Origin of the sequence: Micromonospora haikouensis (assembly GCF_900091595.1) — a bacterium.
In the GTDB taxonomy this organism is placed as follows: domain Bacteria; phylum Actinomycetota; class Actinomycetes; order Mycobacteriales; family Micromonosporaceae; genus Micromonospora; species Micromonospora haikouensis.
Genome location: NZ_FMCW01000035.1, coordinates 1 through 57260 on the forward strand (window position 1 = coordinate 1; position 57260 = coordinate 57260).

Genomic DNA, 57260 nt, shown 5'->3' on the forward strand with positions numbered 1-57260 from the left:
CCCGGCCCACGCGGACAACCCGATCGTGCAGACGATCTATACGGCGGATCCTGCGCCGTTGGTGCACAACGGTCGGGTGTATCTGTACACCGGGCATGACGAGGACGGGTCGACGTACTTCACGATGAAGGACTGGCGGGTGTTCTCGTCGGCTGACATGGTGAACTGGACTGATCATGGTTCGCCGATGAGTCTGGCGACGTTCGCGTGGGCGGAGTCGGATGCGTGGGCGGGTCATGTGGCGGCGCGTAACGGGAAGTTCTACTGGTATGTGCCGGTGAAGCAGCGTGGTGGCGGGATGGTGATCGGTGTCGGGGTGGCCGACAGTCCGACGGGGCCGTTCCGTGACGCGATCGGTCGTCCGTTGCTGGGTAATGGTGAGATCGATCCGAACGTGATGATCGACGACGACGGGCAGGCGTACCTGTACTGGGGTAACCCGAACCTGTGGTACGTGAAGTTGAACCAGGACATGATCTCCTACTCGGGGAGCCCGACGAAGATCCCGTTGACCACGGCCGGGTTCGGCACGCGTAACGGCAACGCGAGTCGTCCGACGTTGTATGAGGAGGCGCCGTGGGTGTACAAGCGCAACGGTGTCTACTACAACATCTTCGCGGCGGAGTGTTGTGGTGAGTTCATCGCGTATTCGACGGCGCCGGGTCCGACGGGGCCGTGGACGTACCGGGGGACGGTGATGCCGCGGCAGGGCAGTAGTTTCACCAATCATCCGGGGATCGTGGACTTCAACGGTGGGTCGTATTTCTTCTATCACAATGGTGCGTTGCCGGGTGGTGGTGGTTTCACCAGGTCGGTGGCGGTGGAGAAGTTCTCCTACAACGGTGACGGCACGATCCCGAGCATGAACATGACCACGACGGGGGCCCCGCAGGTGGGCACGCTGAACCCGTACGTGCGGCAGGAGGCCGAGACCATCGCCTGGTCCGTCGGCGTCGAGACGGAGCCGGCCAGCGAGGGCGGCATGAACGCCGGCTTCCTCAGCAACGGTGACTACATCAAGGTCAAGGGCGTCGCGTTCGGGGCGGGCGCGTCGTCGTTCAGCGCGCGGGTGGCCTCGGCCGGCAGCGGCGGCACGATCGAGGTGCGGCTGGGCAGCCCCACGGGCACCCGGGTCGGCGCGTGCACGGTGCCCGTCACCGGCGGCTGGCAGACCTGGCAGACGGTGTCCTGCCCGGTGACCGGCGCGACCGGCACCCAGGACCTCTACCTCCGCTTCACCGGCGGCAGCGGCAACCTGTTCAACCTCAACTGGTGGCAGTTCGGCACCGGCAGCAACCCGACGCCGACGCCCACCACCCCGGCTCCCACCACGCCGGCCCCCACCACGCCCGCCCCCACCGCCACGCCGCCGGCCGGGCAGTCGTGCGGCGTCACCTACACGCAGGTCGGGTCCTGGTCCGGCGGCTACGAGGGCAGGCTGACCATCACCAACACCGGGGGCGCCGCCATCAGCGGCTGGCGGGTGACGTTCTCGCTGCCCAGCGGGCAGTCCCTGTCCCAGGGCTGGAACGCGACCTTCGGCCAGCAGGGCAGCCAGGTCACCGTGACCAACGCCGCCTACAACGGACAGTTGGCCACCGGCGGCTCGACCACGGCCGGCTTCATCGCCTCCAGCACCGGCACCCCGCAGGCGCCCACCAGCCTCACCTGCACGTCCTCCTGACCCCCGGCCACACCTCCACCACCGACAGAGGAGTCAACAGATGACCCGACACAGATCCTGGTTCGCGCCCGTCGCAGGCGCCGCGCTGCTCGCGCTGGCCCTGGTCGGCTCGACGCTCAGCGGCGGCCTCGGCGCCACGGCGTCGGCCGCCGAGATCGGCGCCGCCGCGGCGACCGCCGGGTGCGGCAAGGCCCCGACGCTGCGCAGCGGCACCCAGACGATCACCAGCAACGGCAAGAACCGCAGCTTCATCCTGCGCATCCCGGACAACTACAACAACAACAACCCGTACCGCCTGATCTTCGGGTTCCACTGGGTGGGCGGCACCGCCGTCGACGTGGACACCGGCCAGACCGTGCAGCGCGACGTCTGGTCCTACTACGGGCTCAAGCAGCTGGCGAACAACAGCGCCATCTTCGTCGCCCCGCAGGGCATCAACAACGGCTGGGGCAACGCCGGCGGCGAGGACGTCACCTTCGTCGACGACATCATCCGCCGGATCGAGGCCGATCTGTGCGTCGACACGGCGCAGCGCTTCTCGGTGGGCTTCAGCTACGGCGGCGCCATGACGTACGCCCTCGCGTGCGCCCGGCCGAACGTCTTCCGGGCGGTGGCGGTCTACTCCGCCGGGGCGATCAGCGGGTGCAGCGGCGGCACGTCGCCGATCGCGTACCTCGGGGTGCACGGCATCCGGGACGGGGTGTTCCCCATCTCCACCGGGCGGTCGCTGCGCGACCGGTTCGTCCGCAACAACGGCTGCACCGCCCAGAACCCGGCCGAGCCCACCCAGGGCAGCCTGCGGCACATCACCACGAACTACTCGGGGTGCCAGGCCGGCTACCCGGTCACCTGGATCGCGTTCGACGAGGGGCACATCGCCGCCCCGCAGGACGGCGCGACCGGTGACAGCGGCTCGCGCACCTGGCTGCCGGGCGAGACCTGGCGGTTCTTCACCCAGTTCGGCGGCACCACGCCGACCCCGAACCCGACCACGCCGACCCCCGGGCCGACCACCCCGCCGCCGGGCAACGCGGCCTGCCGCGTCACCGCGACCGTCAACGCCTGGAGCAACGGCCTGACCGAGGACCTCACCGTCACCAACACCGGCAGCAGCACCATCAACGGCTGGTCCCTGGTCTTCACGCTGCCCGGCGGCCAGAGCATCACCGGCGGCTGGAACGCCACCTACTCCCCCACCTCCGGGCAGGTGACCGCCAGGAACGTCTCCTACAACGGCACCATCGCCCCCAACGCCTCGGTGAGCATCGGCTTCCAGGCCAACCACACCGGCAACACCGCCAAGCCCAGTTCCTTCACCCTCAACGGCGCGACCTGCACGATCGCCTGACCGTCGGCGACGGTGACCGGGGGTGGGCCGACCAGGCCCGCCCCCGGTCAGCGCGTACGGGACGGGGGCGCGGTGCTGTCGCGGACGACGAGTTCGGTGGCGAGCTCGATCCGCGGGCTCTCGATCTTCTCGCCCCGGGCGAGCCGCAGCACGGTACGCGCCGCCAGCATGCCCATCTCCACGAGCGGCTGCCGGACGGTGGTCAGCGGCGGGGAGCACCACCGCACCTCGGGCAGGTCGTCGAAGCCGACCACGCTGACGTCGTCGGGCACCCGCAGGCCGCGCTTGCGGACCGCCTCGTAGACGCCGAGCGCCATCTGGTCGCTGGAGGCGAAGATCGCGGTCGGCGGGTCGGGCAGGGCCAGCAGCTGGGTGCCGGCGGCGTAGCCCGACTCGTGGTAGAAGTTGCCCGGCCGGATGAGGGCGTCGTCGACGGCGACGCCGGCGGCGTCGAGCGCCGCCCGGTAGCCGTCCAGCCGGGCCCGGCTGCACATCAGCTGCGGCGGCCCGGCGATGAAGCCGACCCGACGGTGACCCAGGCCGAGCAGGTACTGGTTGGCCTCCAGGCTGCCCGCCCAGTTGGTGGCGCCGATGGTGGGCGCCTCCTGCGGGGCCACGCCGGCCGGGTCGACGATGACCACCGGCAGGTTGAGCCGGCGCAGCTCGGCCTGCAACGGCGGCGCCACCATCGAGGTCACGAAGATGACCCCCTCCGTGGACCGGCCACGCATGTTGTCGAGCCACTGCTTGGCCGAGGAGGTGCGCTGGTGGATGGCCGAGACGACGGTGCCCGCGCCGCTGCTGTGCGCGACGTCCTCCACCCCCCGGATGATCTCCACGGCCCAGGGGCTGTCCAGGTCGTTGAAGACCAGGTCGATCAGGGCCGAGCTGGTACGCCTGCTCGGCAGCCGGCGACGGTAGCCGTGCCGGGTCAGCAGCTCCTCGACGCGTTCCCGGGTCTGGGGGGCGACGTCGGAGCGGCCGTTGATGACCCGGGAGACCGTGGGCACGGAAACGCCGGCCAGACGCGCGATCATCGCGATGGTGACGTTTCGGCTGCTGTCGGAACCCACGGCCCACCCTTTCGTCTCACCTGGTGCCTACGGTCGCAGAAGGCTATCGCAGCGGTCGCCGGTCACCCCTTGACACTGCCCGAGAGGCCGCTGATGAGCTGGCGTTCGGCCACGGCGTAGAAGCCGAGCGCCGGCACCATGGACAGCACCACGTAGGCGAGCACCCTTGCGGTGTCGTCGGAGTACTGCCCCTGGAACGCCTGGACCCCGACGGGCAGGGTCCACCAGCTCTGGTCGGTGAACACGACCAGCGGGAGCATGAAGTTGTTCCAGCTGGTCACGAGGGCCAGCACGGAGACGGTGGCCAGCGCGGGGCGGGCCATCGGCAGCAGGATCCGCCAGAAGAACCCGAACGGGCTGCACCCGTCGAGGATCGCCGCCTCCTCGACCTCGCCGGGGATGGTGCGGAAGAACTGCCGCAGGATGATGACGGTGATCGGCAGGCCGAACGCGGCCTGGGGCAGGATCACCCCGAGCGGGTTGTCCAGCAGGCCCAGGCCACGCAGCAGCACGAACAGCGGCAGGATGGCCACCGCGAACGGGAACATCAGCCCCACGCCGAAGAGGGTGAACAGCAGCTCCCGCCCCCGGAACGCGAAGCGCGCGAAGACGAACGCGGCCATCGCCGCCGAGGCGACCATGATGAACGTGCCGGTCACCGCGATGAGGACGCTGTTGCCCAACTGCCGCCAGAACACCTCGGAGGCGAGGATGTCGGTGTAGTTGCTCGGCGCCCACGGGTCGGGCAGGCCGAGGGGATTGGTGGACAGCTGCCCGTTGTCCTTGAACCCGCCGAGCACCCCGAACAGGACCGGCACGACGATGACCGCGCCGACGGCGATGCAGACGAGGTGCAACACGAGGCGGCGGGCCCGCAGGGCGGGGTTCGCCGTGCTGGTCATCGGTTGTCTCCCTGGTTGGTGATCGCGCCCTCGGTGTCGCGGCGCAGCACGACACGCTGGTAGACGAGGGCGAACACGAAGCTCAGCAGGAACATGATGATGCTGATCGCGCTGGCGTAGCCGACCTCGAAGCGGCGGAAGCCGTACTGGAACATCGTCACGGCCATGGTCTCGGAGGCGTGGATGGGGCCGCCGCCGGTGAGCACCCAGACCATGTCGAACAGCTGGATGGTGCCGATGACCGACAGGAAGACGCTGATCCGGATCGTCGGCCCGAGCAGGGGCAGGGTGACGTGCCGGAAGGCCTGCCAGGGGCCGGCGCCGTCGGTGGTGGCCGCCTCGTTCAGCTCCTTGGGGATGCCCTGCCGGGCGGCCAGGAAGAGCATCATGTAGAGCCCGAAGTACTTCCAGGACACGATCATGAAGACGGCGTACAGCACGGTGTCCGGGTCGGCGAAGATCGTGCCGGCGTCGGAGCCCAACCACCGCGCGATCGAGTCGCCCAGCCCCCGGTTCGGCGAGAACACCAGGTTGAACAGGACGGCGGTGGTGACCTCGGAGAGCACGTACGGGGCGAAGAAGATCAGCCGGTAGATGCTGCGGCCCCGCAGGGGCTGGTTGAGCAGCATGGCCAGGCCCAGCGCGGCGGGCAGCTGGACGGTCAGCGACAGCACGATCAGCACGAGGGCGTGCCACAGGTCGCCGCGGAACGTCGGGTCGCCGAAGGCGCGCGTGTAGTTGTCCAGCCCGACGAAGTTCTCCGGCAGGCCGAAGCCGTTCCACTTGTAGAGGCTGGCGTAGCTGGCCACCACGATGGGGGCGATGACCAGCAGCAGGAACAGCGCCAGGGCCGGGGTCAGGAAGGCGGCGAGGACGCGGCGGCGGCCCGGCCGGGGCCGGGCGCCGCGCCGTCGCGCGGTGCCCGGCCCCGGCGGGTCGGTCGCCGGGCCGCCGCGCCTGGTGTCCGGCACGGTCGATGGCCTGGTCATACGTGTTCCACTCGATTCTCTCAGCGGGCCACGGGGCGGGCCACGGCTACTGGCTCTTCGCGACCGCGGTGATGTCCTTGAGGATCTGCGCGGACGTCTTGTTGCCGGCGATCAGTTCGGCGACGCTGTCGTTGACCTGCTGGCCGACGGCGGGCGGGTACGCCTGGTCGAGGTAGAGCTGGAAGCCGGTCGCGCTGGCCAGGGCCTGCGCGACGGTCTTGTTGTTGGGGTCGGAGATCGCGTCGGTCGCCTCCTTGACCGTCGGCAGCACCGCGCCGGTCTTGGCGGACTTGCGCTGGCTGTCGACGCTGAGCAGGGCCTTGAGGAAGTCGAGGGTCGCCGCGGGGGCGTCCTTGCCGACGGCGAAGCCGTTGCCGCCGCCGAACACCTCCGTGGCGGAGCCCTTGCCGCCGTCGACGGCCGGGAACGGGAAGAAGCCGAGCTTGTCGCCGATGCCCTGCTTGCTGGTGGAGCTGGACGCCTGCACGGACGGGGCCCACTGCCCCATCAGCTCCAGGGCGGCGCCGCCGTTGCCCATGGTGGCGGCCTGGCCGTCCGGGGAGCCGTACTCGGCGCCGAGGAAGCCCTTCTGGAACGGCTGCAGGTCGACCAGTTCCTTGAGCCGGTCGCCGGCGGCCACGAAGTCGGGGGTGTCGAAGTTCTTGTCCTTGGCGGCCTGCTGGAGGGCGCCGAGCCCACCGATGCGCATGGACAGGTAGGCCCAGTAGAAGTGGGCGGGCCACTTTTCCTTGCCGGCCAGCGCGATCGGGACGATGCCGGCGGCCTTGAGCTTGCGGACCGTGTCGAGCAGCGCGGCCCAGGTGGTCGGCGGCTCGGTGATCTGGGCCTTGGCGAAGAGGTCCTTGTTGTACCAGAAGCCGACCATGCCGATGTCGAACGGCACACCGTAGATCTTGCCGTCGATGGTGTAGGGCTCCAGGGACAGGGGCAGCAGGCTCCCGATCCACGGCTGCACGTCGTCGGTGATGTCCTTGACCAGGCCGGCCTCCGCCTGCTGCCGGAGCACCCCGCCGCCCCACGACTGGAAGAGGTCGGGTGGGGACCCGGCCTGGGTGGCGGTGGTCAGCTTGGCCTTGAACGCCTCGTTCTCCAGCGGCTGAATCTCGATCTTGACGTTCGAGTGCGCGGTCTTGTACTCCTCGGCCGCCGCCGCCCACACCGGCAGCATCGGCTCGGTGTTCTGGATGTGCCACCAGTCGATGGTCTGCGGGGCGTTCGGGTCGCCGGATTCGTCGTCGCCGCTACAGCCGCTGAGCAGGTAGGCGCCGGCGCCGGCGCCGACGAGGCCGAGCAGCGTTCTGCGGGAGAGGTGCGCTGACATGGTCCATCCCTTCGGGGACTCACGAGGTGCTCGGATGCTGATCGAGCCGGCAGGACTCGACGTTATCTTCGGAAGTTCCAATGCTTCGCCGGTATTACCGATCGATGGCGGGCACGCTACGACGAAGCGTAAGTCCGGGTCAAGGGGTCTGTCCTAAGGCGACTTCAACGGCTACCGTGGTCGGCACCTACCGATAATCCGGGCCGAGCGTCCGGAAGTTCCGAAAGCCGCACCAGAGGAGCCGACGTGTCGACCGAGACCGCTGACGTGGCGACCGCTGCCCGGTCGATCCGCAACCCCGTCCTTCCCGGGTTCCACCCGGACCCGTCGATCCTGCGGGTCGGCGACGACTACTACCTGGCCACCTCCACGTTCGAGTGGTACCCGGGGGTTCGCGTGCACCACTCCCGCGACCTCGTGCACTGGCGCCCGCTCGGCGGGATCGTCACCGAGCGCCGCCTGCTCGACCTGCGCGGCTGCGGCGACTCCAACGGGGTGTGGGCACCGGACCTGACCTGGCACGACGGGCAGTTCTTCCTCGTCTACAGCGACGTGGCCAGCTTCGCCAGCGGCTACTGGGACCCGCAGAACTACCTCATCACCGCGCCCGACATCGCCGGCCCCTGGTCGGATCCGGTGCAGCTGCACGGGCGCGGCTTCGACGCGTCGCTGTTCCACGACGACGACGGCAGCACCTGGATGCTGAGCATGCGCGCGGACTGGCGACCCGGGCGCGACCGCTTCGCGGGCATCGAGATCCAGCGCTACGACCGCGCCCGGCGCCGCCTCGTGGGCCGCCCCCAACTGCTGTTCACCGGCACGTCGGTCGGGCTCACCGAGGGCCCGCACATCTACCGTCACGACGGCTGGTACTGGCTGGTCACCGCCGAGGGGGGCACCAGCTGGGAACACCAGGTCACGGTGGCCCGCTCCCGCGAGCTGCTCGGGCCGTACGAGGTGGACCCGGCGGGACCGCTGCTGACCTCGGTGGGCCGGCCCGACCTGTCGCTGCAGAAGGCCGGGCACGGCAGCCTGGTGCACACCCAGCACGGCGACTGGTACCTGGCGCACCTCGTCGGCCGCCCCTACACCCCGCTGGGCAACTGCGTGCTGGGGCGGGAGACCGCCATCCAGCGGGTCGACTGGCCCGCCGGTGGCTGGCCGAGCGTCCCCGGCGGCGTGCCGGCGGACGAGGTCGCGGGGCCCGGCCTGCCCCTGCACCCGTGGCCCGACGAGCCCGTCACCGACCACTTCGACGCCGGCGAGCTGGGCGCGTCCTGGTCGACGCTGCGCCGGCCCGCCACCGACGACTGGGTCGACCTGCGCAGCCGCCCCTCCCACCTGCGTGTCCACGGGGGACAGTCGCCGGTGGGCAAGCAGGCGCCCAGCCTGGTCGCGCGGCGCGTCGGCGCCACGCACTGCTCCCTGGAGACCGTCGTCGAGTTCGACCCGGTCGACCACTACCAGCTCGCCGGGGTGACCGCCTACTACAACACCCTCAACTGGCACCACCTCTACCTCACCCGGGCCGACGACGGCCGACGGGTGCTGGAGCTGCTCAGCTCCGACAGCGGGCGACGCACCGCGTACCCCGAACTCACCGTCGACGCGCCCGGCACCGGCCCGGTGGGCCTGCGGGCCGAGTTCGACGGGCCCGTGGTGCGCTTCTGGTACGACCTCGGCGCCGGGTGGCGGCGGATCCCGGTGGAGCTGGACGCGACGATCCTGTCGGACGAGCACGCCGCACTGATCATCGACGGCGAGCCGGCGGCGTGGGGCTTCACCGGGGCCCTGCTCGGGCTGTGGGTGCAGGACCTCGGCGGCGACGGCGCCCACGCGGACTTCGACCTGGCCACCTACCGGGAACACTGACGGTCCGATGCGACCTGTCCCCGCGCCCCGCCCCGGGGTGAGCGCCGATATCGTCGACACCACCCGGGGTGGGGGGCGGGTGCTCGGCCTCACCTTCGACGACGGGCCGAACCCCGCCGACACGCCGCGCCTGCTCGACGTGCTGCGCCGGCACGGCATCACGGCAGTGTTCTGCCTGTGGGGCGAGCACGTCGACGCCCACCCCGACGTGGTACGCCGGATCGTGGCCGACGGGCACACGCTGGGCAACCACAGCATGCGCCACGAGGACATGAGCTCCTGGTCCGCCGAGCGGATCGAGGCGGACCTGCGGGAGGCCGACGCGGCCATCCGCCGTGCCGTGCCGGGGGCGCGGATCCCGTACTTCCGCGCCCCCTACGGCGCCTGGGGCCGGACGCCCGCCGTGGCCGCCGCCATGGGCATGCGGCCGCTGGGCTGGCAGTTGGCGCTCGGCGACTGGGACCCGCCGGGCACCGACGAGCTGGTCCGCCGCCTGCGCGACGGGATCACCCCGGGGGCCGTGGTGCTGCTGCACGACGGGGGCGGCGACCGCAGCCAGACCGTCGACGCGGTCGAACGCGTCGTGCCCGTGCTGGCGGCGGAGGGCTGGCGGTTCGCCCTGCCGCGGCGGCCGGACTGGCCCTGACGAGGGGCCGGGCGGGCGCGCCGGCCGGTCAGTAGTCCCGGTCGGACACGACGTGCATCGCGGCCTCCTCGGCGGAGGCCGCCGCGCCGTCGACGCCGATGTCGGTGGCGTACAGGTCGAGGCTGTCGGAGTCGTCGCCGCCGTAGGCCGAGACGAGCCGCCCGGCCCGCCGGTCGCCCACCTCGTCGTCGATCAGCTCGCCGTCGGTGTCGCTCGCGTCGCCGAGGCCGTCGCCGGCCCAGTCGTCGCCCTCCGGCAGCTCGCGCCGGAGCCGGCCGGCGAGGCTCTCCCCCTGCTCCTGTTCGCGGGCCGTGGTGCCCCAGTCGTCGACCGCCCACGGCCGCTCCGCGGGCGACCAGCCCTCGTCGAGGACGTCGGCCACCCCCCGGTCGTCCAGGCTGTCCTCCGGCTGCAGCACCCCGGACTCGTCCGGGCCGTCGTAGTCACTCATGGTTTCCTCCCACCGGCGTGCCTGCTCCCGCGGGGCGGGCCGGGGCCCGGTGCACCGTGGGTCCCCTGGACGGTACAACCCCCCGGCGCACACCACGGGGCCGGTGCGGAGCTCGCCCCCTCCGCACCGGCCCCACCGGCTCGGCCGGCCGGCGCGTCCGCGCCCGCCTGTGGCCGGTGCCCTGCCGGTGGTGATCCCGGTGCCGGTCGTGGGTCCGACCGGCACCGCAGCGTCGCCCCCGCCGACGTACGCCGTCAGCAGGTGGAGTTGGTCTGGGTGATCAGGCCCAGCCGCCAGGGCAGGCTGTTGTAGTCGCCACCGGCGTTCGGGTTCAGCCCCTGGTAGAGGAAGCGCAGGTTGCAGGGGCTGATCGGCAGGGTCTGGTCGTTGCCGCTGCGGATCAGCTCACCGTGGCTGATGTCCCGCGACCAGGCCGTGCCGCTGAAGGTCACGTTGTTGTGGCGGGCGAACGGGTTGTTCTCCTCGGCGGCCAGGGCCTGCCACGGCCCGGCGATGCTGGTGGAGGTCCACGAGCGGAACCAGCGCCGCCCGTCGCCGCCGATCGCCTCGATCAGCAGCAGGTACCGGTCGCCGACCCGGTAGACGTTGGACGCCTCGAACAGCCGGTTCTTGTTCGCGTCCTGCATCGCGATCACCGGCTGGCTCATCCCGTTGGGGAAGTTCGCCACGCTCGTCTGCGAGCGGTAGAGGTGGCCGTTGTCGTCGGAGGAGAACAGGTGACAGTTGGCGCTGTCGCAGATGACCCACATGTCGACCCAGTAGCCGTCGCCGATGTTGTCGCGGATGATCTGCGGCATGCCGCTGTAGAAGTGCTTCGGCGCGGTCCACCCGTTCGGGTTGCTGATGTCCGGGTTCGTCGAGTACGACGCGTTGCCGGTCTGGTAGACCAGGTACCACAGCCGCTGCGGCGCGAAGTAGAACACCTGCGGGGCCGCCCGGTAGCCGGTCCCGATGGGCGACTGGTCGAGGTAGTGGAACGTCGCCGAGCCCGCCTGCGACCAGTCGGTGAAGTTGAAGTAGACCAGGTTGTAGCCCGCCGTCTGCGCCGTACTGGCGAACACGTGGTACTTGCCGTCGTGGTAGACCACGGACGGGTCCTTGATCCCCGCGATGCCCCGCCCGTCGTTCTTCGGGCCGACCAGCGCGCCGCTGGAGGACCACGTGAAGCTGGTCGGCAGCGTCTGCGTGGGCGTCGTCGGCGGCGGGGTGGTGGGCGGGGGCGTGCTCGTCGGGGGCGGGGTGGTCGTGGGCGGGTTCGTGACGCCGCCCGTGCAGGCGGTGCCGTTGAGGGTGAAGCTCGTCGGGGCGGGGTTGCTGCCGGCCCAGGAACCGTTGAAGCCGAACGACACGCTGGCGTTGGTGCCGATGGTCGCGTTGTAGCCGACGTTGCGGGCCACCACCTGGGCGCCGCTCTGCGTCACCGTCGCGTTCCACGCCTGGGTCACCTGCTGCCCAGCCCCGTACGACCAGGTCAGCGACCAGCCGTTGACCGGGTCACCGAGGTTCGTGACCGTCACGTTCGCGCCGAAGCCGCCCGTCCACTGCGACGACACGGCGTAGCTGACCGAACAGCCGGCGGCCGCCGCCCGCGCGGGCAGCACGGCGGCGGTGCCGGAGGCGGCGAGCCCGGCGGCGGCCAGGACCAGCCCGGCTCGGACCCTCGCAGACATTCGCACTGGCATTCCCAATCTGTGATGGTGTGGCAGACGAGGACACGAGTCGACGGTCGCGCCCGGGCACCCCGGGACAGGGGCGGGCGGCGCGCGGTGCACATCGACTGGGGGGTGCCCGGCGGCCCTTGCCGGGGCACAGGGGCGGACGGACCGCCAGTGGCTCCCGCGCGGACGAGCGTGCCCTTCGCTCCCGTAGCGGAGGGTATCTTGTGACCGCTCACACTCACAAGGCATCGACGCGTGGCGATCCTGCCGGGAGGGCCGCCGGCGGCACACGGGCGGCGCGCAGCGCCACTTTTCGATCCCGTCCCGCCATCCGGTCACACGGCAACTAAACAAGCCGCCCGGGGCTCGCGACCGCCGCCGGACAGCCAGCAAAAACTCGCTAAACCGGCGCTAACCATCAGAGTCGCCACTCGTCGGACTGTCGGGACCCAAGGTGTGAGATGCGGCCGAGTCCGGCCAACCACCACTCTTGCAATGATTGTTAAACCTATAAATACTTCGACGCCTCCGATCGGGGGGCCTCAACAGCCGATCGGCTGCCCGGGGCAGCCCGAAAGGCTGCCCGTGCTCAGCTCCAGGAGGTACCACATGCGACTCTCCGGGTCCCCGCTGCGCCGCGCCACCGCCGCATCGGTAGCCGGCGCGCTGGTCGTCGGCGCGCTGACCGGCGCCCCCGCCCAGGCCGCACCCGCGACGCCCGCCTCCCCAGACCAGGTCACCGCGCTCGCCGCCGCACTCGGCGACCGCTCCGCCGGGGCGTACGCCCGCCCCGACGGCACCATGGTCGTCACCGTGACCGACGACGCCGCCGCCCGGAAGGTCCGCGCGGCCGGCGCGACCCCGAAGCTCGTCACCCGCGGCGCCGACGACCTCGCCCGCGCCACCGCCGCCCTCGACAGCTCCGCGCGGATCCCCGGCACCGCGTGGTGGACCGACCCGGCCACCAACCAGGTCGTCGTCTCCGTCGACAGCACCGTCACCGGCGCGAAGCTCCAGCGCGTCGAGGCCGTTGCCGGCCGCCTCGGCGGCAGCGTCCGCATCGAGCGGGAAGCCGGGACGCTCAGCATCCGGGCCGCCGGCGGCGAGGCGATCTGGGCCGAGGGCGGCGGGCGCTGCTCGCTCGGCTTCAACGTCCGCAGCGGCGACACCTACTACTTCCTCACCGCCGGACACTGCACCGACATCGCCGCCAACTGGTACGCCGACTCCGGGCAGAGCAGCCTGCTCGGCTCCGGCGGCACGGGCAGCTTCCCCGGCGACGACTACGGCATCGTCGCGCACAGCGACGCGGCGGCAGCCGACGGCAGTGTCTCCCGCTACGACGGCACCACCCAGGACATCACCGCGGCCGCCGACGCCTTCGTCGGGCAGAGCGTGCAGCGCTCCGGCAGCACCACCGGCCTGCACGACGGCACGGTCGAGGCGGTCGACGCCACGGTGAACTACGTCGAGGGCTCCGTCACCGGGCTGATCCGCACCACCGTCTGCGCCGAGCCGGGCGACAGCGGCGGCGCGCTGTTCAGCGGGAGCACCGCCCTGGGCCTCACCTCGGGCGGCAACGGCAACTGCTCCTCCGGCGGCACCACCTACTTCCAGCCGGTGACCGAGGCGCTGAGCGTCTACGGGGTCGAGATCGTCTGAGCAACGGGCGGGGCGGGGCGCCGGCTGCGCGGCGGCCCGCCCCCGCCCGTCCGCCCCGCCGGGGCCGCGACGGCAGCCCTCTGGACCACCCACCAGGCATGTCGGCGCACGCCTCCACCGCGCCGGGACGCCTGGTGCACGCCTTTCCACCCCGCCTGTCCCCGCACCTTTCGTCGCCGTCACACGACCGGCGCCGGCCCGCGTGATTCCCCGGGCCACGGGCGCGCCGGCATCGACGGGGGCCCGGCAGCCGGGGCGGCTTTCCGGCATTGCCGCCCCGCGATGCGCGACATGCCCGACCACCGTGTCGAGGACCTGGGAATACGACGCGACAGGTCGAATCGCCCTTCGCGAGAGCACGGGTCTCCCGCGTCGACCACGCGGGAGGGCACCATGCCGAGAACAGCGTCGGCGGCCCCTGCCACGGGCGCAATCCGCAGGCCGCGGGACAGCAGTTCCCGTACCATCCGGACGGCCCGCCGTGGGATGCGGATCGCCTTGCGCCGCAACAGGATCCGGCACCGGCGGGGCGACGACGGCCACCCGGCCGACAGCCGGCTCGAATTCACCGGCGTGCGCCCTTTCCGTTGAATGAGGCGGATTTCGGCGTATTGAGTGGAACGAACAATCCGCCCTCCGGGCGACCTCTATCAGTGAAGGCACCGGATCAACCTGGCCCGAACGGCGGAAATTGTCCACCGCTGATCCGGGTGTAACCTTGTTGCAATATGAGTGTGGTCAAGTCGATCACATGACGATACCCGTTCCGGGAAAAGCGATTCGGAGTGCGGGCCGGGCACTCCTTTGGACGTCCGGGCTGATTGCACTGGCCCTTCCTCTGACAGCGGCACCTGTCGACGCTCAGGGCCCGGCCGCCACCACCATCGTGATGCCCGAGTGCGCGTGGGCGTCGAAATACGGGGTTACGGGGCTGAATGCCTACTGGCCCGACAGCGCCGCCACCTACTGGTCGACCGTCTACCCCGTGACGGAAGACCTGGAGATCACCATCTCCGGGGTCTACCCGGACGCCCGCTACGCGTCCTTCACCGTCTACGACGACAAGCCCACCTGGTTCAGTCGTAACGGCGCCAACTCCAGCCTGCCCGACCATCTCATCGCCCCGGACCCGGGCAGCGCCAACCCGTGGCAGGGCGTGCGGAGGCCGGGCGGCCGGTTCACCCTCACGCTCAGCCCGGACGTGGCCCCCGGGCAGCCCAACCGGTTGCCGCTGTCCCGGGAGGACGCCCTCCCCGGGGCGAAGGCCTCCGTGATCTACCGGGTCTACCTGCCCACCGGCGGCGACTCGACGGTGGTGCTGCCGACGGTGACCCTGACCCAGGGAGGCGTGTCGAAGACGCTGCCCACCTGCCCGCCCACCCCGCCGCCGACCCCCACCCCGACCCCGACCCCGCCACCGCCACCGCCCTCTCCGCCGACCAGCCCGTCGCCCACGCCCCCGGCCACCACGCCGCCCGCCACCACGCCCGCCGCGCCGGCCGCCGTCCCGGCGGAGGATGTGGCGGCGGCCCCCGACTCGACCGACCGGGCGGGCGGCGACGACCCCGAGGGCCCCGGCGAGGCGGATCGCCCCAGCCCTCCCCCGATCACCGGCGACAAGCTCTTCACCCGCACCTCCGAGGTGGAGAACCTCGCGCCGAACCCGGACAACGCCTACCTCGGCGCCTGGCTCCTCCCACCGGGGCCGGACCACGTCGTGGTGATCCGGGGCCGGGCAGCGCAGGCCGTCTCCGGCAGCCACCCGGTCTCCTGGCCCCGCCGGCGCGCCGAGGTCCGCTACTGGTCGATGTGCACCAACCTCGGCGGCCAGTACAAGCCCGTCGTGATCAACCGGTTCGCCGACGGGTCGACGAGCTACGGCTGCCGCTACAACGACGAGACCCGGCTCGACCGGCACGGGAACTACGCCTTCGTCCTCGGCACGGAGGGACAGCGGGCGGCCATCGAGGACGTCAGGAACACCACCTTCGTGCCCTTCTCCGTCTCGTACCCGACGGTCCCGCACATGGTCCTGCTCCGGCACCTGCTTCCGGTGGCGGACTTCCCGTACGCCGTGCAGAACGTGCCGATGAACAGCTCGGCGGAGACCGCCGCGGCGATCATGGGGGCGTACTACCCGCTGGTGACCGTCTGCTCGTTGGCCACGCTCACCACCGAGGGGCCCCACGGCTGCTCCGCCTGAGCGGCGCGGCGCACCCTCCGCGAGCGGGGCGATGATCGGGCTACGGCCCGACCGCCCGCCGCCCGGCCCGCTGGTCCCGCGGGCCGGGCGGACGGCCGGAACCTGCCACGGCAGGTCGACACGTCGCCGGTTCAGGCGTTCACCCCTCGGCCACATTCGGCGCGCGAGGCGGTGACAGTGCGACGCCCGACAGCCGCATGCGCCTGAGGCGAGCCGGGTCGAGCGTGCCCGCCGTGACGACCTGCCTGCCGGTCAGCGCACCGACCGCGCCACGGGCACGGCCGCCGCGCCGACGGCGTACGGGTTCAGCACGTCGGTCGGCTCGTCGGAGAAGTCGACCTCCGTGCCCACCCCGAGCTGCGCGGCCCACTCGACGAAGAGGTCCAGGGCGACGTGGTCCTCGAGTGCGATGCCGGTCGAGTCGAAGATCGTCTGGCCGTGCCGGGCGTCCGCCACGATGCCCGGGTCGGCGCAGATCTCGCTGAGCGAGGGGCCGAGGCGTCGCGGATCGAGGACCTGGCTCTCGCCCTCCCGTGCCGCCTGCTCCGGGTGGTCGGGACAGACGAGTGCCCGGTCCACCAACGTCCGGGGCAGCTCGACCTTGCCGACGATGTCGGAGCCGACCGCATTGACGTGCAGGTGCTCCCGCAGTGCGGCATCCGGGAAGACGGGCCCCGCGCCGATGCCCACCGACGTCGCCGTCACCAGGATGTCGGCGGACCTCGCCACCTCGTCGGGGCTGGCCGCCGTCACCGCCAGCCCGGTGAAGCCGGCCCTGCGGCCGAAGGACGCCAGGTGGGCGGGGTCGACATCCCAGGCCAGCACCGTGTCGATCGGGAAGACGAGGCTCAGGGCGTGCAGTTGGGTGACCGCCTGGGCGCCACAGCCGATCAGCCCGACCGTCCGGCTGTCGGGGTGGGCCAGCGCCCGGCTGGCCAGCGCCGACGCGGCACCGGTGCGCAGGGCGGTGAGCGCCGCGCCGTCGGCCACCACCGTCGTACGCCCGGTCCGGTCGTCGAAGCGCGCCACGCAGGCGGTGATCGTCGGCAGGCCGTGGTCGTCGACGTTCGACGGGGTGTACGAGACGACCTTGATGGTGGTGCTGTCGTTCCGCTCCCGGTGCGGCATCCACTCGATCACCCCCGGGGCGGGTCCCTCCCGCTCGAACGCCCCCCGGGCGGGCGACAACTCGGCCACACCCTTATGCACCTCGACGAATTTGTCGCCTAGGCGCGAGATCAGCTCCGTCAGCAATGCGTCGACGCCGACCTCGTCCATTATTCGACCAATGTGCCGCTGGGTCAGAATGAGCATCTCGCTGGAACCCTTGTCTGTAGAGCCATGGCTTCGCCGTCGGGAACGCGTTCTTTGCGGAGACGCCAAAAGGCCGGATCGGGCCGGAACGCCACAACCCAACAGGTCGATCGAAGCCAATCACCAACCATCGGCACGCGACAACACCGAATAGTAGTTGACCCCACACCGGACGGCAACGGCCGACGCTCCCGTCACGGCCAGGGCACCCCGTTTCACCTCGATTCACATCGTTTTCTCATCCAAGATTCACCTCATTCTCACTGCGAATCAAAAGCACACCGGCGCGAATCACCACACATCGACGCAGGCCACTTCAGCTCTCACCGGGCGGCGCCGGGGCGCCCCGCCGGCAACCCCCGCCGACAGCCCTCGCGGGCGGCGGCACGGAGCCGCCGGGAGGCCGACGCCGGACAGGAAGGGACGAGACGCCACCCGGATCGACGAGCGCCGTTGCCATAACACTTAACTTTCTTTATAGTGCGATGACGTGGATCACCTTCCCAGTCCCCGGAGGCACCCGTGCGACCTCGCGGCAGAACACTCCTGGCCGCCGGCCTCGCCGCGGCCCTCGCGCTGGCCCCGCTCGCCCTGACCGGCACCGCCGGTGCGGCGGCGGCGCCGACCGCGAGCTTCACCAAGGTGAACGACTGGGGCTCCGGGTGGGAGGGCAGCTACCGGATCACCAACTCCGGCAGCACCACCATCAGCTCCTGGCGGCTGGAGTTCGACCTGCCCGCCGGCACCACCGTCGGCTCGTACTGGGACGCGCTGCTGACCAGCAGCGGCCAGCACCACACCTTCACCAACCGGTCCTGGAACGGCACGGTCGCCCCGGGCGCCTCGGTGACCTTCGGCTTCGTCGCCAGCGGCACCGGCGCCCCGACCGGCTGCACCCTCAACGGCCAGCCCTGCACCGGCGGCACCACCCCGCCGCCGACCACCACGCCACCGGCCACCGTCCCGCCCACCACCGCGCCGCCCACGACGACGCCACCGCCGACCGGCCTCTCGCCGGTCGCCGCCAACGGCCAGCTCCGCGTCTGCGGCCGCCAGCTCTGCAACCGCGACGGCCGGGCGATCCAGTTGCGCGGCATGAGCACGCACGGCATCCAGTGGTACGCGAACTGCGCCACCCCGGCCTCACTGGACGTGCTCGCCCGCGAGTGGAACGCCGACGTGCTGCGCATCTCGATGTACGTCCAGGAGGACGGGTACGAGACCGACCCACGCCGCTTCACCGACCTGGTGCACAACTACATCGAGCTGGCCACCGCCCGGGGCATGTACGCCATCGTCGACTGGCACATGCTCAGCCCCGGCGACCCGAACGTCAACCTGACCCGGGCACGCACCTTCTTCGCCGAGATCGCCGACCGGCACAAGGACAAGGTCAACGTGCTCTACGAGATCGCCAACGAGCCCAACGGCGTGCCGTGGAGCGCCATCAAGAGCTACGCCGAGCAGGTCGTCCCGGTCATCCGCAGCCGCGACCCGGAGGCCGTGGTGCTGGTCGGCACCCCCGACTGGTCGTCCCTCGGCGTCTCCGGCAGCGGCGGCGGGGTGGACACGATCGCGGCAAACCCGGTCGCCGGCGGCAACCTCATGTACGTCTTCCACTTCTACGCCGCCTCGCACGGCGACGCGTACTACGACACCTTCGCCCGCGCCGCCGACCGGTTGCCGCTGTTCGTCACCGAGTTCGGCACCCAGGACTACTCCGGCGACGGCCCGAACGACTTCGCCATGACCCAGCGCTACCTCGACCTGATGGCCAGCAAGAAGATCAGCTGGACGAACTGGAACTTCTCCGACGACTTCCGCTCCGGCGCGGTCTTCACCACCGGCACCTGCGGCAGCGGCCAGTTCGGCGGCACGGCCCGCCTCAAGCCGGCCGGCACCTGGATCCGCGACCGCATCCGCACCCCCGACACCTTCTGACACCCCACCCACCCCACCCAGCCCCGGTGATCAAGGGGCTGGGGTGGGGCGGGGCGGAGGCAATCGGGGTGGTTACTGCTAGTGATGCTTCTTACTTTGGGTGGGGCGGTGGGGATGGTGGGGAATGCGTGCCTGGTGGGGCTGACGGGGGTGGCGGTTTGCGTCTCCCGCGGGACTTCTGGGCGGTTGTGAACAGGGAAAACTGACCGATCGGACAGGGGGTGGCCGCAGATTTGGGTCGCCGGTCGGCTGTTCGTGGGAGCGCCTTCGGGGCGGTGGGCTCGGCACTCTTGAGTCGTTCCCGTTCACCGTGCGTAAGGGCCCCGACCATGTCGCAGCTCCTGCCCGCCGCCGACCGGCCCCTCCCGCCGGCCGTCGCCCCGGTCACCCCGCCCATCCCGGCCGCCCCGTCGTCGCCGGCCGTCGACCCGGCCGTCGCCGCTCCCGTCGCCCCCGGGGCCCGTACCGCCGTGGTCGGCCTCGGCTACGTCGGCCTGCCGACCAGCCTGGCCCTGGTCGGCAGCGGCGCGCGGGTGATCGGCGTCGACATCGACCCGGCCCGGCTCGACGACATCCGCGCCGACCGCGCCGACCTGCTCGACGTCGACCGCGAGCGGCTCCGCGACACGTTGCGGGCGACCGCCCCGGCCCTGCGGCTCACCACGTCGATCGCCGAGATCGCCGACGCCGACACGGTGCTGATCTGCGTGCCCACGCCGGTGGACCGCCACCTCGACCCGGACCTCACCGCGCTGCGGGCCGCCTGCGCCGCGGTGGTCGCCCACGCCCGCGCCGGCCAGACCATCGTGCTCACCTCGACCAGCTACGTCGGCACCACCCGCGACCTGCTGGTCGAGCCGCTGGCCGCCCGGGGCCTGCGGGTCGGCCAGGAGGTGTGGGTGGCGTTCGCACCGGAACGGGTCGACCCCGGCAACGACGGGCACCGCCAGGAGCTGACCCCCCGGGTCGTCGGCGGGGTCACCCCGGACTGCACCGCGCGGGCCGCCGCGGCGCTGTCCCGGATCACCCCCCGGGTGCACCGCCTCGGCTCGCCCGAGGCCGCCGAGATGACCAAGCTGCTGGAGAACACGTTCCGGGCCGTCAACATCGCCCTGGCCAACGAGTTCGCCGACGTCTGCCGGGACCTGCACCTGGACGTCACCGAGGTGATCGACGGGGCGGCCACCAAGCCGTACGGGTTCATGGCCTTCCAGCCCGGCCCGGGGGTGGGCGGGCACTGCATCCCCTGCGACCCGCACTACCTGCTGTGGCAGCTGCGCGGGCAGCGCCGCGAGGCGCCGCTGATCGAGACCGCGATGCGCGGCATCTCCGCCCGTCCCCGCCGCGTCGTCGAGCGGGTCCGGGACCTGCTCGCCGGGTCCGGTCGTACGCTGCTCGGGGCCCGCGTCCTGCTGGTCGGGGTGACCTACAAGCCCGGCGTCGCGGACGTCCGCGAGTCGCCGGCGCTGGAGATCATCGGCGAGCTGGTCCGGGCCGGCGCGGACGTCGGCTTCGTCGACGACCTCGTCGCGTCGGTGCGCACCCCCGACGGCGCGACCCTGCACCGGCTGACCGACCACACCGAGCGGGAGTGGGACCTGGTGGTCGTGCACACCGCCCAGTCCGACCTGGACGAGGCGTGGCTGCGCGGCCAGCCGATGGTGCTCGACGCCACCTACCGGATGACCGGGCTGCCGCGCCGCGAGGTCGTCTGACATGCCGGTGCGCCACGAGGTCCGGCGCGAGGCGGCGCAGACGCCGGTGCCGCACGAGGTCCGGGGCGCGTCGGTCGAGGCGCCGGTGCTCCACCCGGTGCGGCGCGGCGTGCGTCGGCTGCTCGCCGCGCTCTGCCTGCTCCCGCTGATCGCCCTGCTGGCCCGGCAGCTGCCCCAGTTGCCGTACGCGCCGCTGGCGGCGTACTACGGCTTCGCCGTGCTCACCGCCACCGTCGCCGTGTTCTACCTGGCCTACGCCCGCTACGAGGACCCCAGCGAGGCCCCGCCGCGCCCCCGGCACGCGGCCATGTTCCCGTCGCTGCCCCCGGCCCCCCGGGTCAGCCTGCTGGTGGCCGTCAAGGACGAGGTCGACGGGATCGAGGCGTGCGTACGGTCGATGACCGGCAGCGACCACCGGCCGTTGCAGGTGATCGTGGTCGACGACGGCTCCACCGACGGCACCGCCGAGGTGCTGGACCGGCTCGCCGCCGAACTCCCCGTCACCGTGCTGCACCTGCCCCGCAACGTCGGCAAGAAGCGGGCCCTGGTGCACGGCGCCCGGCACGCCACCGGCGACGTGCTCGCCTTCACCGACTCCGACTGCGTCCTCGCCCCGGACGCGCTGCGCCGCTGCGTCGAGGCCCTGCTGCGCCAGCCGGACCTGGGCGCGGTCAGCGGGCACGCCCGCGCGCTCAACCCCGACGAGTCGCTGCTCACCCGGGTGCAGGACGTCTGGTACGAGGGCCAGTTCCGGGTGGCCAAGGCCGCCGAGGCGTCGTTCGGGGCGGTGACCTGCGTCTCCGGCCCGCTGGCGGTGTTCCGGCGGGAGGCCGTGATCAACTACCTGCCGGCCTGGGCGGCGGACCGGTTCCTCGGCGGCGAGTTCCGCTTCGCCACCGACCGGCAGCTCACCGGCTACGTCCTCGGGCAGCGCTGGATCGGCGTACGCCTCAAGCGGCGCTTCGCCGACTCGCCGTTCGTCCGCGACGAGGACCACCCGCCCCGGGCCTGGCGGGTCGGGTACGTCCGCTCCGCGCGGGTGTGGACGACGGTGCCGGCGCGACCGCGCCCGTTCCTGCGCCAGCAGACCCGCTGGAAGAAGAGCTACGTGCGCAACCTCTTCTTCACCGGCACGTTCATGTGGCGGCGCGGACCCGGCCCGGCGGCGCTCTACTACGGGCACGCGCTGTGGGTCGCGGTCGCCCCGGTGATGGCCTTCGCCCACCTGGTGTGGGCCCCGCTGCGCGGCTGGTGGGCGGTGCCGCTGCTCTACCTGTGCGGGGTGCTGCTCAAGGGCACCTTCTGGGGGCTGGCCTACCGGCTGGACAACCCGGGCGACCCGCGCTGGGCGTACCGGCCGCTGATGAGCGTGCTCTCCGCCACGGTGCTGTCCTGGCTGCTGCCCTACTCGGTGGGCACGATCCGGCGCGGCGTCTGGTCGCGGAGCGCGGTGTGAACGCGGGCCGGCGGCTGCTCGCCAGGCTGGCCCGGGTGGCGCTCACCCTCGCCGGGACCGTGGCGCTGGTGGCGCTCTACGTCGTGGTGTTCACCCGTGGGGAGGTGCTGCGGTGACGCGCTGGTGGCCGCGCCCGCTGGGGGCGCTGCTCTCGCTGGTCACCCTGCTGGTGGTGGCGACGCCGTTCGGGGTCTCCTGGTATCTGGCCGACCTGCGGCGGCACGTCGGCGCGCAGCGGGACACCGCCGTGACCCGGCTCGACCCGGCCGACCTGCGCCGGTTCACAGAGCTGGCCGGTCGGCTGCCGCAGCGGGCCGCGCCGGTGGTGGTGGCCTACCACGACATCCGGCCGCACGGCGACGACCCGGCCGCGACCGAGCCGGGCGGCCGGGAGCACTACGTGGTCAGCCCGGAGGAGTTCGACGCGCAGCTCACCGCCCTGCAGGCGGCCGGCTACCGGTCGATCTCCTCGGCGCAGTACGTCGACTACCTGCGCGGCGGCGCGGTGCCGGAGCGCTCGGTCTACCTGACGTTCGACGACGGCACCCGGGGCCTGTGGGCGTACGCCGACCGGATCCTCGCCCGGCACGACATGGTGGCCGCCTCCTACCTGATCACCGGGCAGGTGGGCGAGCACCGGCCGTACTACCTGAGCTGGGCGGAGATCGCCCGGATGGCGCGCTCGGGCCGGTGGGACTTCCAGGCGCACACCCACGACCTGCACACCCGGGTGCAGACCGGGCCGGGCACGCAGGGCTCGCCGCTGACCCACCGGCGGTGGGATCCGGCCGCGGAGGCGCAGGAGAGCCTGGCCGCCTACCGGCAGCGGCTCACCGCCGACCTCGACGCGATGCTCGCCGCGTTCACCGCCCACGACCTGCCCCGGCCGCAGCTGTTCGCGTACCCGTTCTCCGAGGTCGGCGACGCCGTGACCGACCCGGCGGCGGCCGAGTTCAGCCGCGAGCTGGTCGCCGGGCGGTTCGCCGGCGCGCTGACCAACAAGTCGCGGGGGCCCGAGCCGAGCAGCCGCCGGTCCGCGGCCGGCGGCCAGGTCGAGCGGGCCGAGGTGTACGCCACGACGAGCGCCGCCGAGCTGGTCAGCGCGGTGGTCGAGCGGACGGCCGTGCCCCCGCGGGTGAGCGCCCCGTTCACGAACCCCTGGGACTGGCGCGACCAGCAGGGCGAGCCGATGACGGACCTGTCGTCGTTGACCGCCGGCCGGTTCACCGCCGCCAGCCCGCGCCGCGCCTACGGCACGCTGCTCGCCTACGCCAGCGCGGACTGGACCGACTACACGGTCGACGCGGCGCTGCGCGGCCTGCGGGCCGACGGCGGCACCGTCACCCTGACGGTCCGGGTGGACAGCGACGACCCGGTCTCGGTGCGCGTCGGGCACGGCCGGGTGGCGCTGCTGCGCGGCGACCGGGTGGTCGCCGAGGCGGCCCTGGACCCGGCCGCCACCCACCGGGTGACGGTGACGGTGCGCGACGGCGAGACCGTCGCCCGGGTCGACGGCGGCCCCGCCCTGCGGGTGGGGACGCCGGCCGGGCCGCGGTCCACCGGCGGGCTCGCCGTGGCGATCGACGACGACGCGGGTGTCGCCCATCCGTCGGTCGCCGCCCTCGACGTGCGCGCCGCGGACTGACGGCCGCGACGGCTGGGCCGGGCGACCGCCCCGGCCCGGCCCCGTCGCAGGGACCGGGCCGGGCGCGGGGAGGCCTCAGCCGTCGCGCAGCACCCGGCGGGACAGGCCGAAACCGAAGGCGGCCCCCAGCGTCGCGGCCGTGGCCAGGAACAGCACCGGGCTGCCGTACGCGTCCACGACCAGCCCCGCCGCCGCGCCGGAGAGCGGGAACAGGCCCAGCGCGGCGAGGAGGATGGCGCTCATCACCCGGCCGAGCAGGTGGGGGGCGGTGTGCTGCTGGACGACGGTGATCACCAGGACGTTGGTCACGGTGCTGGCGACCCCGGCCACGGCCAGCGCGACGAGGGCGCCGGCGTACCCGGTGAACGGCACGAGGGCCACCGCCCCGGCCAGCACCAGGCCGGCGAGCATGGCCGTGGCGCCGCGCCGGCGGATCCCGGTCAGCCCGGCGGTGAAGAACCCGCCGGCCAGCGAGCCGCCGGTGAACGCGGCCAGCAGGCCGCCGAAGCCCTCGGCCCCGGCGGACAGGTCGGCGCTGGCCAGCGAGGGCAGGCCCACCCGGACCATCCCGCCGACGGTCAGGTTGGCCGCGGCGGTCACCACCAGCACGGTACGCAGCAGCGGCGACCCGCGCAGCAGCTGCCAGAACGTCAGCCGGGGCGGCGACGCCGCGCCCCCGGCGGGCGGGGCGGCGGCCGGCGCGGCCCGCCGGTGGTGCGCCCCGATGACGGCGAGGCAGGCCGCCGACACCGCGAAGGTCAGCGCGTCGACGCCGAACGCGACGCCCGGCGAGAGCAGCACGACGACGAGCCCGGCCACCCCGGGCCCGACCAGCCCGGCGGCGAAGCCGGCGGTGCTGTGCAGCGCGTTGCCGGCCTGCAACTGCTCGGCCGGCAGCAACCGGGGCGTGATGGCGTAGGCGGCCGGCTGGAACAGGCCGGCCCCCAGGCCGGCGACGGCGACCAGCACCCCGATCAGGACGAGGCCCGGGTCACCGGCGACGGCGGCCACCGCGATCGGGGCCGTGGCCGCCAGCCGGAGCAGGTCGGAGACCAGCATCACCTGCCAGGGGCCGACCCGGTCGGCGAGGATCCCGCCCAGCGGGGTGGTCGCGAGCCGGCACAGGCCGTAGCCGGCGACCAGCAGCCCGAGCTCGCGGGCACCCCCGCCGACCTGGTAGACGAGGAAGGGCAGCGCGACGGCGTGGAAGGCGTCGCCGAAGACCGACACCGACTCGGCGACGAAGAGCAGCCGGTAGTCGCGGGACCGCAGCGGCGCCAGGCTCAGCCGCGGCCGGCGGCGGGGCGTCCGGGTGGCGGTGGTGTCAGCCACGGGGGGCCACCGGCAGCGACTCCAGCCCCCGCAGCATGATCGTGTTGCGCCAGCGCAGGTCCGTCTCCGTGCCGGCCAGGGCCAGCGCAGGGAAGCGGTCCAGCAGCCCGGCCAGCGCCACCTCGCCCTCCAGCTTGCCGAGGAACGCGCCGAGGCAGCGGTGCGTCCCGTGGCCGAAGGCGAGGTGCCCGGCGTCGCCCCGGTCGAGCAGCAGCCGGTCGGCGTCGGGGAACCGGTCGGGGTCGCGGTTCGCCCCGCCGAGGGACACCAGCACCAGCTCCCCGGCGGGGATCTCGACCCCGTCGACGTCCACCGGCGCGGTGGTGAACCGCAGGGTCGCCATGCTCACCGGCGACTCGTACCGGAGGAACTCGTCGACCGCCGCGGGCAGCGCGGCCCGGTTGCGCCGCAGCCAGGCGTGCTGGTCGGGGTGGCGCAGCAGCGCCAGGGTGGCCGTGCCGAGCAGGTTGACGGTCGTCTCGTGGCCCCCGATGAGCAGCAGGAACACCATGCCCACGATCTCGTCGTCGGTGAGCTGCCCCTGGTCGCGGGCCGTGAGCAGGAGGGTCAGCAGATCGTCGCGCGGGTCGGTGCGCCGCCGCCGCAGCACGACGGCGATGTGCTCGGTCAGCTCCCGCAGCGCCCGGCCGAACGCCGCCGGGTCGTCGCCGTGGGTCAGGATCGCCGTCGACCAGCTCCGGTAGGCGGCCCGTTCCTCGGCGGGGAAGCCGATCAGCTCGCAGATGACCAGCATGGGCAGCGGGAACGCGAAGTCCGCCACCAGGTCGGCGGTGTCGCGGTCGGCCAGCTCGTCGAGCAGGGCGGTGGTGATCCGCTGCACCAGCGGACGCATGGCCGCCACCCGGCGGGCGGTGAAGAACCCGTGGATCAGCCGGCGCAGCCGGGTGTGGTCGGGCGGGTCGCTGTTGAGCATGTGGACCATGTCGCCGCCGAGCGTCACCCCCGCCACCCGGCGGTCGGCCAGTTCCTGCGCCCGCCGGGCGTCCTGGCCGAACCTCGGGTCGGCCAGCGCCGCGCGCACGTCGCGGTAGCGGGCGACGACCCACATGGGCAGCCCCTCGTCGCTGTGCAGGATCGACACCGGGCCGTTGGCCCGGATCCGGGCCAGCGTCGGGTACGGGTCGACGACGAACGGGGCCTGTCGTGGCGGCGTCGGCCCGTCCTCGGCGGTGGTCATGGGTCTCCTCTTCGGTGGCGCGCTCGGGGCAGCTAGACGATCAGGGCGGGGAAGGGCCAGCGGTGGGCGCGGGTCGGCAACCACCACAGGTGGCCGGCCTGCTCGGCGACCAGGTGCGCTCCGACGAGGTCCCGGCGCACGTCGGCCGGCACCGCCGTCGCCACGACGCCCTCGGCCAGCGTCTCGATCGCCGCCAGGTGGCCCGGCTCGTCGATCGTCACCACCTCCAGGGCGCCGGAGCGCCGGTCGCGGACCTCCACGAAGCCGGGGCCGCGCCGGTAGACGCAGCGGCCGAGGAAGAACGCCGCCCGCCAGCGGGCCGCGACCGTGCCGGTGGCGTCCCCGTCCAGGCGGGACGGTGGGCACAGGTGGGTGAACAGGTCGCCGCCGTGGCAGCCGTCCCGGCAGCGCGCCGTCCAGTCCACCGCGATCCCCCGGGCGGTCAGCTCCCGGACCAGCAGGAGGGACCGCGCCGCGCGGGCGTCCGCGTCGGCGCACAGGTCCACCGGGTGGGCCAGCCGCGCGTGCCGCGCGCCAGCGGCGTACCAACCGGCCACCGTCCCCCCGCACGGCCCGACCAGCCGGTGCGTGCCGAGCGCCATCCCGGGCAGCCGGGCGGCGGCCGGATCGTAGTCGCGGGACAGCTCGACCTCGACCACGGTCGCGCCGAAGTCACCCCGCGGCGACGGCATGGCGGTCCTGTCCGGCGCGCGCGGCGGCGTCCGCGGCGGCCCGCTGGTGGTCGACCCGGGCCAGCACCTGGTTGTGCGACTCGACGGCGGTGTGCACCCAGCAGCCTCCCTCGTGGAACACGATGCCCAGCTCCGACCACTGGTCGAGCAGCGGCCGGACCGTCGCCGCCCCGCCGGGGACGCGGGCCGCCAGGATGGCGTCCGTGCGGGGCTGCGCCAGCAGCCGGAACAGCGCCACCTCGGCCGGCGTGGCCAGCTCGCGCACCGACCAGTCGTACGCGGCGCGGCGGCTGACCAGCACGACCCGGTCGTCGATCTCCTGGTAGGTGAGCCGGCTGACCGGGTACTCGGTGCGCCACCGGTCGATCGCCGCGTCCAACGCCGCCGCCTCGGCCCGGCCGATGCCCCGGGCCACGGTGGTGAAGATGTACGCCAGGTCGGTCAGCTCGGCGGCGGGCAGGTCGTAGATCTCCCGGTACTGCGGGGCGGGCTCCAGCACCGGGAAGCCCAGCTCCGGCTGGTTGAAGTAGGGGCTGAACCGCTCGATGGCGATGCGCGCCGCGCCCATCGGCGGGTCGAGGTGGTGCAGCGCCGGCAGCTGCGCGACGACGTCGGTGTAGTCCTCGGCGGTCTCGCCGGGGAAGCCGTAGAGGTAGTTCCAGCTCGTCGTCACCCCGGCGCTCTGGGCCTCGCGCAGCGCGCGGACGTTCTGGCAGCCGGTCACGCCCTTGTCCATCAGCCGCAGCACGTGGGTGCTGAGGTTCTCCACCCCGGGCTGGACCTGCACCGCCCCGGCCTCGGCGAGCCGTTGGAAGTGCTGCCGGCGCAGGTTGGCCTTGACCTCGAAGTGCAGGCGGACGTCGTAGTCGGATTCGGCCAGCCGCAGCAGCACCGAGTCGAAGTACGCCATGTCCAGGATGTTGTCGACCACGATGAAGTCGAGCAGCTGGTGCCGGCGGGCCAGGTCCAGCACCTCGTCGAGGAAGCGTCCCGGGCTCTTGCTGCGGAACTGCATCGACGAGCCGTTGAGGCCGCAGAAGGTGCAGTGGTGCTTCTCGCCCCACCAGCAGCCCCGGGAGCCCTCGACGACGAGCTTCGGGGCCACCCACTCGGCCGCCGCCGAGGCGTCGAGGCGTTCGACGAAGCCCGTGTAGTCGGGGGCGACAATCCGGCCCGGCGGCAGCGGTCGCGCCGACATGGGGTTAGCCCGCGCGACGCCCGTGGGGTCCCGCCAGCACAGCCCAGGGACGTCCGCGAGGCCACCGGCAGGGCCGCCGCCGGGACGCGGGTCGCCGCCGCCGACCGGTGCGGCGTCGAGCGCGTCGAGCAGCGCGGGGAAGGCCGCCTCCCCCTCGCCGCGCACGACGAAGTCGAGGAACGGGAAGTTGCGGTGCAGCGCCGCGCCCTGCGCACCGTCGCAGTTGGCCCCGCCGAGGACGGTCCGCACGGCGGGCCTGCGCTGCTTGAGCAGCCGGGCGGCGGCCAGGCTGGCGGTGTTCTGCTGGAAGGTGCTGGTGAACCCGACGACGTCGGGCGCGGCGGCGTCCAGCTCGGCGACCAGGGTCGCCACGAACTCCGGCACCAGCTCGTGCAGCGCGGCGGTCATGGCCGTCTCGGCCCGGCTCGCCCCCGCGTCGGCCAGCAGCCGGTGCAACGGCCCGAAGTCGCGCCGCCGCCCGTAGAGGGCACCGGCGAACACCCAGTCCCCGGCGCCCTGGAAGTAGGAGGTCTCGGAGAAGTACTGGTAGTCGGCCAGGCCGAAGGTGAGCCGGTCCACCGCCCAGTCGACGAAGTCGAGGTTCGCGTGGCGGACCCGCACGTCGTGGCCGGCGGCACCGGCGGCGGTGCGCAGGATGCCCAGGGCGAGCGACGGGACGTCGAGCGATCCCCACGGCATGTGCACCAGGACGACCTTCATCGCCGGTCTCCTCTCGGGCGGGCTGGGCATCGTTCCGGGGCCTCGCGGCGGCGCCCCGGAACGACGTCGTGGACGTGCGTCACCGCGGCCGGGTCACTTGCCGGCCGGCGGCGCCTCGGTCACCTGGGGTCGCGCGGCCGGGACCGCCCGGTCAAGATCGAGGAGCATCTTGACGATGACGGCGCCGCGGTCCCGCTCGCCCGTGCTGATCGGGTCGTGCCGCACAGTGCGTCGCTTCATTGAATTCACCTCCCTCCGGTCGGTCGGGGTTCGGACCCCGCCGGTCGCGGTGGTCCTGACTGGGGGCCGCCGGGGGCGGCCCGTACGGGGGGAGCACCGCGGTGGCGTAGCGGAGCAGGGCGGCGAAGACGACCGACTGTCCGGCGGCGTCGCCGTGGTGGCCGCCGGTGGTCCAGAGCACCTCGTGCGGCACCGCGCGGTCGCGCAGCGCGGCCACGTACCGGCCGACGGCCTCGGCGGGGCACCGCTCGTCGTCGGTGGCGGCGGCGACGAACAGCGGGCCGCGCACCCGGTCCAGGTACGTCATCGGGTCGGCGGCCCGGTACCGGTCGGGGACCTCGGCGGGGGTGCCGCCGAAGAGTTCCTCGTCCGCCTCGCGCACGGCGGGCAGCGTGACGCGGTGCGCGGTCGCGTAGTCGGCCACCGGGGAGACCGCCAGCCCGACCGCCCAGTCGTCGGGGGCGACGCCCAGCGCGAGCAGCACCAGGTAGCCGCCCCAGGAGTAGCCGCACAGCCCGATCCGCCCCGGCTGCGCCACGCCGAGGGCGACCAGGTGCCGGCGTACGGCGTCGAGGTCCTCCAGCTGGGCCAGGCCGACCCGGTGGCCGAAGTCGTGCCGCCAGCGCGGGCCGTAGCCGGTGGATCCCCGGTAGTTGGTGCGCACGACGGCGTAGCCGGCCCCGGTGAGCAGTTCCACCCGGGGGTCGTAGCTGTCCCGGTCGTGCAGGAACGGCCCGCCGTGCAGCAGGAGGATCGTCGGCCACGGACCGGTGCCGGGCGGGGTGGCCAGGAAGCTGTGGATCCGGCCGTACGGCTGGGGTGTCCACACCTCGCGGCGGCCCGGCGCGGCGGGCGGGCCGGGCGTCGGACGGGGGTCGGCGGCCGGGTCGACGACGAGCCGGCGCGGCGGCGTCGCCTCCCGGCTCCACACGTAGTGGATCGTGCCCTCGGGGGCGCAGGCCAGCTCCAGGATGGTCCCCGCCGGGGTGGGCAGGACGGCCGGCTCGCCGCCGTCGAGGTCGGTCAGGAGCAGCCGGCTGCGTCCCGCCCGGTCCTGTTGGACCAGCACCCGTCGGCCGTCGACGTGCCAGTGCGCGGTGATCTCCGTGTCGAACGCCAACCGCTCGTGCAGCCGGACGTTCCGGCCCGGCCGCCAGGTGCCGACGGTGTAGTGCCCGCCCGCCTCCACGACCAGCAGCAGCTCCGCGTCGCCGGCCGGGTCGGGGCGGAACTCCAGGGCCCACACCCGGCGGTGCGGGCCGCCGGCGAGGGCCTCGGTGTGGCCGTCGGTGCGGCGGACCACCGTGACCGCGACCGGCCCGTCCGGTCGGCCGGCGAGGGCGAGCAGGGTGCCGTCGGGGCTCAGGTCCACCAGGGGCGCGTAGCCGGCCACGGCCGCCAGCGGGCGGGCCGGTCCGCCGGGCGGGCCGAGATGGTACCGGGACTCCGCGTCGTGCCCGACGCAGACGACCGCCAGCGTGCCGGCGTGGTCGAAGGCGATGCCGTACGGCCGGCCGCGGGGCAGCCCGGTCAGCGCGGGCGCGGCCGGTCCGCCGTCGAACGGCTGGCGGCGCCAGGCACCGACGCCGTCCGGGTCGGCGTCGAACCACCAGACGTGGCCGCCGTCCGGCTCCAGGTCGCAGGCGTCCACCCCGTGCCGCGCCCGGGTCAGCACCCGACGCTGCCCGGTGGCGCGGTCCCACGCGACGACCTGGGGGCGGCCCGCGACGTCGTCGAGCTCGACGGCCCGCAGCGGGGCGGCGGCGGCGAATGCCGGTGCGCGCGGTGCAATCACGACGACCCCGTTCCACCGGACGGCCGGAGCACCGATCGTAATAGACGGATGACGATGCGTACATGCCGTCGGCCGCGGTTGCCCACCGCCCCGCAACTGTCACTTCACGGGCGCTTTCCGGTGAGTCGTCATGACGCGCCGCAAAATGGTCCGCGCGCATCCCGGCGACGGCGGTCACCGTGGACGTCGGTGCCGGCCGCCCTGCGCGGCCGGGTTACCGTACCCGGGTGCCGCCGCACGGACCTCGTCATCTCGGCCGCCGCTGCGGGCGGGCCCCCTCGTGACCGCTCCCCCGGTGCTACGCGTGACAGACGCGACCGTCGTCCGGGACGGCAGACCGATCCTGAGCGAGGTGTCGCTGACGGTCCGCGCCGGCGAGCACTGGGCGCTGCTCGGCCCCAACGGGGCGGGCAAGAGCACACTGCTCGGCCTCCTCGGTGCCGTCACGCACCCCACCCGGGGCACCGTCGAGGTGCTGGGCCACCGGCTGGGGCGGGTCGACATGCGCGAGTTGCGGTCCCACGTCGGCCACGTCGACCCGCGGCACGACCTGCGCTCGCCCCTCACGGTGCACGACGTCGTGCTGACCGGGCTGACCAACACCGTCGAACGCGTTCCCCGCTGGGCGCCGACACCCGAGCAGGTCGCGCAGGCCGACCGGCTGATCGGACTGCTCGGCCTCGGCGAGCGCCACGGCGCGCGATGGCCGACCCTGTCGCAGGGGGAACGGGGCCGTGCGCTCATCGCCCGCGCGCTGATGCCCAGTCCGCGGCTGCTGCTGCTCGACGAGCCCGCGACCGGTCTCGACGTCGCCGGCCGGGAACAGCTCATCGAGCGCCTCGACACGCTGCACCACACCTACCCGCGGCTCGCGTCCGTCCTGGTCACCCACCACCTGGAGGAGCTTCCCCCGGGGACGACCCACGTGCTGCTGCTGCGGGACGGGCGCTGCCTGGCGTCGGGGCCCGCCGACGAGGTCCTCACCAGCGACCAGGTCAGCAAGTGCTTCGACCATCCCGTCCGGCTCACCCGCGTCGAGGGACGGTGGAGCGTGCGGGCGAACCGCCCGGCGAGGCCGGCCGGCTGAGCCGGTGCCGCGGGCTCACACGTCGGTGACGCGCAGGCCGGCGTGCGCCTTGTAACGGCGGTTGACCGAGATGAGGTTGGCGGTGAACGCCTCCACCTGGTGGGCGTTGCGCAGCCGCCCGCCGTAGACGCCGCGCACCCCGGGGATGACGGCGGCGAGGTCCTGGACCAGGTCGGTGGCCGCGCGGTCGTCGCCGAGCACCAGCACGTCGGTGTCGACCGTGTCGAGGTCGGGATCCTCCAGGAGCACGGCGGAGACGTGGTGGAACGCGCCCACCACGGTCGATCCGGTGAGGATGGCCGCCGCCTGCTGGGCCGCCGAGCCTTCGGCGACGGCGAGGGCGTACGCGCCCTGCCGGTCGAAGCCCAGCGGGTTGACGCAGTCGACCACGACCTTCCCCGCCAGCGCCGGGGCCAGCTCGGTGAGCAGCTCGGCGTGGCCGTCCCACGGCACGGCCACCACGACGATGTCGCCGGCCGCCGCCGCGTCGGCGTTCGCCGCGCCCCGGACCCGGCCGGGCAGCCCCGCGGCGGTGCTCTCCGCGCGCGCGGCGTCCCGCGAGCCGAGCACCACGTCGAGCCCGGCCGCGGCGAAGCGGCGGGCGAGGCCGCAGCCCTGCGGGCCGGTGCCGCCGAGCACGGCGACGGTACGGCCGCGAAGCGCGTCGCTGACGGTCATGCCGGGTTCCTTTCGTAGACGACGAGCGGGTTGCCGCAGGGGTCGACGACCACCGCCCGCCGCTCGTGCGGGCCGGCCTGCGGGGCCCCGGCCGTGGCGCCGGCCGCCACCAGCCCGGCCAGGCAGGCGTCCAGGTCGTCGACCTGCACGCTGAGCAGGGTCCGCCCGGCGACGGGCTGCTGGGTGGCGTCGGCGAGGCCGACGGTGACGGTGCCGTCGGTGACGGCGGCGTACCGGTCGCCGTCGCGGAACCGCACCGTCAGGCCGAGGGTGGTGTAGAAGGCGAGCTGGGCGTCCAGGTCCCCGGCGGGGACGATCACGTGCCCGATCCTCATGGGCGGAACCTCGGCATGACCTCGCGGGCGAACCGCTCGACGATCTCGATGGACCGCTCGATGGGCAGGCCGAGCCACTGGGCGCGGAAGACGAAGTGGTTGTAGCCGGCGTCGGCGAAGTCGCGGATCTTCGCGGCGATGTCGTCGGGCGAGCCGAAGAACAGCGCCTTCTCCTTGATCGCGTCCCACTGCGACTCGAAGAAGTCCATGCCGTACTGGACGTACTCGCCGTAGGAGCGGCGCACCGCGTCGCCGGCCACCGCGAAGGCCGCTTCGGCCGAGTCCGCGACGCACAGGTCGCGGTGGATCGGGAACACCGCGCCGTCCTCGTCGAAGCCGGCCGCCCGGCGCTGCTCCCGGTAGTCGGCCAGGTTGCCGACGGCCCAGTTGCGGCGCACGTTCGACGGGGCCAGCCACGGCAGGCCCTGCCGGGCGATCCGGGCGATGCCCGTCGGGCCGTTCGCGCCGACCCACACCGGCGGGTGCGGGCGCTGCACGGGCAGGACGCTGCAGCGTACGCCGTCGAGGGCGAAGTGCTTGCCCTCGTGGTGGACCGTCTCCCCCGTCCACAGCCGCTGCATCACCGCGAGGGCCTCGTTCATCCGCGACACGCGGGTGCGCCGGTCGATGCCGAACGACGCGAACTCGACGTCGCGGTAGCCGGAGCCGATGCCCAGCACGAACCGGCCGCCGGACATCTGGTCGATGGTCGCGATCTCCTCGGCCCAGTGCACCGGGTGGCCCAGCGGCAGGATGAGGATGCCGGTGCCGAGCTGCATGGTCCCGGAGTGGTCCACGAGCCGGCTCAGCAGCGGCAGCGGCTGCGGCGTGCGCAGCGACGACAGGTAGTGGTGGATGCCGAACACCGAGTCGTAGCCCAGGTCGCGGACGTGCTGGACGTACTCGACGGTCTCGCCGATGCGCCGGCCCAGGTCGTCGCCGGGGGCGTACTGGTGGTCGAGGAGGATGCCGAACTTCACGCCGCGCGCCTACTCTTCCCGGGACCGGGTGTCGCTGAGCCGGAAGTAGGGCGCGACCAGCCGGTCCCGGTCGGCCAGCGCCTGGGCGATGCCCTTCTCGCGGCGCTCCTTGAGGAAGTTCCAGTCGCCCTCGTCGAAGCTGACGTTGGTGGCCCAGCCGTGCCCGACCCAGCCGGTCATCGCGCCCAGGCCCTTGCCCCGGGCCTCCATGACCACCTGCATCATCGACTTGCCCATCATCAGCGAGTCCAGCGGCATGACCGCGATCGCGTCGGCGTAGTCGTCGACCCACTTCTGCAGCTCGTCGCGCTCGACGACCTTGGTGACCAGGCCCTTGCGCTCGCCCTCCTCGGCGCCGATGGCCCGCATGGTCAGCATGACGTCCTTCATCGTCGTCAGGCCGACCTTCTCGATCCAGTGGTACATGTCCTGCGGGGCGGGGCCGAGGTAGCGGAACGCGGGGTGGGTGAACCGGGCGTCCGGGGAGGCGATGACGATGTCGGCCGACAGCGCGATCTGGAAGTGACCGCCGTAGCAGTAGCCCTGCACCTGGCAGATGGTCGCCTTCAGCGACTCGATGATCGGGCGGGTGAAGCCGGAGCTGAGCACGTTGCGGTCGGGCAGGATGCGCTGCCGCTGCGCCGGCCGCCGCCGCGACGCCTTGTCGGTGCCGGTCCGGTAGCCGATGTAGTGGCCCAGCTCGGCGGCGTCCGCGCCGGTGCCGAAGTGCTCGCCCTCGCCCTTGAACACGATGACCTTGACCCGGTCGTCGGTCTCGGCCTCCCGCACCAGGTCGCCGACCCGCTCGAACGCGGCGACGGGGATGGCGTTGAGCCGCTCGGGACGGTCGAAGGTGATGGTCGCGACGGACCGCTGTTCGTCGACGTCGTAGCGGACGTACTTCGCGAGGACCTCGGGGTCGACCTCCATGTTCTCGACGTCCCACTGGTGTTCCAGAAGCTCGGCTTCGGTCTTCTTCACGGCGGTTCCTTAGGTGGCGGGGGTGCGGAAGGCGGGGATCACTTCGGTGGCGAACAGCCGCAGCGAGGCGCGCAGCTTCTCGGTGGGCATGCCCAGCCACCCGGGACGGAAGATCAGGTGGTCGAAGCCCAGGTCGCGCAGGGCGGAGATCCGTTCGACGAGGAACTCCGGGGAGCCCAGCAGCAGGGTGTTGCGCACCAGCTCGTCGAACCGGTCCCGCTGCCAGCGCAGCGCCGGGTACTCGGCGTACGTCGAGTACTCGACGCGGGCGTGGGGCAGCGCCTCCTCGACGGCCCGCTCGGTGGTCGGCGCGCAGTACAGCTCGACGCCGACGGGCCGCTGCACGGTCGCCGGGTCGCGGCCGTACTCGGCCAGGGCCTCGTTGTAGACGGCCAGGTGCTCGGGCAGGAAGCGGCGGCTCGGGGAGTTGCCCGGCGCGTACCAGGCGTCGCCGAGGCGGGCCGCCCGGCGGACGGCCTTCTTGCCGCCCGCGCCGATCCAGATCGGCGGCCCGCCCGGGGTCAGCGGGCGCACCCCGATCGTGGCGTCGGTCTGCGGGTAGAACTCGCCCTCGTGGGTCACCGGCTGCCCGGTCCACAGGGCCCGGATGAGCCGCAGGCTCTCGTCGAAGCGGCGGAACCGGGTCTCCGGGTCGATGCCGAACGCGGCGAACTCGTTGTCGCGGTAGCCGGCGCCGACGCCGAGGACCACCCGCCCGCCGGAGAGGTGGTCGAGGGTGGCGAACTCCTCGGCGACGTGCACCGGGTGGAACATCGGCAGCAGCAGGATGCCGGTGCCGAGCAGCATGTCGCCGGAGCGCGGGATGAGGCTGGCCAGCATCGAGATCGGCTGGGGCGTGGCCAGGTTGGACTGGAAGTGGTTGATCGTCCACACCGAGTCGTAGCCCAGCTCGGCGGCCAGCTCGACGGTGCCGAACAGGTCGTCCAGGTGTCTGCGCAGGTCGTCGCCGTGCGGGTACTGGTGCGACGCCATGATGCCGAACCTCATCAGCTTCCCCCTCCCTGCGACACGGGTGCCGCCGCGCGGCTGGTCTTGCCGGTGGTGCTGCGTTCCAGGGCGGGCACGAACTCGACCCGCCGGGGGGTCTTGAAGTGGGCGAGGCGGTCCCGGGCGTACGCGACGACGGCGTCGGCGAGGTCGGCGTCGGTGACCGCGTCGTCGGCCTCCCGCACGACGAGCGCCACGGGGATCTCGCCCAGCCGGTCGTCGGGGCGGCCGAGCACCCGCACGTCGCGCACGAGCGGGTGCTCGCGCAGCACGTCCTCGATCTCCTCGGGCCACACCTGGAAGCCGCCACACTTGATCATGTCGCGCTTGCGGCCGACGAGGAACAGGACCCCGTCGGCGTCGACGTAGCCGATGTCGCCGGTGTGCACCCAGCCGTCGCGGACCAGGTCACGGGACGCCTCGGCGTCGTCGACGTACCCCCGGGTCAGCGCGGACCGGACGACCACCTCGCCCGACGAGCCGGTGGGCAGGGCCTCGCCCGCGTCGTCGCGGATCTCCAGCTCCACGCCCGGGTAGACCCGGCCGGCCGAACCGGGCTTCCACCGGCCGGCCTTCATGTCCCGGCCGGTCCAGCCGGCGATGTGCCCGGCCTCGGTCGAGCCGTAGTTGACCAGGATCGGCACCCGGTAGCGCTCCTCGAAGGCGCGCCGCACCGGCCACGAGATCGCCTGCCCGGCCACGAGGACGGACTTGACCCCGTGAAACGGCAGGTCCCGCTCGGCGTGCACGATGTCGAAGACCATCGTGGGCAGCAGGAAGAGGTTGTCGAACGCGAACCGGTCCATCAGGTCGGCGAGCCGGTCGACGCCGAAGCGTTCCCAGACCACGGCGGCCCGCCCGACGAAGTACGCGAACAGCAGCGAGTGCTGGCCGCCGCTGTGGAACAGCGGCAGGGCGATGAGGTTGGGGGCGGCGTCGGGCGCGGCGGTGCCCTCGGCGTCGGTGCCGGTGCTGACCCGGGCCAGCCGGCCGAGCGACTCGCGGGTGCCGCCGTGGGTGACGCTGACCGCCTTCGGCCGCCCGGTGGTGGTGCCGCCGGTGAACAGGATGCACGCCTCGGCCTCGGGCGCGACGTCGACCGTCGGCACCCGCGCCTCGTGCCGCCACGGCAGCGCCGCCGCCCCGGCGAGCGGTTCCGCGACGCTGCGCACCGGCGGCGCGTCCCCGGCGGCGGCGAGGAACTCGGCGACCACGTCCGGGCGGCGGCCGTCGACGAGCAGCAGGCGCGGGTCGGTCTTCGCGACCGACTCGGCCAGTTCGGCGGCGTTGTAGAGGCTGCTGACGGTGACCGGGACCGCGCCGATCTTCCACGCGCCGAAGAGGAAGAAGACGATCTCCGGGCCGTTGGTCAGGTAGCAGGCGACGCGGTCGCCGGGGCCGACGCCCTCGGCGCGCAGCGCGGCGGCGACCCCGCCGGCGAGCAGGTCGATCTGGTCGAACGTCCACGACCGGCCGTCCTCGCCGTACAGGCCCGGGACGTCGGGGCGGTCGGCGCAGCGCCGGTCGAGGATGCGGGCGAGGTTGCCGGCGCTCATCGGGACGCCTCCCGTCCGGTCGGTGCGGTGTCGACGCGCGCGATGACCTCCGCGCCGAAGCGGGCGAGCTGCTCCATCGCCTCGTCCTGGCCGGCGCCGACGAACTGGTGGCGCAGGGAGACCTCCGTGATGCCGAGGTCGGTCTCCCAGCGGCGCAGCTTGTCGACGATCTCGTCGGCCGACCCGACGAGGCAGTCCTCGGCGAGGTAGCGGTCGAGGTCGAGGGACTGGGCGTCGTCCCACGACTTGTAGCCCGCGTACTGGCGCTGCAGGTGGGGGCGGACGGCGGCGACGGCGCCGGCGTAGCTGTCGCCGAGGTACGCCTCGCGGGTCATCGGGTACTCCCGGTCGAGGGCGAAGCCGCGCTCGGCGAGGTCGGCGCGGTAGATGCCGAGCAGGCGGGCCAGCTCGGCGTCGTTGCCCTTGGGGCCGATGAGCCACGGGGCGTCCAGCCGGGCGGCCCGGCGGATCGCGGGCTCGGCGAACGCGCCGATCCACAGCGGCGGGCCGCCGGGCTGCACCGGGCGCAGCGCCAGGGACGCGCCGGGGACCTCGCCCCAGCTGCCGGCGAGGTCGACGGTCTCGCCGTTCCACAGCGACCGCAGCGTCGGCACGTACTCGCGCAGGCGGCGCAGGCGGTCGTCCCAGGCGACGCCGAAGGCGGCGGTCTCCCGCTTGCGGTAGCCGGCGCCGATGCCGACGGTCAGCCGGCCGCGCGAGAGCACGTCGAGGGACGCGAGGTCCTCGGCGAGCGCGATCGGGTTCAGCAGCGGCGCGAGCAGCACCCCGAAGCCGATGCGGACCCGCGAGGTGGCGCGGGCGAGGTACCCGGCGAGCGGGATCGGCTGGACGAACGCCGACCGGGCCAGGTAGTGGTGGCCGAGGTAGACGGCGTGGAAGCCGGCCGCCTCGGCGGCGGCGGCCTGGGCGAGCACGCCGTCGATGCCGTCGACGGCGGAGGCCGACGGGTCGAACTGGGCGCTGAGGAAGCAGCTGATCCTCACCCGACGACCGCCTCGGTGACGGGCGGGGCGACCCGGGCCGCGTCGGCCTTCTCCTGGGCGCGGAAGTGCGGGATGACCTTCTCGGCGAACTCCTCCATCGACCGCAGCGCGGCCCGGCGGTCCAGCGACGGGATCCGCAGCCAGCCGATGTAGTGGTTGATGCCGAGCTGTTCGCGCAGCATCTCGATGGTCTCGATGACCCGCTGCGCCGAGCCGAAGTTGCCGCCGTGGGTCAGCGTCTGCTCCAGGGTCAACAGCTCGATGTTCTTCGCGACGGCCGCGTAGTAGGAGCGTTCCTGCTCGATGGCCTCCTCCGAGCCGGGGATGACCTTGCCGACCGACTTGTAGTAGTTCATCGCGGCCAGGGCGGCCTCCCGCAGGCCCGCCTCGCCCTCGCCGCACCAGACCTGCTGCATGAACGGCAGTTCGTAGTCGGCGATGTCGAACCCGTTCTCCCGCATGCTCTGCCGGTAGAGGCTGAAGTTCTTCTGCATGATGCCCAACGGCGTGAAGTTCGGGGAGGTGATGATCGACTCGCCGACCGCGCCGCGCTCGCGGAAGCTGTCCGGGGAGACGGTGCCCTGCAGGATCGGCGGGCCGCCGGGGGTGTGCGGGCGCGGGTAGGTCGTGACGTTGTCGTAGTGGAAGATCTGGCCGTGGTAGGAGAAGTTCTCCTGCGACAGCGCCAGCCGCAGGATCTCCAGGGTCTCCTGGTAGCGCTGCTTGGACTCCTCGAGAGGGATGCCGAAGCCGGCGAACTCGGCGGGCTGGTAGCCGCGGCCCACGCCGATGCGGACCCGGCCGCCGCTGAGCACGTCGAGGGCGGCGATGTCCTCGGCCAGCCGCAGCGGGTGGTGCAGCGGCAGCACGAGGACGGCGGTGCCGATGGTGATCCGCCGGGTGCGCTCGGCGACGGCCATGCCGAAGTTCACCGGGCTGCCGAGGATGCCGTACTTGGAGAAGTGGTGCTCGGCCAGCCAGATCGAGTCGAAGCCGAGCTCGTCGGCCAGCTGGATCTCGTCGAGGGTCTCCCGCAGCACCTGGTGGTCCGATGTGCCATCGCTCACCGGAAACAGGTTCATGATTCCGAACTTCACGGCCTCTCCTCGTTTATTCCGACCAGCCGGTATGTTACTGCCGTGGTAGATGGCCTGCAAGGGTTACGCAGGTCAGGCCGCTGCGGTGGGCACGGGCGGCGCGCCGGCGCGCGCGCCGACCCGCAGCTCTCCGGCGCGGCGGCGGTGCCACGAGCCGCGCCCGAACCGGGCGTCGAGCACGAGCGCCCGGCGCAGGAACAGGTGCGGGTCCGCCTCCATCGTGATGCCCATCCCGCCGTGCACCTGGATGCACCGCTCGGCGGCGAAGACCGCCGCCCGCCCGGCCGCGGCCTTCGCCGCGTGCACCTGGATCCCGGCGTCGGGGCGGCCGGTGTCGACCGCCCAGGCGGCGTACAGGGTCAGGTCCCACGCGGCCTTGCGCGCCGTGGCGGCCTCCGCGAGCTGGAACGCGACCCCCTGGAACGAGCCGATCACCCGCCCGAACTGCCGGCGGGTGCGGGCCTGCTCGGCGGCCAGGTCGATCGCGCCCTGCGCGACCCCGCACAGCTCGGCGGCCACCACCAGCGCGGCGCGCCGCACACCCGCACCGGCGGGCGACACGCGCCCGGGCGCGGCCACGGTGACGTCCGACAGCGGCACCGACGGGTCGACGGAGTCGCGCGCGGCGACCCCGGCCGCCTCGGCGGTCCAGACCCCGTCGGAGCCCAGGACGGCGAGGCCGTCGGCCTGCGCCGCGTACGGCACCAGGGTCCGCACCAGCGGATCGGGCGACACCGCGTCCGCCCAGCCGGAGCCGCCCGGCACGTCGACGGCGCAGGTGAGCACCCGGCCGCCGGAGAGCACCTCGTCGGGCAGCGGGTCGGGCCGGTCGCCGCCGCAGAGCAGCTGGACGGCCGCCGCGTGCGCCGGGAACCGGCTCGGCACGAGCCGCTCGCCGAGCGCCTCGACGGCGACCAGCAGGTCGATCAGGTGCGACCCGACGCCGCCGGCGGCCTCGGGCACGCCGAGGAGGCCGAAGTCGCCCAGCAACAGGCCGTCGCAGGCCGGGGCGCGCCACGGGCCCGTCAGGGCGTCGCGCGCCCGGGCTTTCTCCCCCGCCGCGAGGGCGGCGACGGTGTCGCCGATCTCCCGCTGCTCCGGGGTGAAGGTTGCTCGCATGTGGCCACTCCGCTCAGCGCGAGCGGGGCAGGTTCAGCACCCGCTCCGCGAGGATCGACTTCTGGACTTCCTCCGTGCCGCCCTCGATGGTGTGGGCGCGGGCACGCAGGTAGCGGCGCATCCGGGCGGCGGCCCCGTCACCGTCGAGCAGCACGCCGCCGGCCTCGTCGAGCTGCACGGCGAGGCGGTTGGCGTTCTGCACCACCTGCGCCCACAGGCTCTTGAGCGCCGACGTCTCCGGGCCCGGCACGCCGCCGGCCCGGCTCTCGCCGAGCATGCGCATCGACCCGATCCGGACCGCCTCGGCGTCGCAGTGCAGCGCGCCCACGGTGTCGAGGAACGCGCCGTCGTCGGCCATCCCGCGCGCGACCGCGAGGTCGACGACGCGGTCCACCGCCTGGCGGGCCCAGACCCACAGGTTCAGCGCCATGCTGCCGCGCTCGAACGCGAGGGTGGTGAGCGCGACGTTCCAGCCGTTGCCGACGCCGCCGAGCACGTCGGAGTCGGGCACGAAGACGTCGTCGAGGAACATCTCGTTGAACTCGGTGTCCCCGTTGATCATCTCCAGCGACCGGACGGTGAAGGCGTCCATCGGGGCGAGGAAGTAGGTGATGCCCCGGTGCTTCGGCGCGTCGGGGTCGGTGCGCGCCAGCAGCAGGCACTTCGACGCGTTGTGCGCGTTGGACGTCCAGATCTTCGCGCCGTTGACGCGCCACCCGCCGTCGACCCGGGTCGCGGCCGTACGCAGGCTCGCCAGGTCGGAGCCGGAGCCGGGCTCGCTGAAGCCCTGGCACCAGTACGTCTCGCCGCGCAGGATCCCGGGCAGGTGCCGGGCCTGCTGCTCGTCGGTGCCGTGGGCGATGATCGTGGGCCCGGCCAGCATCATGCCGACCCCGTTGAGCGGGTACGGCGCGCCGCGCACGGCGGCCTCCTCGTTGAAGATGGCCTGCGCCAGCGAGTCCATGCCCCGGCCGCCGTGCGCGGTCGGCCACGACAGGCCGGCCCAGCCGCCGGCGCACAGCCGGTCCTGCCACACCCGCGACCAGTGCTCGCGCTCGTCCTGCGACAGCTCCTCCTGGTCGGGCACGTCGGCCAGCGCCTTGTCGAGCCAGTCGCCGACCTCGCGCCGGAACGCCAGGTCGGTGCCGCTGTCAGCGAAGTCCATGCCCACCTCCCAGCGGGTCGTCGTCGATGCCGCTCACGCGGAGAGCTCCTCGGAGCGCGTGAGCCGGGCCTTGTAGAGCTTGCCGTTCGGGTCGCGCGGCAGCGCGTCGCGCACGACGTACGACACCGGGCGCTTCGGCTTGGCCAGCCGCTGCGCGAGGTGGTCGCGCAGCCGCGCCACGGCCGCGTCGGCGTCGGGCGCGGTGTCGGCCAGCACGACGTGCGCCTGCGGCACCTCGCCGAACTCCTCGTCGGGCACGCCGACCACGCCGGCGTCGACGACCCAGTCGTGTTCGAGCAGCGCCGCCTCGATCTCGGCCGGGTAGACGTTGACGCCACCGACGAGGATCAGCTCGGCCGCGCGGCCGGTGACGTAGAGGAAGCCGTCGGCGTCGACGTGGCCGACGTCCCAGACGGTCATCAGGCCGTCGCGGCGCGCGCCGTCGGTCTTGCCGGGGTCGTTGTGGTACTCGACCCGGTCGTCGCCCTGGCGCATGTAGACGATGCCGGTCTGCCCGACGGGCACCTCGTTGCCCAGCTCGTCGAGGATCTTCAGCGTGGAGATCGAGGCCGGGCGGCCGACCGTGCCGGGGTGGGCGAGCCACTCGTGGGGGCGCGCGATGGTGGTGCCGACCTCGGTCGAGCCGTAGTACTCGTAGACTACGGGGCCGAACCAGTCGAGGATGCGCTGCTTGACCTCGCGGGGGCAGGGCGCCGCGCCGTGCAGCACGTAGCGCAGCGTGGAGACGTCGTAGGCGTCGCGCACGTCGGCGGGCAGTTGCAGCAGCCGGTAGAAGTGCGTCGGCACCATGCTGGTGCCGGTGACCCGCTGGGCCTGGACCCGCCGCAGGAAGCCCTCCGGCGTCCAGCCGTCCATCAGGACCAGGGTGCCGCCGGCGTGCAGCGCGCCCATGGCCGGGGTGATGTTGGCCGAGTGGTACATCGGCGCGGAGACCAGCCAGGACGCGAACGCGGGGCGTTCCATCCCGAACTCCCGGAACAGCCAGACGTACGTCAGCGCCCCGGTGTCGGCGTCGACGCCGCTGAGCGGCCGCTTGACGCCCTTCGGGCGGCCGGTGGTGCCCGACGTGTACATCATCAGGGAGCCGGCCGGCGTGTCCTGCGGGCTCGTGTCGGGCATGCCCCCGGTGAGCGCCGACAGCGGCCGGGCCCGGTCCGTGCGGGGGGTGCCGTCGACGAACACGTCGATGTCGGGGGTGGCCCCGGCGGCGGCGACCACCACGTCCTCGACGCGGGCGGAGCCGACGACCACCTTCGCGCCGCTGTCGGCGAGGATGTAGCCGACCTCGGGCGCGGTGAGGTGGTAGTTGAGCGTCACGAGGTAGAGCCCCGACTGCATCGCCGCGAGATACAGCGCCACCATGCCGGCGCTGTTCGTCATGACCGCCGCGACCGTGTCGCCGGCCTGGAGGCCCGCCCGGGTGCGCAGGCCGTGCGAGATCCGGTTCACCTCGGCGAACAGCTCGCCGTAGGAGATCCGCCGATCGTCGGCGGTCACGATCGCGCACAGGTCCGGTTCGGCGACGGCCCACAGCCGAAACCCCGTCCGCTCCTCGCTCATCGGACTCCTTGAATTAAATTCCGACCATCCGGTATGTTGTTGTCACACAGTAAGGGAGCCGTCCGACGATGTCCATACCCGTGAGCGACGCACACGCCGCCAGCTACCGCGCCCGCCAGGTGCCGGCCCCCGTCCAGGTCGCCGACGGCGTCTGGGGCATCCCGATCCCCCTGCACGGCAGCGCCCTGCGCTACGTCACCGTCTACCTGGTCGACACCGGCGACGGCCCGGTCCTCGTCGACGCCGGCTACGACCACCCGACCTGCTGGACGTCGTTCCGACGGTCGGTCGAGTCGCTCGGCCACCGGGTCGAGGCCATCACGACCGTCCTCCTCACCCACAACCACCCCGACCACGTCGGCTTCGCCGCCCGCCTGCGGGAGGTCTCCGGGGCGCGGATCGTCATGGGACGCGCCGACGACTTCGCCACCGCGCACCGCACCCGCGGCACCTTCCTCGCCCAGCTCCGCGCCGCCCTCGACCTCACCGGCGCGCCGGCCGACGTCGTCGACGGCATGTACGCCGACGCCGTCGCGGTCGCCGAGCACCACGAGACGCTGCGGCTCGACGTCGCCCTCGACGCCGACACCGAGTTCCGCTTCGGCGACGTGACCATCCACGCCGTGCCCGCCCCCGGGCACACCTACGGGCACACGGTCTACTTCGACGCCCGCGGCCTGGTCTTCACCGGCGACACGATGATGGCCGAGGGGCCGACCCAGCTCGCGATCGTGAGCCGGCCCGACGACGACCCGGCCGGCGACCTGCTCCGTTCCCTGGCGCGCATCCGCGACCTCGGCGCGACCGTCGCCTGCCCCGCCCACCAGTTCCCCTACCGCGACGTGGCGGCGCGCGCCGACGAGCTGGCGGCCTTCCACCGGGGCGAGGTCGACCGGGTCCGGGACCTGGCCGACGCCGACGCCGACGCCGACGCGTGGACGCTCGCGCCGCGCATGCCGTGGCGCAAGCCGTGGGACGACCTCGGTCGGGGCACCCGGCGCTTCTCCCTGATGCACACCCTCGCCCTGCTGCGCCACGTGAGCCGGTAGGCGACGCCGCGGCGCCGCCCGGTGACCGGCGCCGCCCGCTAGGCGTCGGCGGCCGGCGCGTCAGCCGCGCCCGGACTCGGCGTACGCCCAGTCGGGGCGCAGGTCGGCGCGCAGCTGGCGCAGGGTCCGCTTGAGCACCTTCCCGGACGGGTTCGTCGGCAGCTCCGCCACCAGGTAGACCTCCTTCGGCACCTTGAACCGGCCGAGCCGCTGCCGGGCGTACGCGATCAGGTCCTCGGCCCGAAGCCCCGGCCGGCCGACGACGAACGCCACCGGCACCTCCACCCACACGGGGTGCGGCGCGCCCACCACCGACGCGGCGAGCACGAGCGGGTGTCCGGCGAGCACGTTCTCGATCTCGGCGCTGGCGATGTTCTCCCCGCCGCTGCGGATCATGTCCTTGAGCCGGTCGCGGATGTAGAGGTAGCCGTCGGCGTCGAGGCAGCCGACGTCGCCGGTGTGGAACCAGCCGTCGCGGAACGCGGCCCGCGTCGCCTCCGGGTCGTCGAGGTAGCCGGGGCTCACCTTCGGCCCCCGCGCCACCACCTCGCCGTCCTCGCCGACCGGCACGTCGCGGCCGTCCGGGTCGACCACCCGCACCTGGACCCACGGCACCGGCAGGCCGACCGAGCCCTGCTTGGCCTCCTGGTGGGCGGCGTCGAGGTAGGTCAGCCCGCTGCACGTCTCGGTGAGGCCGTAGCCCTCGATCAGGCGCGCGTTGCCGAACAGGTCCCGCGCCACGGCGAACAGCGCCGACGTCACCTGCGAGTAGATGACCCAGCGCACCGACGACAGGTCGGCCGCGACGCCCGTCGCGCGGCGGAGCATGTCGAGCATCGTCGCCGCCATCACCATGCCGGTGATCCGTTCCGCCTCGATCGCCCGCAGCACGGCCGCCGGCTCGAAGCGCCGCAGCAGCACCATCGTGCCGCCGACGTGCCAGATGCCGTAGCCGGGCAGGTCGGTGCCGCCGACGTGGTAGAGCGGGGCGAAGTTGAGGATCCGGTCGCCGGGGCGCAGCCCCAGCTCCACGATCTGGGCGTGCATGTTCATGTTCACGTTGCCGTGGGTGAGCAGGACGCCCTTGGGCAGGCTGGTCGTGCCGGAGGTGTAGACGATCCGCTGCAGGGCGGCGTCGTCCAGGTCGGCGTCGGCGACCCGGGCCCCCCGGTGGGCGTCGATCAGCGCCCGCAGGTCGAGCCAGCCGTCGCCGATCGGTTCGAGGGCGAGGCGACGCACGCCCCCCGGGCCGGGAACCCCGGCGGCCGGCGCGGCCTCCGCCAGCCCGGCTTCGGTCAGCCCGGCTTCGGTCAGGGCGGCTTCGGTCAGGGCCGCGAACTCCGGGACGGTCGCGACCGCCTGGACCCGGGCGTGCGCGAGCAGCCGCGCCAGCTCTCCCGCCGTGAGCCGGTAGTTCAACGGCACGAAGACCGCGCCGAGCTTCGCCAGCGCCAGGGACAGGATGAGGAACTCCGGCACGTTGTTCGCCACGATCGCCACCCGGCTGTCCCGGCGTACCCCCTCGGCCGACAGGCCCGCGGCCAGGGCGTTGACGTCGGCGTCGAGCTGCCGGTGGGTCCACCGGCGGCCCTCGAAGACGAGCGCGTCGACGTCGGCGAAGCGCCGGGCGTTGCCGGCCAGCATCGCGGCGATGTTGGCGGTGCTCACCCGGCCACCCCCGGGCGCGGGGAGCTGTGCTCCGGTGGCGGCGTCCCGGTGCCGCCCTGGCGCAGCAGCGTCTTCAGGACCTTGCCGGAGTCGTTGCGCGGCAGCGCGGCGACGACCTCGACGTACTTCGGGACCTTGTAGCGGGCCAGTTCGGCCCGGCAGTGTTCGCGCAGGTCCTCGGCGGCGGTGGCCGCGCCGTCGCGCAGGACGACGAACGCCTTCGGCACCTCGTCCCACTGCGGGTCGGGGACGCCGACGACGGCGACCTCGGCGACGTCGGGGTGCCGGGCGAGGACGCGTTCGATCTCGGCGCTGGCGATGTTCTCCCCGCCGGACTTGATCAGGTCGGCGCGGCGGTCGACGAACCACAGGTAGCCGTCGGCGTCGATCCGCCCGACGTCGCCGGTGAGGAACCAGCCGTCGCGGCGGGTCCGTTGGTTGGCCTCGTCGTCGTTCCAGTAGCCGGGCGAGACCTTCTCGCCGCGTACGACGATCTCCCCCGCCACGCCGGGGGCGACGGGCCGGAAGTGCTCGTCGACGATCCGGATCTGCACGCCGGGGAACGGCGCGCCGAGCGCGCCCAGCTTCGCCTCCTCGTGCACGGCGTCCATGTAGCAGACGCCGTTGCACAGCTCGGTCATGCCGAAGGTGTCGACGAGGCGCACGTGCGGCAGGCGGCGCTTCACCTCCCGGCGCACGCCCGGCGCGACCCCGGCGAAGAGCAGGTAGCGCAGCGCGGCGAGGTCCGGCGGGTCGGGCAGGTCCAGCACGCCGAAGAGGATCTGCGCGGCCAGCACCATGCCGGTGATGCGTTCCTCGGCGGCGATGCGGGCGATGTCCGCCGCCTTGAACGTCGGCGTGAGCACCATCGTCGCGCCCGCCACGAACGTCGCCAGGCCCGGCGCCTCCAGCCCGCTGACGTGGAACAGCGGCGCGGAGACCAGGATCCGGTCGGCGGCGGTCAGCTCCAGTTCGAGGACCTGCGCGAGGTGGTTCGCGGCGAGGTTGCCGTAGGTGTGCACGACCCCCTTGGGCCGGGCCGTGGTGCCCGAGGTGTAGAGCAGCCGGTGCACGTCGGCGGGGCCCTTCTCGGCGTCGGCGACCCGCACGCCGGCCGGCTGCCCGGCGAGCAGGTCGGCCAGCCGCCGGGCGCCGCCGACGACCCGTTCGCCGTTGGCCACCAGGGTCCGCAGCCCGGTCGCGGTCGCCAGCCGGGCGGCGTCGTCGGCGAAGTCGTCGTCGTAGAGCAGGCCGGTGACGCCGGCCTGGTCGAGGACGTACGCCTGCTCGTTGACGTGCAGCCGCCAGTTCAGGGGCACCGAGATCGCGCCGATGCGGCTGAGCGCGAGCAGCTCGATGACGTACGTGGCGGTGTTGCGCCCGAGCACGCCGACCAGGTCGTCGGCGGTGATGCCGGCGGCCAGCAGCGCCGCCGCGTGCCGGTCGACGTCCGCGTCGAGCGCGGCGTACGTGAACCGGCGGTCCCCGTCGATGAGGGCCTCCCGATTGGCGCGGCGCAGCGCCTGCCGGCGCAGGTGCTCGGTGACGTTGCTGGCGGCCATCAGTTGCCGCCGCCCTCGCGCCGCCGGGCCAGAATCTCCTCCCGGGACGGCAGCGACACGAACTCCAGCAGGTTGCCGTCGAGGTCGCGGGCCGCGAACGCGGTGATGTGGCCGTAGTTCTCCAGCAGCACCCGGTTGGGGGTGGTGAGGCAGTCGGCGCCCAGCTCGACGAGCCGCTGGTGCAGCTCGTGGATCTCGTCGAGCGGCACCTCGAAGCTGAGCAGGAAGGGCCCCAGCTCCAGGTGGCCGCCGGTCGCCGTCCGGGTGGTGGCGCCGTTCCACTCGATGAGTTCGAGCTGGCCGACGCGGCTGGGCCCCTGCAGGTACTGGACCTTCCCGGTGGTGCCGGCGGGCAGGCCCAGCGACACCTCGATCCCGGGGCCGCCGACGTCGGTGCGCAGCGTCCTGCGGTAGCCGAGGGCCCGCTCGTAGAAGTCCGCGGCCCGGTCGACGTCGGAGACGGTGATGGCCACGTGGTGCACTTCGCTGACCGGCATGGTGACTCGCTTTCTGGGTTGTCCGCGCGGCTCAGGCGGCCGATCCGGGCGGGCCGGCCAGGACCCGCTGGATCAGCGTGACCTCGTCGGCGCCGCTGTCGGGCACGACGAAGTCGTCGAGCCGGCAGATGTCGTCGATGGACCCGTCGATGTCGTCGGGGGTGGCCGGCTCGGGCCCGCCGTACCAGCCGGGGGTGACGCCGAGGAAGATCCGGCCGACCCGGCCGCCGCCGACGGTGAGGATGTGCCGGTTGATCCGGCACCGCTCGGAGGCGAGGTACGTCGCTACGGCCGCGACGTGCCGCGGGTCGAACCGGTCGGCCAGGTCGCCGAGGAGGTTCTCGGTCATCCGGGTCGCCGCCGTGGGCGCGATCGCGTTGACCAGGATGCCGTGCCGGGCGCCCTCCAGCGCGAGGACGTTCATCAGGCCCACCAGCCCGGCCTTCGCCGCCCCGTAGTTGGCCTGGCCGAAGTTGCCGAACAGCCCGGACGACGAGCTGGTCAGCACGATGCGGCCGTAGCCGCGCTCGACCAGGTGCGGCCAGGCGGGGCGCAACACGTGGAACGCCCCGGCGAGGTGCACGTCGAGCACGGCGGCGACGTCCTCGTCGCCCATCTTGGCCAGCGTCCGGTCCCGCAGGATGCCGGCGTTGTGGATGACCGCGTCGAGGCGGCCGTACGCGTCGACGGCGCGGCGCACGAGGCTCGCGCCGCCCTCGGCGGTCGCCACCGAGTCGGTCGAGGCGACGGCGGTGCCGCCGGCCGCGCGGATCTCGGCGACGACCTGCTCGGCCTCGCCGGAGGAGCCCGACCCGTCGACCGCGCCGCCGAGGTCGTTGACGACGACCGCCGCGCCCCGCTCGGCGAGGCTGAGGGCGTGGGCCCGGCCGATGCCGTTGCCGGCCCCGGTGACGACGACGACCCGGCCGTCGAGGGTGACCCGGGCGCTCATCGCTCGTTCCCCAGGACCGCCACGAACGCGACGGAGGAGCCGGGCTGCCCGCCGAGGTTCTGCGCGACCGCCAGCCGGGCGTCGGGCACCTGCCGGCTGCCGGCCTCGCCGCGCAGCTGCGTGAAGCACTCGAACATCATCCGCAGCCCGGTCGCGCCGATCGGGTGGCCGAACGACTTGAGGCCGCCGTCGGTGTTGACCGGCAGCGCCCCGTCGAGGTCGTAGCGGCCGTCGAGGATGTCGCGCCAGGCCTTGCCGCGTTCCGAGAACCCGAGGTCCTCCATGAGCACCACCTCCGTCGGTGTGAAACAGTCGTGCACCTCGGCCAGGGAGATCTGCGTGGCCGGGTCCGTGACGCCGGCCTGCTCGTAGGCCTGCCGGGCCGCCGCGACCACCTCCGGGAAGGTGGTGAAGTCGTACCCGTCGGTGGCCAGCCCGGCCCCCGACCCGGCGACGAAGCCCATCCCCCGCAGGTAGACGGGCCGGTCGGTGTAGCGGTGGGCGTCCTCGGCGCGCACGAGGATCGCGGCGGCGGCCCCGTCGGAGACGCCCGAGCAGTCCATGACGCCCAGCGGGCCGGCCACGCGCGGGGAGTTCTCCACCGTCTCGGCGGTCACCGCCTTGCGGAACTGGGCGCGCTCGTTGCGCGCGCCGTTGGCGTGGTTCTTCACGGCGACCCGGGTCAGGGCGTCGCGCATGCCGCGCGCGTCCACCCCGTACGCCCGCTGGTAGGCGGGGACGAGCAGGGAGAACCCGCCGGGGGCGGTCCAGTCGACGTCGGTGCCGTCGGCGGGCGGGTAGACGGCGGACAGGCCCGAGTAGGAGGAGTCCTTCAGCTTCTCCACCCCGGTCGCCATGACCATGTCGTACGCCCCGGACGCGACGGCGTAGGCGGCGTTGCGGAACGCCTCGGAGCCGGTGGCGCAGTAGTTCTCGACGCGGGTGACGGGCTTGCCGGTCAGCCGCAGCGGCCGGGCGAGGGTCTGCCCGGACAGGCCCGAGCCCTGCGTGCCGACCCAGAACGCGTCGACGTCGTCGAGGGTGACGGCGGGCAGCGACCCGACGCACTCCCGCACGGCGTCGACGAGCAGGTCGTCGGCCGAGGCGTGCCAGTGGTCGCGGAACGGGGTGCAGCCCATCGCGACGATCGCGACGTCGTTGACCGTGCGCCTACTGGCCATCGGTGGTGTCCTTTCCGGGCGGGGCGTCCTGGGGTGCCGGGCGGAGCTTCCAGAAGTAGTTGTGGATCGCGTCGGTGGTCCACAGCCGCCGGAAGGTCGGCGTCATCGCCATGCCCACCGTGACGTCGGCGGGCGCCACGTCGGTCGCGTACGCGCTGAGCCGGCCGCCGCCGTCGACGTCGGCGACGACGACCGCGACCTCCGGCTCCGGCATGGTGGTCAGGTGGTCGCGGGTCACCGACACGACCCGGGCGGTGCGCTCGCGCAGCGAGACCTTCCCGGTGGCGTCGGGCGCCCCGACGATGCCGCAGGCGGCGCAGACCCGGCCGGGCGGCGTGGTGACCGCGCCGCAGGCGCCGCACCGGCTGCCCTCCAGCCGGTACTTCCAGCCGGCGCGGCGGTGCATCGGCGGTGCCGCCGGGGCGGGTGCCGCCGGCCGGGCCGGGCCCTGCACGTCGAGCAGCCCGCGCCAGCGCAGGTAGCGGCCGTAGCCGAGGGGCTGCCGCGCGGCGAGCTGGTCGCGCACGGACGGGCCGCCCCGCGCCGCGCGTACCCCGTCGCCGACGGCGAAGACGAACGCATCGGCGCCCTCGGTGGCCGACAGCAGCAGGATCGTCTGGCCGGGGCGGGCCTCGTCGAGCGCGGCGGCGAGCAGCAGCCCGGGGTGGGCGGCGCCGGTGAAGCCGGCGGCCCGCTCGATCGTCGCGTCCCGGCCGTCGCCGCCCAGCGCCCGGCGCAGCGCCGCCGCCGCGCGGGGGTTCGACGACGACACGACGACGGTGTCGACGGCGTCGAGGGACGCCTCGGCCAGGGCGCGGCGGGCCGCGTCGAGGCCGGCGGCGGCGAGGACCTCGGCGGTGAACCGCTCGTCCCAGACCCGGTCGTGCCGTTCCCCGGGCAGCCGCCACCGTTCCAGGACCTCGGCGGTGCGGCCGGCGCGGGCCAGGAGCACGGCGGCGGCGTGGCCGCCGCCGACGAGGCCGACGGCGGCGTCGCCCTGGGCCAGCTCGTCGGGCGCGCCGGGGCGGGTGGTGCGCAGGTCGGCCAGGGCGGCGGTCGCGCCGGCCCGGACGACGAGGTCGAGGGCGGTGGCGCCGCTGCGGTGTCCGCGCAGGTCGACCGCGCCGATCCCCGGGTCGAGCCCGAGGGCCTCGTGCACCACGCCGGCGGACGTCTTCGCCTCGTACGGGGCGTTGGTGGTGGCGAACAGCAGTTGCCCGCCGGACGTGCTGGCGGCGGCGACGGGGCGCAGCGCCTCGACGGCCATCGTGACGGTGTCTTCGTCGAACGCGGCGACGCCCCGGGCCGGGCCACCGCGGCGGGGCGGGTCGGTCGCGTCGAGTCGGTTGTCGGCGAGCACGTACGCCGGGAGGTAGGCCGCGTAGGCGTCGAGGCCGGGCTGCTCGGGCATGGGTGGCGGGTTCTCCTTCGGCTCCACGCGGTTCTGGTCGGGCTCCACGCGGTTCTCCTTCAGGTCCACGAGGGGATGGCGGCGAGGAGCCGTCGGGTGTAGTCCTGCTGCGGCCGGTCCAGCACGCTCGCGGCGTCGCCGGCCTCGACGACCCGCCCGCCGCTCATCACCGTGATCCGGTCGCAGAGGTCGCTGGCCAGCATGAGGTCGTGGGTGACGAACAGCAGGCCGATGCCGAGCTCGTCGACGAGGGTGCGGAACAGGCCGACGACCTTGGTCTGCGTCGTGACGTCCAGGGCCGTGGTGCACTCGTCGGCGATCACCAGGGCGGGGCGGGTGACGACGGCGAGCGCGATGGCGACCCGCTGGCGCAGGCCGCCGGAGAGCTGGTGGGGGTAGCTGTCGAGGACGCGGGACGGGTCGGCGATGCGCATCTGCTCCAGCACCTCCAGCGAGCGGCGGCGCACCTCGGCCCGGGTGATGTCGCGGACGTGCCGGCGCAGCACCTCGGCGAGCTGGGTGCGGACCCGCATCAGCGGGTTCAGCGACCGCGACGCGTCCTGGAAGACCATGCCGACGGCGCTGCCGCGCACCCGGTCGGTGCGGTCGACGCCGGGGGCCACCACCACGTCGCCGGCCAGCGTGACGGAGCCGTGCTCGACGCGGACGTTGCGGTCGAGCAGCCCGACGACGCAGCGGGCGAGGGTGGTCTTGCCGCTGCCGGACTCCCCGACGACGCCGACGATCTGGCCCCGGCGGATCTCCAGGTCGACGTCGTCGAGCAGGCGCAGGTCGCCGCCGGCGAGCCGGGCGGTGACGGCGAGGCCGTCGGCCTTCAGCAGTACGCTCATCGGCGCGCCTTCCGGGGGTCGTGGTGGGTGAGCAGCGCGTCGCCGAGCAGGTTCACCAGCAGCACAAGCAGCGTGATGGCGAGCCCGGGGAAGAAGGCGATCCACCACGCCTGGCTCAGCTCGTCCTGGCCGGACGCCAGCATCGAGCCCCAGCTGTTCATCGGCGGCACCACGCCCAGGCCGAGGAAGCTCAGCGCGCTCTCGACCAGGATGGCCGTTCCCACCTGGAGGGTGCCGAGCGCGACCGTCGTGCCGGCCAGGTTGGGCAGGATGTGCCGGAAGACGATCCGGGGTTCCGACGCGCCGGCAGCGCGCAGGCCGAACACGAACTGCCGCTCCCGGATCGCCATGGTCGCCGAGCGGGTGACGCGGGCGCACACGGCCCAGCCGGTGAGCGCCAGCACGAGGAACAGCACCGGCAGCGAGCTGCCCCGGTTCGCGATGATCGCGAGGGCGACGAGGATGAACGGCAGGGCGAGCTGGGCGTCGATGAGCACCGAGATGACCCGGTCGACCCAGCCCCGGAAGTAGCCGGCGAGCACGCCGAGCAGCGTGCCGGGGCCGATGGCGACGAGCGCGCCGACCAGGCCGATGACGATCGTCAGGCGGCCGGCCGTGACGAACTGGGTGAGCACGTCCTGGCCGAGCTTGTCGGTGCCGAGAGGGTGCGCCCAGGTGCCGCCGGGCAGGAAGGCCGGCGGCTGCCGGGTCGCCGCCAGGTCCTGGCCGGCCGCCGGGAGCAGCCCGGTCAGCGGCAGCACGAACACCCCGACGGAGACGACGGCCAGCGGCAGGGACAGCCAGAACACGGAGGTACGCGCGCGCCGGCCGGGCCGCCGGGGCGGCGTCCCCGCGGCGGTCGGGTCGAGTTCGAGTTGGCTCACGCCGGTCACCTCACCCTCGGGTCGACGATCGAGTGCAGGACGTCGACGACCAGGTTGAGCAGGACGAAGACCAGCGCGCCGAAGACAACGATCGCCTGCACGAGCGGGAAGTCGCGGAACTGGATGGCCTGGAGCGCGAGCTGCCCGAGGCCCGGCCAGGAGTAGACGTACTCGACGGCGACGGCGCCCGAGAGCAGGATGCCGGTCTGCAGCACGACGATCGTCAGGATCGGCATCATGGCGTTGGCGAACGCGTGCCGCCACACGACCCGGCGGTTGCCGAGCCCCCGGGCGCGGGCGGAGTCGATGTAGGGCTCGGCGAGGGCCTCGCTCATCGAGGCGCGGGTGAGCCGGGCGATGTGCGCCATCGGGTAGACCGACATGGTGAGGGCGGGCAGGATCAGGTGCTTCGGGGTGCCCGACTGCCCGGCGGGCAGCCAGCCGAGCTTCACGGCGAACAGCACCACGAGCATCATGCCGAACCAGAAGACGGGCACGGACTGCCCGAGCAGGGCGACGGTGGAGGCGGCCCGGTCCCACCAGGTGCCCTCGCGGGTCGCGGCGAGCACGCCGAGGGGCACGCCGACGCACACGGCGAGGCCCATGCCGGCGGCGACCAGTTGCAGCGTGTACGGCAGCCGGTCGGCGATCATCGACGTGTTGGACTGGTAGAACTGCAGCGACTGGCCGAGGTCGCCGGTGAGGATGCCCCGCAGGTAGTCGAAGTACTGCACGACCAGCGGCAGGTCGAGGCCCAGCTCGTGGCGCAGCGCCTCGCGCTGCTCCGGCGGCGCCAGCGGCCCGAGGATGGTGGCGGTGGGGTCGCCGGAGAGGCGGCCCAGCAGGAACGCGAGGCTGAGGGCGATCAGCAGCGACGCGAACAGGGACGCGAGCCGGCTGCCGACCCGGCGGACGGTGCTGGCCTTCATCGGCGGGACCTCCAGCGCGCTCCGGGCATGGCCGCGAGCAGCTCGCGGGTGTAGTCGTTCTCGGGGGTGACGAAGACCTGCTCGCAGGGCCCCGACTCGACGACCCGGCCGCGGTACATGACGTGCACGACGTCGCAGAGCGAGCGGACGACGGCGAGGTCGTGGCTGATCATCAGCAGCGCCGCGCCGGTGGTGGCGCGGATCTGCCGGAGCAGGGCCAGCACGTCGGCCTGGACGGAGACGTCGAGGCCGGAGGTCGGCTCGTCGGCGACGATGAGCCGCGGGCGCATGAGCAGCGCGCGGGCGATGCAGACCCGCTGGGCCTGGCCCCCGGAGAGCTGGTGCGGGTAGCGGTCGAGCAGCTCGGGGGCGAGCCGGACGCTGCCGAGCAGCTCGGCGTCGCCGATCCAGGAGGTGCGCTCGGGTTGCAGGGTGCGCAGTTCCCGCAGCCCGGACCGCACGGACTGCCGCGGGTCGAGGGAGCCGTGCGGGTCCTGGAAGACGACCTGCACCTCGGGCCGCAGCCGGCGCAGCCGCGTACGGCTGATCTCCGACAGGCTGTGGCCGAGCAGCCGGATGTCGCCCCCGCCGCGCGGGCCGAGCGCGGTGGCGGCCATCGCGAGCGTCGTCTTGCCGGAGCCGGACTCGCCGACGACGGCGACGCTCTCGCCGGCGTCGATGCGCAGCGACACGTGGTCCACGGCGCGGAAGACCTGGCCGGTGCCGCGGTCGCGGTGCTCGACGACGAGGTCGTCGACCACCAGCACGGGGGTCTCCGGCTCCGGGGCGCGGGGGCGCCGGGCGGCCTCGCCCGGCACCCCCTTCTGCACTGCCTCGGTCATCGTCAGCGGGTCGTCTTCGTGAAGTCCACGGTGTTCAGGGGGCCGAACACCACGCCGGAGACGCCGGGGGCGGTCGCGTAGTTGAACACCTGCCGGTACAGCGGCACGTAGCAGTGCTTGTCCACGACGCCGATGGTGTTGAGCTGGTCGTAGATCGGGGCGGCCTGCTCGGCGCCGTCCTGTTCCAGCGCCTGCTGGGCGAGTTCGTCGATCTTCGGGTCGGGGCAGTTGCCGGTGATCGACTTCGTCTTCAGGAAGCCGCTGACGAAGTAGTCCGGCACGGCGACGTTCGGCACCCCGGCGAAGATGGAGATGCCGGGCACCTGGCGGCCGATGATCCGCTTGACGAGCGTGCCGTAGTCGAGCGGCACGTACGTCACCTTGAAGCCGGCCTGTTCGAGGCTGCCGCCGACGGCCTGGGCGACCTCCTCGATGTTGGTGTACTGGGCCGCCGGGTAGCTGATCTGCACGGTCGGGGCGGCGGAGCCGACGAGTTCCTTCGCCCGGGCGGCGTCGGCGGTCACGCTGCGCGACGGCTGCTGGCCCGGCTTGACGTTGAGCAGCCCGGCGTCGGCGACGGCCTGGCCGTCGAAGATGCCCTTGACGATCGCGTCGCGGTCGATGGCCAGGGCGGCGGCCTCGCGCAGCTTCGGGTCGTCGAAGGGCGCCTTCGTCGAGTCGAGGAACGCGATGATCTTCATGGCGGTCTCGGTGCTGACCACGTCGACGCCGGCGCTCTTGGCCGCGCTCGCCTGCGCGGGCGGCAGGTCGAAGGAGATGTCGACGCTCTTGCTCTGGATCAGCGCGAGGCGCTGCGCGGCCTCGTTGGCCCAGGTGAAGGTGATGCCGTCGTTGGTGGCCTTCGTGCCCCAGTAGTCGGGGTTCTTCTTGACCGAGATGTCGCGGCCGGCGTTCGCGCCCGCCCACACGTACGGGCCGGTGCCGACGGGCGCGGCGGCGAAGCCCTCCGACCCCTTCTCCTGGTAGTACTTCGGCGGCACCAGGTAGACCGTGGTGAGCAGGTCGGGGATGTTGTACTGCGGGGTCTTCGTCTTCACCACGACGGTGGTGGCGTCGGGCGCCTCGATCGCGGTGACGTTGGTGAAGTAGGACTTGAGCTGGGAGGCGGCGGCGTCGCGGGTGAGCGTGATGGTGTTCGCCACGGCTGCGGCGTCGGCCTTCTCGCCGTTGCTGAAGGCGATGTCGGGCCGGACCTTGAAGGTCCAGGTCGTCGCGTCGGTGCGCGTCCAGCTCGTGACCAGGCCCGTGTCGGTCGGGGCGAGGTCCTTGTCGGTGTTGATCAGGGGCTCCAGCATCGTCGCCCAGACGATCTGGGCGGAGCGCGCGCCGACGATCGGGTCGAGGGTCGCCGGCTGGGCGGCGAGCAGCGCCCGGATGGTGGCCGAGCCGGACGACCGGGCGTCATCGGAGTCGGACCCGCCGCACGCGGTGAGGCTGGCGCTCGCGACGGCAAGGGCGGCGGCCACGGCGAGGGGCCGCCGAGAGCGCAGGAATTTCGTGATCATCATGGGCGTCCTTCAGAGGCGATGGACCCGTCATGTCTCGGCCTGGGCCGGCGGTGACGTTCGCCACAAAGTACCGACCAGCCGGTATCAAGTCAACGGGTCGAGCGGGTATCTCGTCCATGACGTTCGTGTGTCAAAGGGCCGCCCGCCAGGGGCGTTGTATTCATACCGACCGGTATGTATGATGCGGCGGTGACCATCACCCTCACCCATGGGCACG

Annotated in this window: 47 protein-coding genes (1 of these 47 running past the window's edge); 13 read left to right on the top strand and 34 right to left on the bottom strand. The window is 73.3% G+C overall.

The genetic code is table 11. From position 1 onward, the window contains the following. Together GA0070558_RS27825 and GA0070558_RS27830 are read left to right on the top strand one after the other, a co-directional pair. Positions 1-1684: family 43 glycosylhydrolase (locus GA0070558_RS27825; RefSeq protein ID WP_141722346.1), on the top strand; the 1684-nt coding region annotated here is incomplete at its 5' end. Between the two features lie 40 nt (positions 1685-1724). After that, positions 1725-3032 carry a CE1 family esterase gene (locus GA0070558_RS27830; protein WP_091285035.1) on the top strand — a complete coding sequence of 436 codons (1308 nt, stop codon included), beginning with the start codon at positions 1725-1727 and terminating at the stop codon, positions 3030-3032. Positions 3033-3079: 47 nt separating this feature from the next. On the opposite strand, the gene GA0070558_RS27835 is transcribed toward GA0070558_RS27830, so the two are convergent. The 4 genes from GA0070558_RS27835 to GA0070558_RS27850 all read right to left on the bottom strand — a co-directional run bounded on the left by GA0070558_RS27835 (position 3080) and on the right by GA0070558_RS27850 (position 7338). Continuing rightward, a complete protein-coding gene (locus tag GA0070558_RS27835) occupies positions 3080-4069 on the bottom strand; it encodes a LacI family DNA-binding transcriptional regulator (RefSeq protein ID WP_228986508.1) in 990 nt (329 codons plus the stop codon). Between the two features lie 98 nt (positions 4070-4167). Beyond that, positions 4168-5007, bottom strand: coding sequence for a carbohydrate ABC transporter permease (locus GA0070558_RS27840; protein ID WP_091285039.1), 840 nt, complete (start codon positions 5005-5007; stop codon positions 4168-4170). Next, a complete protein-coding gene (locus GA0070558_RS27845; RefSeq protein ID WP_091285043.1) occupies positions 5004-5996 on the bottom strand; it encodes a carbohydrate ABC transporter permease in 993 nt (330 codons plus the stop codon). The genes GA0070558_RS27840 and GA0070558_RS27845 overlap by 4 nt, the downstream gene beginning before the upstream one ends. Before the next feature lie 46 nt (positions 5997-6042). Next, positions 6043-7338 carry an extracellular solute-binding protein gene (locus GA0070558_RS27850; protein ID WP_091285047.1) on the bottom strand — a complete coding sequence of 432 codons (1296 nt, stop codon included), beginning with the start codon at positions 7336-7338 and terminating at the stop codon, positions 6043-6045. 246 nt (positions 7339-7584) lie between these two features. Here GA0070558_RS27850 and GA0070558_RS27855 point away from each other — a divergent pair, with 246 nt between their 5' ends. Continuing rightward, positions 7585-9210: a glycoside hydrolase family 43 protein gene (locus GA0070558_RS27855; RefSeq protein ID WP_091285053.1), complete on the top strand. Its 1626-nt coding sequence runs from the start codon at positions 7585-7587 to the stop codon at positions 9208-9210. A 7-nt stretch (positions 9211-9217) separates the two neighbouring features. Continuing rightward, on the top strand, positions 9218-9856 hold the full coding sequence (locus GA0070558_RS27860; protein WP_091285056.1) for a polysaccharide deacetylase family protein: 639 nt from the start codon (positions 9218-9220) through the stop codon (positions 9854-9856). A 28-nt stretch (positions 9857-9884) separates the two neighbouring features. On the opposite strand, the gene GA0070558_RS27865 is transcribed toward GA0070558_RS27860, so the two are convergent. Further along, positions 9885-10307: a DUF5709 domain-containing protein gene (locus GA0070558_RS27865; RefSeq protein WP_091285059.1), complete on the bottom strand. Its 423-nt coding sequence runs from the start codon at positions 10305-10307 to the stop codon at positions 9885-9887. Between the two features lie 254 nt (positions 10308-10561). Next, entirely contained in the window at positions 10562-11998 is a 1437-nt protein-coding gene (locus tag GA0070558_RS27870) for a glycoside hydrolase family 62 protein (RefSeq protein WP_218107117.1), read from the bottom strand. A 597-nt stretch (positions 11999-12595) separates the two neighbouring features. Here GA0070558_RS27870 and GA0070558_RS27875 point away from each other — a divergent pair. Continuing rightward, on the top strand, positions 12596-13648 hold the full coding sequence (locus GA0070558_RS27875) for a S1 family peptidase (protein ID WP_091285064.1): 1053 nt from the start codon (positions 12596-12598) through the stop codon (positions 13646-13648). 985 nt (positions 13649-14633) lie between these two features. Continuing rightward, positions 14634-15851 (top strand): hypothetical protein, encoded by a 1218-nt coding sequence (locus GA0070558_RS33625; RefSeq protein ID WP_176734404.1) that lies wholly within the window; start codon positions 14634-14636, stop codon positions 15849-15851. Between the two features lie 252 nt (positions 15852-16103). Here the strand turns inward: GA0070558_RS33625 and GA0070558_RS27885 are convergent, their stop codons facing one another. Next, entirely contained in the window at positions 16104-17165 is a 1062-nt protein-coding gene (locus tag GA0070558_RS27885) for an ornithine cyclodeaminase family protein (RefSeq protein ID WP_256092161.1), read from the bottom strand. Between the two features lie 546 nt (positions 17166-17711). Here GA0070558_RS27885 and GA0070558_RS27890 point away from each other — a divergent pair. The 4 genes from GA0070558_RS27890 (at position 17712) to GA0070558_RS34905 (ending at position 23922) form a co-directional block, all read left to right on the top strand. After that, on the top strand, positions 17712-19106 hold the full coding sequence (locus GA0070558_RS27890) for a cellulase family glycosylhydrolase (protein ID WP_256092163.1): 1395 nt from the start codon (positions 17712-17714) through the stop codon (positions 19104-19106). A 329-nt stretch (positions 19107-19435) separates the two neighbouring features. Further along, positions 19436-20821, top strand: a complete 1386-nt coding sequence (locus GA0070558_RS27895) for a nucleotide sugar dehydrogenase (protein ID WP_091285077.1) — start codon at positions 19436-19438, stop codon at positions 20819-20821. Position 20822: 1 nt separating this feature from the next. Next, positions 20823-22277: a glycosyltransferase family 2 protein gene (locus tag GA0070558_RS27900; RefSeq protein ID WP_091285080.1), complete on the top strand. Its 1455-nt coding sequence runs from the start codon at positions 20823-20825 to the stop codon at positions 22275-22277. Between the two features lie 112 nt (positions 22278-22389). Further along, on the top strand, positions 22390-23922 hold the full coding sequence (locus tag GA0070558_RS34905) for a polysaccharide deacetylase family protein (protein ID WP_091285084.1): 1533 nt from the start codon (positions 22390-22392) through the stop codon (positions 23920-23922). Positions 23923-23997: 75 nt separating this feature from the next. Here the strand turns inward: GA0070558_RS34905 and GA0070558_RS27910 are convergent, their stop codons facing one another. From GA0070558_RS27910 to GA0070558_RS27930, 5 genes are all read right to left on the bottom strand, one after another. Next, the gene (locus tag GA0070558_RS27910; protein ID WP_043963107.1) at positions 23998-25254 is read right to left on the bottom strand and encodes an MFS transporter; all 1257 of its coding nucleotides are present in this window, start codon (positions 25252-25254) and stop codon (positions 23998-24000) included. Next, the gene (locus tag GA0070558_RS27915) at positions 25247-26452 is read right to left on the bottom strand and encodes a cytochrome P450 family protein (protein ID WP_091285087.1); all 1206 of its coding nucleotides are present in this window, start codon (positions 26450-26452) and stop codon (positions 25247-25249) included. Before GA0070558_RS27915 ends, GA0070558_RS27910 begins: the two co-directional genes overlap by 8 nt. 32 nt (positions 26453-26484) lie before the next feature. Continuing rightward, complete coding sequence (locus GA0070558_RS27920) at positions 26485-27144, bottom strand: DUF5825 family protein (RefSeq protein ID WP_091285090.1); 660 nt, start codon at positions 27142-27144, stop codon at positions 26485-26487. After that, a complete protein-coding gene (locus tag GA0070558_RS27925) occupies positions 27125-29062 on the bottom strand; it encodes a RiPP maturation radical SAM C-methyltransferase (RefSeq protein WP_091285093.1) in 1938 nt (645 codons plus the stop codon). The genes GA0070558_RS27920 and GA0070558_RS27925 overlap by 20 nt, the downstream gene beginning before the upstream one ends. 151 nt (positions 29063-29213) lie before the next feature. Continuing rightward, complete coding sequence (locus tag GA0070558_RS27930) at positions 29214-31097, bottom strand: S9 family peptidase (RefSeq protein WP_091285097.1); 1884 nt, start codon at positions 31095-31097, stop codon at positions 29214-29216. A gap of 304 nt (positions 31098-31401) precedes the next feature. On the opposite strand from GA0070558_RS27930, the gene GA0070558_RS27935 reads away from it, so the two are divergent. After that, the gene (locus GA0070558_RS27935) at positions 31402-32184 is read left to right on the top strand and encodes an ABC transporter ATP-binding protein (RefSeq protein ID WP_256092162.1); all 783 of its coding nucleotides are present in this window, start codon (positions 31402-31404) and stop codon (positions 32182-32184) included. A gap of 15 nt (positions 32185-32199) precedes the next feature. Here the strand turns inward: GA0070558_RS27935 and npdG are convergent, their stop codons facing one another. The 11 genes from npdG to GA0070558_RS27990 all read right to left on the bottom strand — a co-directional run bounded on the left by npdG (position 32200) and on the right by GA0070558_RS27990 (position 43688). Beyond that, positions 32200-32862 (bottom strand): NADPH-dependent F420 reductase, encoded by a 663-nt coding sequence (gene npdG / locus GA0070558_RS27940; RefSeq protein WP_091285104.1) that lies wholly within the window; start codon positions 32860-32862, stop codon positions 32200-32202. After that, positions 32859-33197: a VOC family protein gene (locus tag GA0070558_RS27945; protein WP_077937440.1), complete on the bottom strand. Its 339-nt coding sequence runs from the start codon at positions 33195-33197 to the stop codon at positions 32859-32861. Before GA0070558_RS27945 ends, npdG begins: the two co-directional genes overlap by 4 nt. Further along, positions 33194-34177 (bottom strand): LLM class flavin-dependent oxidoreductase, encoded by a 984-nt coding sequence (locus GA0070558_RS27950; protein WP_091285109.1) that lies wholly within the window; start codon positions 34175-34177, stop codon positions 33194-33196. Before GA0070558_RS27950 ends, GA0070558_RS27945 begins: the two co-directional genes overlap by 4 nt. 9 nt (positions 34178-34186) lie before the next feature. After that, the gene (locus GA0070558_RS27955; protein WP_077937438.1) at positions 34187-35158 is read right to left on the bottom strand and encodes an enoyl-CoA hydratase/isomerase family protein; all 972 of its coding nucleotides are present in this window, start codon (positions 35156-35158) and stop codon (positions 34187-34189) included. 9 nt (positions 35159-35167) lie between these two features. Beyond that, entirely contained in the window at positions 35168-36166 is a 999-nt protein-coding gene (locus GA0070558_RS27960; protein ID WP_052503750.1) for an LLM class flavin-dependent oxidoreductase, read from the bottom strand. Beyond that, positions 36166-37722: a class I adenylate-forming enzyme family protein gene (locus tag GA0070558_RS27965; protein ID WP_091285131.1), complete on the bottom strand. Its 1557-nt coding sequence runs from the start codon at positions 37720-37722 to the stop codon at positions 36166-36168. The genes GA0070558_RS27960 and GA0070558_RS27965 overlap by 1 nt, the downstream gene beginning before the upstream one ends. Then, positions 37719-38726: an LLM class flavin-dependent oxidoreductase gene (locus tag GA0070558_RS27970; protein WP_176734405.1), complete on the bottom strand. Its 1008-nt coding sequence runs from the start codon at positions 38724-38726 to the stop codon at positions 37719-37721. Before GA0070558_RS27970 ends, GA0070558_RS27965 begins: the two co-directional genes overlap by 4 nt. Beyond that, a complete protein-coding gene (locus GA0070558_RS27975) occupies positions 38723-39808 on the bottom strand; it encodes an LLM class flavin-dependent oxidoreductase (RefSeq protein ID WP_256092164.1) in 1086 nt (361 codons plus the stop codon). Before GA0070558_RS27975 ends, GA0070558_RS27970 begins: the two co-directional genes overlap by 4 nt. 87 nt (positions 39809-39895) lie before the next feature. After that, complete coding sequence (locus GA0070558_RS27980; RefSeq protein ID WP_091285140.1) at positions 39896-40942, bottom strand: acyl-CoA dehydrogenase family protein; 1047 nt, start codon at positions 40940-40942, stop codon at positions 39896-39898. Between the two features lie 13 nt (positions 40943-40955). Beyond that, positions 40956-42107: an acyl-CoA dehydrogenase family protein gene (locus GA0070558_RS27985; protein WP_077937433.1), complete on the bottom strand. Its 1152-nt coding sequence runs from the start codon at positions 42105-42107 to the stop codon at positions 40956-40958. Positions 42108-42140: 33 nt separating this feature from the next. After that, positions 42141-43688 carry an AMP-binding protein gene (locus GA0070558_RS27990; RefSeq protein ID WP_091285142.1) on the bottom strand — a complete coding sequence of 516 codons (1548 nt, stop codon included), beginning with the start codon at positions 43686-43688 and terminating at the stop codon, positions 42141-42143. Between the two features lie 68 nt (positions 43689-43756). Here GA0070558_RS27990 and GA0070558_RS27995 point away from each other — a divergent pair, with 68 nt between their 5' ends. After that, positions 43757-44737 carry an MBL fold metallo-hydrolase gene (locus tag GA0070558_RS27995; RefSeq protein ID WP_091285145.1) on the top strand — a complete coding sequence of 327 codons (981 nt, stop codon included), beginning with the start codon at positions 43757-43759 and terminating at the stop codon, positions 44735-44737. A 60-nt stretch (positions 44738-44797) separates the two neighbouring features. On the opposite strand, the gene GA0070558_RS28000 is transcribed toward GA0070558_RS27995, so the two are convergent. From GA0070558_RS28000 to GA0070558_RS28050, 11 genes are read right to left on the bottom strand one after another with little or no spacing between them, the layout of a single operon-like run. Then, entirely contained in the window at positions 44798-46405 is a 1608-nt protein-coding gene (locus GA0070558_RS28000; RefSeq protein ID WP_218107118.1) for a class I adenylate-forming enzyme family protein, read from the bottom strand. Continuing rightward, positions 46402-47967, bottom strand: coding sequence for a class I adenylate-forming enzyme family protein (locus GA0070558_RS28005; protein WP_091285148.1), 1566 nt, complete (start codon positions 47965-47967; stop codon positions 46402-46404). Before GA0070558_RS28005 ends, GA0070558_RS28000 begins: the two co-directional genes overlap by 4 nt. After that, positions 47967-48464 carry a VOC family protein gene (locus tag GA0070558_RS28010; protein ID WP_077937428.1) on the bottom strand — a complete coding sequence of 166 codons (498 nt, stop codon included), beginning with the start codon at positions 48462-48464 and terminating at the stop codon, positions 47967-47969. The genes GA0070558_RS28005 and GA0070558_RS28010 overlap by 1 nt, the downstream gene beginning before the upstream one ends. 31 nt (positions 48465-48495) lie before the next feature. Beyond that, complete coding sequence (locus tag GA0070558_RS28015) at positions 48496-49416, bottom strand: SDR family NAD(P)-dependent oxidoreductase (protein ID WP_091285151.1); 921 nt, start codon at positions 49414-49416, stop codon at positions 48496-48498. Then, positions 49413-50597 (bottom strand): acetyl-CoA acetyltransferase, encoded by a 1185-nt coding sequence (locus tag GA0070558_RS28020; RefSeq protein ID WP_043963089.1) that lies wholly within the window; start codon positions 50595-50597, stop codon positions 49413-49415. Before GA0070558_RS28020 ends, GA0070558_RS28015 begins: the two co-directional genes overlap by 4 nt. Then, positions 50587-52056 (bottom strand): zinc ribbon domain-containing protein, encoded by a 1470-nt coding sequence (locus GA0070558_RS28025; RefSeq protein ID WP_141722347.1) that lies wholly within the window; start codon positions 52054-52056, stop codon positions 50587-50589. Before GA0070558_RS28025 ends, GA0070558_RS28020 begins: the two co-directional genes overlap by 11 nt. Before the next feature lie 11 nt (positions 52057-52067). Next, on the bottom strand, positions 52068-52859 hold the full coding sequence (locus tag GA0070558_RS28030; protein WP_091285158.1) for an ABC transporter ATP-binding protein: 792 nt from the start codon (positions 52857-52859) through the stop codon (positions 52068-52070). Further along, a complete protein-coding gene (locus GA0070558_RS28035) occupies positions 52856-53743 on the bottom strand; it encodes an ABC transporter permease (RefSeq protein WP_043964476.1) in 888 nt (295 codons plus the stop codon). The genes GA0070558_RS28030 and GA0070558_RS28035 overlap by 4 nt, the downstream gene beginning before the upstream one ends. Positions 53744-53748: 5 nt before the next feature. Beyond that, positions 53749-54672 carry an ABC transporter permease gene (locus GA0070558_RS28040; protein WP_091285161.1) on the bottom strand — a complete coding sequence of 308 codons (924 nt, stop codon included), beginning with the start codon at positions 54670-54672 and terminating at the stop codon, positions 53749-53751. Then, on the bottom strand, positions 54669-55514 hold the full coding sequence (locus tag GA0070558_RS28045) for an ABC transporter ATP-binding protein (RefSeq protein ID WP_091285164.1): 846 nt from the start codon (positions 55512-55514) through the stop codon (positions 54669-54671). Before GA0070558_RS28045 ends, GA0070558_RS28040 begins: the two co-directional genes overlap by 4 nt. A gap of 2 nt (positions 55515-55516) precedes the next feature. Further along, on the bottom strand, positions 55517-57040 hold the full coding sequence (locus tag GA0070558_RS28050) for an ABC transporter substrate-binding protein (protein WP_218107119.1): 1524 nt from the start codon (positions 57038-57040) through the stop codon (positions 55517-55519). Positions 57041-57232: 192 nt separating this feature from the next. Between GA0070558_RS28050 and GA0070558_RS28055 the strand changes: the two genes are divergently transcribed. Next, a protein-coding gene (locus GA0070558_RS28055) for an enoyl-CoA hydratase/isomerase family protein (RefSeq protein WP_176734407.1) crosses the window boundary here: on the top strand, positions 57233-57260 show its 5' end (the start). The gene runs 710 nt beyond the window's last position; the window shows 28 of its 738 coding nt (coding positions 1-28); the start codon lies at positions 57233-57235; its stop codon lies beyond the right edge, outside the window.

Bases quoted from the DNA above. Each gene is read 5' to 3' on its own strand.
- GA0070558_RS27985 (WP_077937433.1), bottom strand. From the start codon at position 42,107: ATGGACTTCGCTGACAGCGGCACCGACCTGGCGTTCCGGCGCGAGGTC.
- GA0070558_RS28015 (WP_091285151.1), bottom strand. From the start codon at position 49,416: ATGAGCGCCCGGGTCACCCTCGACGGCCGGGTCGTCGTCGTCACCGGG.
- GA0070558_RS27995 (WP_091285145.1), top strand. From the start codon at position 43,757: ATGTCCATACCCGTGAGCGACGCACACGCCGCCAGCTACCGCGCCCGC.
- GA0070558_RS27835 (WP_228986508.1), bottom strand. From the start codon at position 4,069: ATGATCGCGCGTCTGGCCGGCGTTTCCGTGCCCACGGTCTCCCGGGTC.
- GA0070558_RS27885 (WP_256092161.1), bottom strand. From the start codon at position 17,165: ATGCTCATTCTGACCCAGCGGCACATTGGTCGAATAATGGACGAGGTC.
- GA0070558_RS27920 (WP_091285090.1), bottom strand. From the start codon at position 27,144: ATGCCGTCGCCGCGGGGTGACTTCGGCGCGACCGTGGTCGAGGTCGAG.
- GA0070558_RS27870 (WP_218107117.1), bottom strand. From the start codon at position 11,998: ATGTCTGCGAGGGTCCGAGCCGGGCTGGTCCTGGCCGCCGCCGGGCTC.
- GA0070558_RS27945 (WP_077937440.1), bottom strand. From the start codon at position 33,197: ATGAGGATCGGGCACGTGATCGTCCCCGCCGGGGACCTGGACGCCCAG.
- GA0070558_RS27925 (WP_091285093.1), bottom strand. From the start codon at position 29,062: ATGAAGGTCGTCCTGGTGCACATGCCGTGGGGATCGCTCGACGTCCCG.
- GA0070558_RS27875 (WP_091285064.1), top strand. From the start codon at position 12,596: ATGCGACTCTCCGGGTCCCCGCTGCGCCGCGCCACCGCCGCATCGGTA.
- GA0070558_RS27900 (WP_091285080.1), top strand. From the start codon at position 20,823: ATGCCGGTGCGCCACGAGGTCCGGCGCGAGGCGGCGCAGACGCCGGTG.
- GA0070558_RS27840 (WP_091285039.1), bottom strand. From the start codon at position 5,007: ATGACCAGCACGGCGAACCCCGCCCTGCGGGCCCGCCGCCTCGTGTTG.
- GA0070558_RS27850 (WP_091285047.1), bottom strand. From the start codon at position 7,338: ATGTCAGCGCACCTCTCCCGCAGAACGCTGCTCGGCCTCGTCGGCGCC.
- GA0070558_RS27975 (WP_256092164.1), bottom strand. From the start codon at position 39,808: ATGAACCTGTTTCCGGTGAGCGATGGCACATCGGACCACCAGGTGCTG.
- GA0070558_RS28040 (WP_091285161.1), bottom strand. From the start codon at position 54,672: ATGAAGGCCAGCACCGTCCGCCGGGTCGGCAGCCGGCTCGCGTCCCTG.
- GA0070558_RS27830 (WP_091285035.1), top strand. From the start codon at position 1,725: ATGACCCGACACAGATCCTGGTTCGCGCCCGTCGCAGGCGCCGCGCTG.
- GA0070558_RS27845 (WP_091285043.1), bottom strand. From the start codon at position 5,996: ATGACCAGGCCATCGACCGTGCCGGACACCAGGCGCGGCGGCCCGGCG.
- GA0070558_RS27860 (WP_091285056.1), top strand. From the start codon at position 9,218: ATGCGACCTGTCCCCGCGCCCCGCCCCGGGGTGAGCGCCGATATCGTC.
- GA0070558_RS28045 (WP_091285164.1), bottom strand. From the start codon at position 55,514: ATGACCGAGGCAGTGCAGAAGGGGGTGCCGGGCGAGGCCGCCCGGCGC.
- npdG (WP_091285104.1), bottom strand. From the start codon at position 32,862: ATGACCGTCAGCGACGCGCTTCGCGGCCGTACCGTCGCCGTGCTCGGC.
- GA0070558_RS27865 (WP_091285059.1), bottom strand. From the start codon at position 10,307: ATGAGTGACTACGACGGCCCGGACGAGTCCGGGGTGCTGCAGCCGGAG.
- GA0070558_RS28050 (WP_218107119.1), bottom strand. From the start codon at position 57,040: ATGATCACGAAATTCCTGCGCTCTCGGCGGCCCCTCGCCGTGGCCGCC.
- GA0070558_RS28005 (WP_091285148.1), bottom strand. From the start codon at position 47,967: ATGGCCGCCAGCAACGTCACCGAGCACCTGCGCCGGCAGGCGCTGCGC.
- GA0070558_RS27895 (WP_091285077.1), top strand. From the start codon at position 19,436: ATGTCGCAGCTCCTGCCCGCCGCCGACCGGCCCCTCCCGCCGGCCGTC.
- GA0070558_RS28020 (WP_043963089.1), bottom strand. From the start codon at position 50,597: ATGGCCAGTAGGCGCACGGTCAACGACGTCGCGATCGTCGCGATGGGC.
- GA0070558_RS27960 (WP_052503750.1), bottom strand. From the start codon at position 36,166: ATGAGGTTCGGCATCATGGCGTCGCACCAGTACCCGCACGGCGACGAC.
- GA0070558_RS27965 (WP_091285131.1), bottom strand. From the start codon at position 37,722: ATGAGCGCCGGCAACCTCGCCCGCATCCTCGACCGGCGCTGCGCCGAC.
- GA0070558_RS28030 (WP_091285158.1), bottom strand. From the start codon at position 52,859: ATGAGCGTACTGCTGAAGGCCGACGGCCTCGCCGTCACCGCCCGGCTC.
- GA0070558_RS27990 (WP_091285142.1), bottom strand. From the start codon at position 43,688: ATGAGCGAGGAGCGGACGGGGTTTCGGCTGTGGGCCGTCGCCGAACCG.
- GA0070558_RS27980 (WP_091285140.1), bottom strand. From the start codon at position 40,942: ATGCGAGCAACCTTCACCCCGGAGCAGCGGGAGATCGGCGACACCGTC.
- GA0070558_RS28010 (WP_077937428.1), bottom strand. From the start codon at position 48,464: ATGCCGGTCAGCGAAGTGCACCACGTGGCCATCACCGTCTCCGACGTC.
- GA0070558_RS27915 (WP_091285087.1), bottom strand. From the start codon at position 26,452: ATGACCACCGCCGAGGACGGGCCGACGCCGCCACGACAGGCCCCGTTC.